A 46709-nucleotide genomic window follows, 5' to 3' on the forward strand; every position below is an offset into this window, starting at 1 on the left:
CGAGATGGAAGCGGTCGCCGGCCTTGAAGGAGAGCCCCGAGGGGTCGATCTCGTGGCCCTTGGCACTGCGAATCCAGCCCTTCTCGGAGAGCACCACGGTCACCGGGTCGGCCCCCACCAGCTCGACCTCGGAGAGCGCTCGAGCCTCTTCGCGCTCGACGATAGGCGAGCGGCGCTCGTCACCGTGGGCCTCGGCGGCGGCACGCAATTCCTCTTCGATCAGGTCGGTCAGCTTGGCCTCGTTGCCCAGCAGCTCCTGCAGATGGGCACGCTCGGCCTCGAGCTCCGACTGCTCACCGCGGATCTTCATCTCCTCGAGCTTGGCCAGGTGGCGCAGGCGCAGCTCCAGGATCGCCTCGGCCTGACGATCGCTGAGGCCAAAGGCCTCCATCAGGGCGGGCTTTGGCTCATCCTCCTCGCGGATGATGCGGATCACCTCGTCGATATTGAGGTAGGCGATCAGCAGGCCTTCGAGCAGGTGCAGGCGGTCCTCGACCTTGCCCAGGCGGTGCTCCAGGCGCCGGCGCACTGTGGAGCGCCGGAAGCGCAGCCATTCGCCGAGCATGTCGGGTAGCGGCATCACCCGTGGCCGGCCGTCCAGGCCGATCACGTTCATATTGATGCGGATGTTCTTCTCGAGGTCGGTAGTGGCGAACAGGTGCGCCATCAGCGACTCGATATCGACACGATTGGAGCGCGGCTCGATCACCAGCCGGGTCGGCTCCTCGTGGGTCGACTCGTCACGCAGGTCGGCCACCATGGGCAGCTTCTTGGCCTGCATCTGGGCGGCGATCTGCTCGAGTACCTTGGCGCCACTGACCTGATAGGGCAGCGCGGTGATCACCACGCTCCCCTCCTCCCGCACATAGCGAGCGCGCAGTTTCACCGAGCCGCGGCCGTTCTCGTAGACCTTGCGCAGGTCGGCACGCGAGGTGATGATCTCCGCCGCGGTGGGGAAGTCCGGCGCCGGCAGGTGCTGGACCAGATCCGTGGTGGTCGCCTCGGGATGACGCAGCAGGTGACAGGTGGCCTCGACCACCTCGTTCACATTGTGCGGGGGAATATCCGTCGCCATGCCGACGGCGATGCCGGTACCGCCATTGAGCAGCACATGAGGCAGCCGCGCCGGCAACACCACGGGTTCGTTCATGGTGCCGTCGAAGTTGGGGGTCCAGTCCACGGTGCCCTGACCCAGCTCGGCGAGCAGCACCTCGGCGAACTTCGACAGCCGCGCCTCGGTATAGCGCATGGCCGCGAACGACTTGGGGTCATCGGGGCTGCCCCAGTTGCCCTGGCCATCCACCAGCGGGTAGCGATAGCTGAACGGCTGGGCCATCAGCACCATCGCCTCGTAGCAGGCGCTGTCGCCGTGAGGGTGGAACTTGCCCAGCACATCGCCGACGGTACGCGCCGACTTCTTGTACTTGGCGCTGGCGTTGAGGGCCAGCTCGCGCATGGCGTAGATGATGCGGCGCTGCACCGGCTTCATGCCGTCGCCTATATGCGGCAGCGCCCGGTCGAGAATGACGTACATCGAGTAGTCGAGATACGCCTTCTCGGTATATTCGCGCAGTGAAAGGCGCTCGACGTCGCCCTCCGCCACCTGGATATCCATGGTCATAGCACGTTGACCTTATTCGCGATCGTGGAATCGTTTGGGGATCGTCCCACTGAAAACTCATCGGAGTCCGCGGCTTACAATCGCGGCTTACCCGGTGACAGCCCTAGGCGGAGGCGCTGTGAACCCATCCCTGGGCGCTACCGATGCCATCCCTGGCATAGGACCTCCGCCGCGGGCTGCCACCGGCGCCGCTCACCTCGGCATTTCTTCCAGCTTCAAGCTTATGGCTTACAGCTCCCGGCGAAGCCGGGTCAGACCTCGATATCCGCCAGGTTGCCGTAGTCCTCGAGCCAGCTCTTGCGGTCGGCGGCCCGCTTCTTGGCCAGCAGCATGTCCATCATCTCCATGGTGCCGTCGTCGGCCTCGCGGGTGAGCTGGACCAGACGGCGTGTCTCGGTGGCCATGGTGGTCTCACGCAGCTGCAGCGGGCTCATCTCGCCCAGGCCCTTGAAGCGCTGGACGTTCACGGTGCCGCGCTTGCCCTCCAACTTGCGCAGGATCGCCGCCTTCTCACTCTCGTCCAGGGCGTAGAAGACCTCCTTGCCCAGGTCGATGCGGTAGAGCGGCGGCATGGCCACAAACACGTGACCGGCGTCGACCAGTGCCGGGAAGTGACGCACGAACAGCGCACACAGCAGGGTCGCGATATGCAGCCCGTCGGAGTCGGCGTCGGCAAGAATGCAGATCTTGTTGTAGCGCAGCTTGGAGAGGTTGTCGCTGCCGGGGTCCATGCCCACGGCCACGGCGATATCGTGGACCTCCTGGGAGCCGTAGATCTCGTGGGACTCCACCTCCCAGGTGTTGAGTATCTTGCCGCGCAGCGGCAGGATCGCCTGGGTCTCGCGGTCGCGCGCCTGCTTGGCGCTGCCGCCGGCGGAGTCCCCCTCCACCAGAAACAGCTCGCTGGCGGCCGGGTCCTGACCGGAGCAGTCGGCCAGCTTGCCGGGCAGCGCCGGCCCCGAGGTGACCTTCTTGCGCGCCACCTTCTTCGAGCTCTTCTGGCGGCGCTGGGCGGCGCTGATCACAAGCTCCGCCAGGGCCTCGGCCTGGTCGACATGCTGGTTGAGCCACAGCGAGAAGGCGTCCTTGACCACGCCGGAAACGAAGCCCGCCACGGTGCGCGAGGAGAGCCTCTCCTTGGTCTGACCGGCGAACTGCGGGTCGAGCATCTTCACCGAGAGCACATAGCTGACCCGCTCCCAGAGGTCCTCGGCGCTGAGCTTCACCCCCCGCGGCAGCAGGCTTCGGTATTCGCAGAACTCCCGCAGCGCCTCGAGCAGGCCGGCGCGCAGCCCGTTGACGTGGGTGCCGCCCTGGGGCGTGGGGATCAGGTTGACGTAGCTCTCCAGCAACGGCTCGCCCCCTTCGGGAAGCCACTGGATCGCCCAGTCCACGCCCTGCTCGTCATCGGCAAAGTGGCCGATAAAGGGCGAGTCGGGCAGCACCTCGTAACCATCGGTCGCCTGGGCCAGGTAGTCGCGCAGGCCATCCGCGTACTGCCACTCGCTCTCGGTGCCATCGGGCTCCACCAGGGTCACCTTGAGCCCCGGGCAGAGCACCGCCTTGGCACGCAGCAGGTGCTTGAGCCGCCCGATGGCCAGGCGAGGGCTATCGAAGTAGCTGGTCTCGGGCCAGAAACGCAGCACCGTGCCGGTATTGCGCTTGCCCACGCTGCCGATCACCGCAAGCCCGGAGACCGGCTCGCCGTGTTCGAAGGCGATGGCGTGACGGCTGCCATCGCGCAACACCTCCACCTCCAGGCGCCGGGAGAGGGCGTTGACCACCGACACCCCGACCCCATGCAGGCCGCCGGAGAACTGGTAGCTGGCGTTGGAGAACTTGCCCCCGGCATGCAGCCGGGTCAGGATCAACTCCACCCCGGAGACACCGTGCTCGGGGTGAATATCGATGGGCATGCCGCGGCCGTCATCGGAGACCTCGATGCCACCATCCTCGAACAGGCGCACGGCGACGCGGCTGGCGTGGCCGGCCAGCGCCTCATCGACGCTGTTGTCGACCACCTCCTGGATCAGGTGATTGGGGCGGCTGGTATCGGTGTACATGCCCGGGCGCTTGCGCACCGGCTCCAGGCCGGAAAGCACCTCGATCGAGCTGGCACTGTATTGCGTCATGAGTCGTCCGGTTCCTTAGTGTTGGCTGGCCTGCCACTTGGGCGGCAGGGCATGACCGCCATGCGCCAGCACCGCCGGCAGGTGTCGTGCGAGTACCATGAAGGCATGATCGGCTCCGGGGTGCAGCAGCATGCTTGCGCCACGATAGAGCGCGCAGGCATGGGCCGGATCGAGCACCTCATCGGCGGTTCCCAGCAGCAGCAGATAGCGCTCGGGGCTAACCGCCTCAGGCGTCAGCGCCGCCAGCTCGACCAGGTGTCGCTCGCCGATCGTGAACCGCTCGCCGGTATGGTCGTTGACGAACCGCTCGCCCACCCACTCCGCCACCAGATCCGCCGGGCGCACCGCCGGGTTGATCAGCACCCCGGCAAGCGCGAAACGCTCGGCCAGGCAGGTCGCCAGAAAGCCCCCCATGGAGCTTCCCGCCACCATTGGGCGCTCGCCCAGCTCGGACAGATGCGACTCCGCCAGTGCCAGCGCCTCACTCGGCTGGTGTGGCAGCTGGGGCGTGATGCAGGGCACTCCCACGGCCTCGCAGGCGCGGCGCATCAACACGCCCTTGGGCGAGGCGGCCCCGCTGTTGAAGCCGTGAAGATAGAGCACCCCGGTCGCAGGCGCTGGCTGCCTCGAGCCACTCAGCATACCGCAACACCTGTATAGGTAGCCAGCCTCATAAGGACTCCTCTGCTGCCCAGGCCGCCTCGATCAGGGCTCGCGTGGAGGCATCCATGGTCGCGAGCCCCTGGTGGCTCTCGAGGATGCGCTGGGTCTCACCGGCGATCTTCTTGCCCAGCTCGACCCCCCACTGGTCGAAGGGGTTGATACCCCAGATCGTGGCCTGAACGAACACCTTGTGCTCATACAGGGCGATCAGTGCCCCCAGGGTAGAAGGTGTCAGCTCATCGAGCAGCAGGGTGCTGGAGGGCTGGTTGCCGCGGTAGCGCTTGTGGCCGGGACGCGGGCCGTCGTCGTCGATGGCGTCATCCCCCAGCATCAGCACCCGGGACTGGGCAAAGCAGTTGGCCAGGGTCAGGCGGTGCTGCCCCTTGAGGTGGGCCCGGGTCGCGGCATCCTCGACCCTATCGTAGCGCCGTAGCGGCGCGATGAAATCGCACTCCACCGCCTGGGTGCCCTGGTGAAGCAACTGATAGAAGGCGTGCTGGGCGTTGGGGCCGAGCTGGCCCCACAGCACCGGGCAGGTGGCATAGCCGACCTCGCGCCCTTCATGGGTCACCGACTTGCCGTTGGACTCCATCTCCAGCTGCTCGAGATAGGCGGCGAAGTACTCCAGGCGTCCATCGTAGGGCAGGATGGAGTGGGCGCGAATATCCAGGAAGTTGACGTTCCAGATCCCCGCCAGGGCCAGCAGCACCGGCAGGTTGTCCGCCATCGGGGTCTCGCGGAAGTGGCGGTCCATGGCGTGGGCGCCGGTCAGCAATGCCCGGAAGTGCGACATGCCGGTCACCAGGGCGATGGGCAGGCCGATGGCACCCCAGAGCGAATAGCGCCCCCCTACCCACTCCCAGAACTCCAGCTGGTGTGCCGGGGCGATGCCCCACTCGTTCATCTTCTCGGTGCTGGCCGAGACGCCGATAAAGTGCTGGCGCATGATCAGCGCGGTATCGACGCCATCGCCTCCCGCCAGGCGGGCCATCAGCCAGTCTCGCGCGGTGTTGGCATTGGAGAGCGTGTCGATGGTGGTGAAGGACTTCGACGACAGCACGAACAGCGTGGTCTCGGGGTTCAGGCGCAGCAGGTAGTCGGCCAGCTGGGAGCCATCCATGGTCGAGGCGAAGTGCACCTCGATGGTGTGCACGTCATCGGGGCGATAGTCGGTCAGGGCATGGGTCACCATCAGCGGGCCGAGGTCCGAGCCACCGACCCCCAGATTGACCACATCCCGGATCGGCTTGCCGGTAGCGCCTCGCCACTGACCGGCATGAAACAGCGCCACCATCTCCGTCATGCGTTCCAGGGTGCGGTGGACCGCGGGCACCAGGTCCTCCCCCTCCACCACCAGCGACGCCTCGGCGGGCAGCCGCAGCGCCGTGTGCAGGGCCGGGCGATCCTCGCTGACGTTGACTCGCTCGCCGGCGAGCAGGCGTTCGATCGCCCCGGGTACCCCGGCCTGCTCGGCCAGGGCCAGCAGGTGCGTCAGGGTCTCGGCGGACCAGCGCTGCTTGGAGAGGTCCAGGGTGAGGCCCGCGGCGTGGCGGGTAAAGCAGGCCTGACGATCCGGCTCCGCGGCAAACAGCTCACGCAGGTGGCGTTGGCTCAATTCAGCGGCATGCGCCTCGAGCTCACGCCAGGCGGCGCTCTCGTTGATCATCCTTTCTCCTCCTTGAAAGCGACGGGTGCGAGGGCGAGGCGGCACGCGTAGAATGGCGCTCGTTTCCGTCTATCTGGCCCGATCATGAGTGACGCATCTTACCGTGACGCGATCTTTTCGACACCCCTCGACCGGGTGGCCCGCTTCTCATTCGACGAGCGAGTCGTCGCCTGCTTTCCCGACATGATTCGCCGCTCGGTGCCGGGCTACGGACAGATACTCGGCATGCTGGGGCTGATCGCTCAGCGCCACCTGCGCCACGGCGCCCGGGTCTATGACCTGGGCTGCTCGCTGGGTGCCGGCGGCCTGGCCCTGGCCGGCCAACTCGCCCCGGACGCCTTTCGCTACACGGGGGTCGACCTCTCGCCGGCCATGGTCTCCCGCGCCCGGGAGACGCTGGCCGCCGAGTGCCCCGACCACGCCATGGAGGTGATCGAGGGCGATATCCGTCAGCTGGAGTATCAGCCGGCGGGCATGATCGTGCTCAACTTCACATTGCAGTTCCTGCCTCCGAAGGACCGCGAGGCCGTGGTGGCACGTCTGTTTGCCGCCCTGGAGCCCGGCGGTGTGCTGGTGCTTTCGGAGAAGATCCGCGCCGAGGACGAGCAGGAGAACGCCTGGCTGGTAGAGCGCTACCACGATTTCAAGCGCGCCAACGGCTATAGCGATCTGGAGATCAGCCAGAAGCGCACGGCGCTGGAGAACGTGCTGGTGCCCGACACCCTGGCCGAGCACCATGCGCGTCTCGACCAGGCCGGCTTCTCGCGTACCCACACCTGGTTCCAGCTGCTCAACTTTGCCTCCCTGATCGCCTTTAAACATGAGGCTTCCAGGGGGGGCGCCACGCCGACGCCAGACGAGGTCTGAACCATGCCGATCGCCGCCGAACACCGCGAGCTCTATCAGGCCTTTATCGACCAGGGGCTCGACATTTGGCTTGCGCGCCTGCCCGACCAGCTCGCCCGCGGCCTCGACCGCAAGCGCTTCGGTGACCTGCCCGCCTGGGAAAAGGCGGTGGCCAAGCTGCCAGCGCTGCCCGACGAGCGCCATGTACAGCTGAATGCCGATACGGTCAGCGTCGACCTCGCGCTCGATGAGAGTCGCCGTCGCCAGTGCGAGAACCTGCTAAGAAAACTCGCCCCCTGGCGCAAGGGGCCCTTCTCACTGGGCGGGATTCATATCGATACCGAGTGGCGCTCCGACTGGAAGTGGCAGCGCGTCGCTCCACACCTGGCGCCGCTCGCCGGCCGGCGTATCCTCGATGTGGGCGGCGGCAGCGGCTACCACGGCTGGCGAATGGCCGGCGCCGGGGCCGAATTCGTGCTGGTGATCGACCCCTCGCCGCGTTTCTTCTGGCAGTTCCGGGCGGTACGCCACTTCGTCGGCGATGCCGATGGCCTGCGCACCCACTTCCTGCCGGTGGGCATCGAGGAGGTGCCCGAGAATCTCGGCTTCTTCGATACGGTGTTCTCCATGGGCGTGCTCTACCACCGCCCCTCCCCGCTGGAGCATCTGCAGCAGCTCAAGGAGGCGCTCCGACCCGGCGGCGAGCTGGTGCTGGAGACGCTGGTGGTCGAGGGGGATGCCACCACGGTGCTGCTCCCCGGCGAGCGCTACGCCGCCATGCCCAATGTCTACTTCCTGCCCTCTTCCGCCGCCCTCTGCCACTGGCTCGAGCGCTGTGGTTTCGAGAACGTGCGCGTGGTGGACGAGGCGGTGACCACCACCGCCGAGCAGCGCGCCACCGACTGGATGACCTTCCAGTCGCTGGCGGACTTTCTCGACCCCGACGATCCGAACCTCACCCGAGAGGGCTACCCGGCACCGCGCCGTGCGGTGGTCATCGCCAACCGGGCGGGTTGATCTGCCCCGCCGCCACAAGCCGCTCGACGACACGCCCCGCCATGCCGGCACAGCGCGCGCCATCGAAGGGAAAGACCTCGCCGAAGCCTCCCTTCATCTTCGCCTCCAGGCGGGCACGCAGCTTGCGACGCGCCCGAAACAGCCGCGTCTTGATGGTCGCGGGATTGATGCCCAGGTCCCGGGCGATGGCGAAGACCCCCATGCCCTCGACCTCGTGCATCAAGAAAGGCAGCCGGAACTCCGGCGCCAGCTCGTCGAGGGCTTCCTCCAGCAGGGCTCGAAACTCCCGGCGACCGAGCCCCGCCTCGAGGGCCTCGGGGCCGATACCGGGAAAGACCACCACGGTGTCATCGGTATCGCCTTCATCCACGGTGTCGTACTCCTCCAGCGGACGCCGACGACGCCACTGCATCCTGGCCTGGTTGATCACGATGCGGGTCAGCCAGGTGGAGAAGCGCGCCGTGCCACGGAAGGTATCGAGCCGCGTGAAGGCCGCCACGTAGGCCTCCTGCACCGCCTCCTCCGCGGCGGCATCGCTGTCCAGCAGGCCACGCGCGACACGAAACAGCCGCGGATTGAAGCGTCGCACCAACTCGCGCACCGCCGCCTCGTCGCCATGCCGTGCCCGGGCAACCAGTTCGCTCTCTGCCTCACCGGCTAGCGCCGGCACCAACCGCTCGGGCGACTCAAGACCGCGCAGACGATATGTCATGCAGCCTCCTCCGGCATCACCTGGCCGTGGGCAAGAATCTGCTCCACCGACGGCAGCGCCGCCAGTGCGGTGGCGGCGGCGTGAACCGTCTCGACGACCGCCCCCTGCCACCCCGGCGTCTCCGGGGTGCCCACCACGATGCGACCCACCATGCCCGCCCGCTCATGGGGCAGGCAGTAGTAGTCATAGACCCCCGGGGCATCCAGCACCACCTCGAAGGTGTCACCGGGCAGCAGAAACCCGCTGTGAAACGGGACGGCCGCATCGGGAATCCGTTGGGTTCGCTCGAAGTTCGCCGGATGATAGCTCGTGGCCGTATGGCTGTTGCCGGGGTCTCGATTGACGAAGCACACGCGCGTCGATGGCGCCACCGCGACTCCCAGTGGCGCAAACCACACCCGCTCGCCGCGCGCCGTGCCGAGCATGGCGATCTCGACCTCATGCTCCGGCTCGGCGATGGCCAGGGGCAGCGCGGCCAGAGCGGCGATGCCGCCGCTCATGACCAGGAACCGGCGTCGAGTCAGGCTCATGGGGTCAGCCTCGCCTTCGCCTCGCTGTCGTGGAACAGCACGACATGGGCATGGGGCTCATCCACGCCGGGATGGCCGGCGTTATAGTAGATATCCACCGAGTCGACAGGGTGCAGGCCCACCGCCATATCATTGAAGGCCGCTCCCTCCTCCAGTGCGGCCAGCGGCGTCATGTAGACGGTGGCCGACAGCTGCCCCTCGCGATCATAGGCCAGGAACGGGCCGGCCGGCAGGGTATCGGGGTCGACGAAGAGCGTACCGAGCCCGGGGATAAACTCCGGCAGCGGCAGCGCATCACTCACCTTTACATAGGGTGATGCCGGCGGCGCCTGCCGCAGCGCTTCCTCGTCATGGGCCATGGCCTGTGACGAGATACCGCCCAGCAGCCCGGCCACTCCCAGTCCGATTGTCAGCGTCTTGATGCTATTCATGGTGACTCCCCTCCAGCGGGTTGATGATGCGCGCCAGCGGCGCATCTACCCGTTGGTTGTAGCAGCCACACGCTGGGTTCCCGCCTTCGCACGCCATGCGTTCCGCAGGCGTCCAGGCCTTCAGCGCCTGAGGATCACCAGCCAGCGCCCCAGGTTGAGAATGCTCGACAGCGACGCCGCCACATAGGTGAAGGCGCAGGCGGTCAGCACATGGCGGGCACCGGCCATGTCGCCGGGCGGGATGTACTCCTTGAGCAGCGGCAAGGCACGCTGGAAGCTGGCATCGAACTCCACCGGCAGGGTCACCAGATGTACCAGCGCGGCGGTGCCGAAGCTGATCACCGCCGCCGCCACCACGATGGCAAGCCCGCCGGGCAGGCGGGTCAGCACGAACAGGAAGGGAGCGGCCATCATCAACAGGGCGCCGAGCTTCTCGGCCTTCTGGGCCACCGCCACCAGCCGCGAGCGCGCCAGCAGCGGGGCATAGCCTTGGTGATGCTGGATGGCATGCCCCACCTCGTGGGCCGCCACCGTGACGGCGGTGAGGGAGCGCCCCCGGTACACCGCGGGGGAGAGCCGCACGCAGCGCGCTTCGGGGTCGTAGTGATCGCCCCGCTCGGTCGCCTCCACTCGAACGTCCTCGATGCCGAGGCGGCGCAGCAGATGCTCGGCCAGCTCCGCGCCGCTGCCGGGGTAGTCATCACGCCCCCGTGCATGTCGCTTGAGCACCCACTGGGCCCAGGCATTGGGCAGCAGGAAGATAGCCAACAGCAGAACGATCACCAAGACGATCATCACGGGCACCCGAGCAAACTGGCGATAGGGACCTTGAGGGTATCAGGAGACGCGACTCGCCAGGAGGCTGATCACGCCGGGTCGTTTTTACAATCGGCGATATCCCGACGCACGGCCTCCACGCCATGGGAGGAGATATAGCCATTGGCATACGCATGCTCCGCCATCAGGTTGCTGTCGGGGGCCAGCACCAACTCACATGATGTATGGCGAATCTGGTCGCGAAGCCGCTGAATGGCGCGTTCACGATCCGGTTTGTCGTCCACCCGCCGAATATAGATCGCCTTGATGCGATCGGGGTTCGCCTCGACGATCTGGGTATAGATCTCGGGGTCATGCTGGCCACTGTCACCAATCAGGATGCAGGGCATCTCGTCGAACAGGGCCAGCATGCGCGCGATCAGGTCGCGCTTGTGATCCTCGGCACGCCGTGGCCAGGGGTGGCGAAGGGAGATGCCCCACTCGCGCATGAACAGGATGGGTCCCACGGGAATATGGTTGAGCTGAAAGAAGGTCTCCAGGACCTCGTAGATCGCCCAGGGGCCGCGGGATACATAGATGATCGGGCGCTGGGCATGCCCCTCTGCGCCACGATGCAGTGCCTGGTAGAGCGAGGCGGCACCGGAAAAGGCGGTGCGGCGATGGGGCTTTTCGACGAACAGCCGATACAGCATGCGCAGCTTGTCGGCGACGCCCGTGTACATGACCGTGTCATCGATATCGCTGATCACCATCAGATCCGTTTCGGGCAGCGCCACGAAGACATCGACGCTCGCCTGAACGGGAGGCTCGCTGCCGGCCGTGACCACGAGATCCGCCCGGTGCCAGGCGACCCCCTCGGGCAACGGATAGGCGATGGCCAGCTGGGCATCGAAGTAGCCATCCCTATCCGTGGTGACGGCGACGCTATTGTCGCCGAGACGTATCTCCACGCGGGCGTCGGCGTACCCGCGACGAGCGATCCGTCGCACGACATCGGCGGTGTCACGCAGCATGCCGCGGCGCGGGATCATCCGCCCGAGTCGCGCCTGGCGGAACACCCGGCCCATCAGAAAGACCCGCGTGCGGGAGCCGTATCCTCGATATGGCTGGACCATCATGCCGCCACGACCATGATCGTGCTTCATGGGGCTGGCGACGGTACGCACCAACCGCTTGATGAAGTCCAGAACGGGGCGAACGGTCGCGATAGGGGATTTCATGCTGCGCAGCCTCTCCTTGTGCCATCCCGACTAGCCGCGCCGCCTACTCTCCTCTGGTCCCTCGGCTTATGGCTCTCGGCGGAGCAGCTCGCGCAGGTCTCTGGCCTCCCAGTGGGGGAAGTAGCGGCGCACCAGGGCGTTGAGTTCGAGCTCGAAACCGGCCCAGTCGATATCACCGGGAGCGGCACCCTCGCTTGCGTGGATGCGGCGTACCATCCCGGCCCCCACGGTGACATTGGTCAGACGGTCGATGACGATAAAGCTGCCGGTACCGGGGCTAAACGCATACTCATCCACCGGCACCTCTCCCGTCAATGTCACCCGGCAGCGGGCGATGGCGTTGAGCTCGAGGCGCTCGGCGGGGTGACGCTCCAGGGTATTGACGTCCACCTGATGATCGATGGCACTCACCTGCCCCGCCACCGAACGGCCGGCCAGACGAATATCGACCTGGCGGCCAGGCTCGAGGGGCTGCTCATGCATCCATACGATATCCGCCTCGAAGACATTCGTGAGCGCCACCTCGGCATACTCGGCGACGATCCAGTCACCCCGGGAGATATCCAGCTCATCGGCGAGGGTCACGGTGATCGCCTGGCCGGGGAAGGCCTCCTCGAGATCGCCGTCCCAGGTCACGATGCGCTCGACCGTTGAACTCACCCCCGAGGGCAGCACCTTGATCGCCTGGCCGGGGCGCAGCAGACCGGCCTCCAGGGTGCCGGCATAGCCGCGAAAATCGAGATTGGGGCGGTTGACGATCTGCACCGGCAGGCGCAGGTCGGAGAGATTGCGATCGCGGCTGACCTCTACCGTCTCGAGCAGCTCCAGCAGCGTCGGCCCCGGCTCTCCCTCCACCCTGTACCAGGGCATGGCGGCGCTGGGATTGACCACATTATCGCCCTTGAGCGCCGAAATCGGCACGAAGCGGATATCCGGGGCATTGAGCTTCTCGGCGATCGTCTGATACTCGGCGACGATCTCCTCGAAGCGCTCACGGGAGTAATCCACCAGGTCGAGCTTGTTGACCGCCACCACCAGGTGCTGGATGCCCAACAGGTCGGCGATGAAGCTGTGCCGCCGGGTCTGGGTCTGCACCCCGTGACGCGCATCTACCAGGATGATCGCCAGGCTCGCATTGGAGGCCCCGGTGGCCATGTTGCGCGTGTACTGCTCGTGCCCGGGGGTGTCGGCGATGATGAACTTGCGACGATCCGTGGAGAAGAAGCGGTAGGCCACATCGATGGTGATGCCCTGCTCGCGCTCCGACTGCAGGCCATCGACCAGCAGCGCCAGATCCACCTCCTCGCCGGTGGTACCGCTCTTCTTTGAGGCCTGGGTAATCGCCGCCAGCTGGTCGTCGAAGATCATCTTGGAGTCATGCAGCAGCCGACCGATCAGGGTCGACTTGCCGTCGTCGACGCTGCCGCAGGTGATGAAGCGCAGCAGGTCCTTGTTCTCATGCTCATTCAGATACTGCTCGATATTGTCGGCGATCAGGGTCGATTGGTGTGACATCAGAAATAGCCCTCGCGCTTCTTCTTCTCCATTGAGCCCGCCTGGTCGTGGTCGATGGCGCGGCCGCTGCGTTCGCTGGTGCGGGTCAGCAGCATCTCCTGGATGATCTCGGGCAGTGTCGCCGCCTTCGACTCCACCGCCCCGGTAAGCGGATAGCAGCCCAGGGTGCGAAAGCGCACCCACTTCTCCTCGGGGACCTCACCCTCTGCCAGCGGCAGACGCTCGTCATCGACCATGATCTGCATGCCGTCACGCTCCACGACCGGGCGTGGCGCGGCGAAGTAGAGCGGCACGATGGGGATGCTCTCCAGGTAGATGTATTGCCAGATATCCAGCTCGGTCCAGTTCGAGAGCGGGAAGGCACGGATCGACTCGCCCTTGTTGACCCGGGCGTTGTAGAGGTTCCACAGCTCGGGGCGCTGATTCTTGGGGTCCCAGCGGTGGAAGCGGTCGCGGAAGGAGAACACCCGCTCCTTGGCGCGGCTCGCCTCCTCGTCCCGGCGTGCGCCACCGAAGGCGGCATCGAAGCCGTAGTGGTCCAGGGCCTGCTTGAGGGCCTGGGTCTTCATCACATCGGTATAGCCGCTGGAGCCGTGATCGAAGGGATTGATGCCGGCGGCACGCCCCTCCTCATTGGTGTGCACCAGCAGCTGCATGCCCGCCTGCTCGGCCATGCGATCGCGGAAGGCGATCATCTCGCGGAACTTCCAGGTGGTGTCGACATGCAGCAGCGGAAAGGGCGGCGGCCCGGGATAGAAGGCCTTGCGGGCCAGATGCAGCATCACCGCCGAATCCTTGCCGATGGAGTAGAGCATCACCGGGTTGGCGAACTCGGCCACCACCTCGCGGATGATATGGATCGACTCCGCCTCGAGCTGCTTGAGGTGGGTGAGCCGCCGTGGGTCGGGCACGGCAGTCGCCGCGGGCGCCTCCGTGCGCTTGGGGGCATGAAGCAGGGTCATGGCCGGTTACCTCGCATGACATGGCAAAAAGGACAGGGACGCTGTCGATTGTCGATGTCTAGCAGGGTAACGCCGGGCCAATAATAACCCAAAAGAATCAATAACTATCTTTTTATAACTTATATCGAGATATCGACCCGTTCGACCCGCGTCGTCAACCCCTCCTCTTCCAGATCGATGACGCGATACCCGGGGCGCGCGATCGGGTCGACGGCAAAGTGCTCGCTGCCCGGCAGAAAGGGGTCGATGGTGGAGGGGCAGCCGTAGACCATGACCTCGCCCTCCTCCAGCGCATGGCGCCCGACGAAGGCCTGGTGGATATGACCACAAAGAATCGCCTGGACATGCGAATGGGGAGCCAGGGTCTGCCAGAATGCCTCCCTGCGCCGCAGGCCGATGGCATCCAGCCAGGCGGACCCGACCAACAGGGGCGGGTGATGCATGGCGATCAGTACCGGCCGCGATCTCTCCGCGACGAGGCGACGATCCAGCGCCTGCAGGGCCGCCGCATCGAGTTCGCCGTGGGGCTGGCCGGGTAGATGGGTGTCGAGCAGCAGGAGTCGCCACTGGCCGAGGGTCAGCTCGTCGTTCAATGGCCGAGTCTCGGCCATGGGGGCGAGCACATCGTGATTGCCGGGCAGCCACTCCCAGGGCGCATCGAGGGTGTCCAGCGTGCGTCGTGCCAGCGCATAGGAGGCGGCGCTGTCATCGTTGCTGATGTCACCGGTGACCAGCACCAGGTCGGAGCGCTCATGGTTGACGGCCGCCACCACCGCCTCCAGCTGGCGCAGCGGCACCCCGCGCCGGCCGCGGGCCTCTGGGTCGGCGCATAGATGGCAGTCGCTGATCTGGACCAGGCGAGGCATGGCAGGCTCCGGGGTGTCAGCCGCTTAGCGCAGCGCTGGAACGTCGAGGGAGTGGCCGTGGGCAAGACCGTGCTCGAGCCACTCGCCGAGGAAGCGGTTGAGCTGCAGCTTCTCGTCCGGCTGGTGCATCTGGGCATTGGGATAGCGATAGCGGCCGTGGAAGTGGCGCTGGCGCTGGAAGTCGGTGACCTCGGCCATGCGCGCATCATGATAGAGATGCACACGCATGCGAGGCGTCTCGAGGTAGTCGTCGAGGATGCCGCGCTGGGTGACCCGCACGATGCTGGTATAGGGCGCGCGCTCCTGCAGCTTGAGACACAGTTGTCCCACACGATGGCCGTGGCTCACCAGCTCCACCTCACGGCTCTCACCGGGCGCAAGCTCACCCATCAGGCGCAGCAGCCGCAGGTAGTTGGCGCTGCACTCGCCCTGCAGGCTCTTCAGATCTGTCACATAGGCGCTTCTCGTCGGCACGCTACCTCCTCGCTCGCAATGAGGCCCGTTCACCGGCCAGCCAGTGGAAGGCGATCAGGCACATGGCATTGTCGAGTCGTCCAGACTGCAGGAGTTCCCAGGCCCGCGCAAACGACAGCACATGCACGCGAATATCCTCGTGCTCCTCGTCCAGGCCGTGCACCCCGCCGAGGCCGCGGCTATCGACCAGGCCACAGAGCAGGGTAACCCGTTCGTTGCAGGCGCCGGGGCTGGGATAGTAGGTGTGCAGCTCGATCAGCTCACCCACCTCGCACCCCGCCTCCTCCTGGCATTCACGGCGCGCGACATCGGCAACGCTCTCGCCCCGCTCCACCAGGCCCGCGACGACCTCGAGCTTCCAGGGCGACTCGGGATCATCGATGGCACCGGCACGGAACTGCTCCACCAGCACCACGGCATCGCGCTCGGGGTCGTAGAGCAGCACTCCCACGGCGTCGTGGCGCTGGTGCACCTCACGCACCATGGGCTTGCTCCAGCCACCCTGGAACAGGCGGTGGCGCAGATGCAGGGCTTCCAGACGGAAGAAGCCCTGATGGAGGCAACGACGCTCGACAAGCTCCACATCGGTACGGGTGAAGGGTGCGGCAGCCAGATCCGGGATCTCGCGCGGGTCACGCATGGCGCTCTCCGGTCACAGGAAAGGCCCCATTATCGTGATCGACACCGGGGATGCCAACCTTGAACGCGATACCTGGCCAACGACTGCCACAGCCAATTGCGATAGCCCTGAGTCCTCAGAGACTGGCCAACAACTCGCGGGCCTCGTCGCGCAGCGCCTCGTCGGAGGCCGTGCGAGACGGCCGAGCCTGCCCTTCCACGGCGCGCCGGGCATGCTCGCGGGCCTCGTCCAGGCGCCCTTCTTCCTTGAGGAAGGCGGCATAGTAGAAGTTGACGTCGATACCGTCGGGACGAATGGCCAGGGCCTGCTGGAACATGCGCTCGGCGGTCTCGCTGTCGCCGAAGCCTACCAGGCCACCCGGCACGCGATCGTAGAGCGCGCCCAGGGTGACGTAGGCGGAGCCATTGTGTCCCTGGGGGTCGAGCTCGACCGCCCGCTCCAGGGCAGCGCGTGCGCTCTTGGCACTGGAGAGCGCCCCAAGGCCGCTACGCTCCCGAGCCCAGGAGGCCTCGATGATGCCCTGCCACACCAGCGGCACCGCCGCATCCGGGTGCTCCTCCACCAGCCGCTCGGCCTGGCCGGCCAGAGCCTTCAGGCCATCGGCACGCTCCCCTTCGGGCTGTTCGGTCACCACCCGCTCCCAGTGGTTCTTCATGCCCTCCACCCGCGCCTCCCAGGCGTGGGCGGCTGCCACAGGAAGCACCGCCAGGCTCAGGCTAACGCCCAGCCCCATGGCGCTTGTCAGCAGTCGACGTCGTATCATCTCGGCTCTCCTTCGGGTGTTGGTATTGTGATCCCACCCCGAATGTAACGAACGTTTGAATGATTCGCCAGTCGCTCTCCCCACCTGCTCCTGTGATCACCGCAGAAGGTGCCGACGGGTTACCAGGACTGCTCTCAGGCACCTACTCGGGGCGCCAAGCACAGGGGGCGGTACTGTCACGTACCACCAGCCGATGAGGCAGAGTCTCATGCCGTACCGGCGTGGCCGGGTACTCCAATAGATCAATCAACATGTCCGCTGCGCGGCGGCCGAAGGTGTCAGCGGGCTGAGCAATGGTGGTCAGCGGTGGCTCGCTGAAGGAGGCAAAGGCAATATCATCAAACCCAGCAATGGAAATATCGTCGGGGACCAATAACCCAGCCTCCCGAATACGGCGAATAGCACCGATCGCCATCTCATCGTTTTCGCAAAAGATCGCCGTGGGCAAGACCGGTGCCGCCAGCAACTCTCCCGCCGCTCGATAACCGGAAGCCAAGGTGAAGTCACCGCCGTACAGCATGCTGGCATCGAAGCGAATGCCCGCGGCTTCCAGCGCATCACGATAGCCAGCCACTCGCTCACGGGTTAACGGGCTGCGGCGCGGCCCCTGGATCATGGTGATATGCCGATGCCCCAACGAGATCAGATGCTCGGTAAGCTCCCTGGCCGCGGCCCGGTTATCGAGCTGAATCGTGGAGCAGGGTGCTTCGTCGAGCACCTCGCAGGCATTGACCATGGGTAGCGCCTGTCCCGGCGTCACGGCGTCGCCAGGAAACGGATTGAAAGCACGAAGCTGAATGACTCCATCGGCCTGGCGGGCTGCCACCATGCCGGCATACTGAGTCTCGACCTCCTCCCGCCCCTGCGTATTGCACAGCAGTACGCCATAGCCGCGCTGTTGGGCCGCCTGCTCGATGCCGCTGATCACCCGGGCGAAGAAGGTGTTGGCCACGGTAGGTACCAAGACCGCCAGGTTATGAGTACGCCGCGAGCGGAACTGCACCGCCATCCGGTTGGGCCGATAGCCCGCTGCCTCGACGGCCTTCAGCACCTTGTCCCGAGTCGCCGGCGAGACGATATCGGGCGATTTCAGAGTGCGCGAAACGGTGGCAACTGAGACCCCCGCCAACTCAGCAACCTTACGTATATTTGACATGCGTCCTTATCCCGACTTGTGGCGGCACATAAGACCAATCAGCAGACGATCTCGACAAGCTCGATCCACATGGCCCTGGACCAGCCAGGTGTGACCTTACCACGCACGGTATCAGCCGCGACGTGTCGTTTGCCTTCAGATAACAACGTGTCGACCTTGGTCGCATTGCCCCTTCCGGACAGGATCTTCTAGATTGCTGAGACAATAATGTAACCGGTTACATCGATACAGGCGGTCACATTATGGCTCATCCACTCCCGACACAAGAGCATGCGATGTCCCCCACCCCAAGAATCCGACTCGGCATGGTCGGCGGCGGAGAAGGCGCCTTTATCGGCCAGGTCCACCGCCTGGCTGCCGCTCTTGACGGCGACTTCGATCTGGTCTGCGGCGCCTTCAGCCGCGATCCCGACAACAACGCGCGCACCGGCGCTATCTGCGGCCTTGCTGAGGAGCGTCTCTACCACGACTGGCAGGCGCTACTGGCGGGTGAATGCGCCCTGCCCATTGACCGTCGCATGCAGCTGCTGGTGATCACCACCCCCAATCATCTGCATGTGCCTATTGCCGAGGCCGCCCTGGCCGCCGGTTTCCATGTCTTCTCCGAAAAGCCCGCCGCCCTGTCACTTGCCGAAGCCGAGCGGCTGGCCAATACCTGGCGGCAGCACACTGGGCTATTTGGCCTGGCGCACACCTACCTGGGCTACCCCATGGTGTGGCAGGCCCGCGCCATGATCGCTGCAGGCACCCTGGGGCGACTGCGCAAGATCCACGTCGAGTACCCCCAGGGCTGGCTCGGCGATGCCCTCGAGCACCAGGACAACAAGCAGGCCGGTTGGCGTACCGACCCGGCCCTGGCCGGAATCAGCGGCTGCATGGCCGATATCGGCACCCACGCCTTCGGCCTCGCCGAATTCGTCTCCGGCCAGCACATCAGCGAACTGTGCGCCGCTTTGGGCAGCCATGTGGAGGGACGTCGCCTCGACGACGACGGTGACGTACTGCTGCGCACCGTCGAGGGTGCCAGCGGTACCCTGATCGCCAGTCAGATCAGCACCGGCGAGGAGAACGCCCTCAAGATCCGCCTCTACGGCGAACAGGGCGCCCTGGAGTGGCACCAGATGGAGCCCAACAGCCTGATCCATCGTTCTCGCGGGGAACCGCTGCGCGTGCTGCGGGCCGGCATCGACCAACCCTCATTGGTTCCCGAGGCCCGCGAGCGATTGCGCCTGCCTGGCGGGCACCCCGAGGGCTACCTCGAGGCTCTAGGTAACCTCTATCGAGACTTCGCTCGGGCGATTCGTCGCGGCGAACGAGGCGATGTGCCCGGCGTTCCCGGTATGACCTCGGGCCTGCGTGGCATGGCCTTTATCGAGGCAGTGACCCACAGCCAGGCCGAGGGCAGTCGCTGGGTTCCCCTGCCAGCCATCGACTCAACAGGAGCCACTATATGAGTGACACCACCGGCATTCGCGGTCCGGCGATTTTTCTCGCCCAGTTTATTGGCGAGCAGCCGCCCTTCGATGGCCTCGACGCCAGTGCCTGCTGGGCCGCCGGCCTGGGCTACCGAGGCCTGCAGCTTCCGACCGGAGACCCGCGTTTCATCGATCTGGCGCTGGCCGCCGAGAGCCAGGCCTACTGCGATGAACTCAAGGGCCGCTGCGCCGAGGCCGGTGTCGAGATCAGCGAGCTCTCCACCCATCTTCAGGGCCAGCTGGTCGCGGTACATCCCTCCTGTGATGAACTATTCGATGGCTTTGCTCCCGCCGAGCTACGTGGCAGGCCCCAGGCCCGTCAGGCCTGGGCCGTCGAACAGCTCATGCTGGCGGCAAAAGCCAGCCAGCGTCTCGGGTTAAATGCGCATGCCACCTTCTCCGGCGCCCTCTTGTGGCCCTTCGTCTACCCCTGGCCGCAGCGCCCCGCTGGCCTGGTCGAGGAGGGTTTCGCCGAACTTGCCCGGCGCTGGCGGCCGATACTCGACGCCTTCGATGACGCCGGCGTAGACCTCTGCTTCGAGATCCACCCTGGAGAGGACCTTCACGACGGCGCCTCATTCGAGCGCTTCCTCGACGCCGTCGACCATCACCCTCGCGCCAGGATCCTCTACGACCCGAGTCACCTGCTGCTGCAGCAGCTTGACTACCTCGGCTTTATCGACTGCTACCACGAGCGAATCGGCATGTTCCACGTCAAGGACGCCGAGTTCACCCCCAGCGCCCGCAGCGGTGTCTATGGCGGCTATCAGGAGTGGGTCGAGCGCCCCGGACGCTTCCGCTCCCTGGGCGATGGCCAGGTCGATTTCAAGGGAATCTTCAGCCGCCTGACCCAGTACGGCTACGACGGCTGGGCAGTGCTGGAGTGGGAGTGCTGCCTCAAGGATGCCGCTCAGGGCGCCGCCGAGGGTGCTCCCTTTATCGCCAAGCACCTGATCCAGCGCGCCCGCCACGCCTTCGATGACTTCGCCGGCGGCGAGGCCAGCACCTCCTCCAATCGCCGCATTCTGGGGTTGAGTTAGCCCCTCATCACAACACAACACAACAAACTAGGTAATCACCATGACTCTGCTACGTCCGCGTCTCAGCTTGATGATGTTCCTGCAATTCTTTATCTGGGGGGGCTGGTTCGTCACCCTGGGCACCTTTCTGGCCCGCAATCTGGAAGCCAGTGGCGGCCAGATCGGCATGGCGTTCGCCACCCAATCCTGGGGGGCGATCATTGCGCCCTTTATCATCGGGCTGATCGCCGATCGCTACTTCCGTGCCGAGCGCCTGCTGGGTGTGCTGCACCTGCTGGGCGCGGCCTTGATGTACGGCCTCTATCTGGCCGACGACTTCGCTGCCTTCTATCCACTGGTGCTGGCCTATATGGTCATCTATATGCCGACGCTGGCACTCGTCAACTCGGTCTCCTTTCGCCAGATGCGCGACCCGGCCACCGAGTTCGCCAAGGTACGCGTCTGGGGTACCCTCGGCTGGATCGTTGCTGGCCTGACGATCAGCTATGGATTCGCCTGGGACTCCGCTGTAGGTATCTCTGCGGGCCTGCTGCGCAATACCTTCCTGATGGGCGCCCTGGCCTCGTTGGCCCTGGGGATCTACAGCTTTACGCTTCCCGCCACACCGCCCAAGGCCAGCGGCAAGGTCGGCCTGCGCGAGATCCTCGGCCTGGATGCCCTGTCCCTGCTCAAGGATCGCAACTACGCGACCTTCTTTATCGCCTCGGTGCTGATCTGCATTCCCTTGGCTTTCTATTACCAGAATGCGAATCCATTTCTGGCCGATATCGGCGTCGCCAACCCCACCGGCAAGATGACCCTCGGTCAGGCGTCCGAAGTGCTGTTCATGCTGCTGCTGCCGCTCTTCATCGGCCGCTTCGGCATCAAGAAGACACTACTGGTTGGCATGCTTGCCTGGTCTCTGCGCTACGCTCTGTTCGCCTTCGGCAACGCCGATAGTGGTCTCTACATGCTGATCCTGGGCATCGCCCTGCATGGCATCTGCTACGACTTCTTCTTTGTTACAGGTCAAATCTATACCGACAGCAAGGCCGGCGAGCGCTTCAAGAGCTCTGCCCAGGGCATGATCACCCTCGCCACCTACGGTGTCGGCATGCTGATCGGTTTCTGGATCGCGGGCATGGTTACCGACCACTACACCAGCGGCGACCTGCACGACTGGAAAAGCATCTGGCTGTTCCCGGCCCTCTTCGCTGTGGCGGTGATCGTGCTGTTCAGCCAAAGTTTCAAGGGAAAGGCACAGGCTGCTCTCGAAAAGGAGGCCCGTACCTGACTCGCAGGCAGCGAGTAGACTTATCAAGGAGCCCCGAGTGGGCTCCTTGTGCTTCTGTCCACCTCCAAATCTGGCACTCAGCCAAGCGCACCGACTCCCTACCCTTTCCCACCGGACAGCCCCTTGCATTCGGCTTTATCGAATGCGGCTCGGCTTGCCTGCACGAGGTCGGCCATCGTAGCGACCTTAACAACCTGTCGAGTCACTCAACAGCAGTCGCCGCCTTGGCCTTCGCCACTCGCTTGGCGTATGTTCCCGCCAGATACCGCCAAGCAATGAATCACGAGGTACACCATGAAAGGCCGTAACATGATCCGCTGGCGCGACCCGGCCAAGGATCCGCGCCAGGAACCCAAGAGCCACCTGATCACCGCCGAGGGCGCCGAGCGGCTGCGCGGCATCCTCGACCATCTCTCGCGGGTCAAGCGCCCCGCCCTCTCCGCCAAGGTGGGCGAGGCGGCGGCCCTGGGCGACCGCTCGGAGAACGCAGACTATACGTACAACAAGAAGGAGCTGAACCGGGTCATCGCGCGCATTCGCTACCTGACCAAGCGGCTCGACGAGCTGACGGTGGTGGACCGGCTGCCGGCGGATACCGGCAAGGTCTACTTCGGTGCCTTCGTCACCCTGGAGGATGAGGAGGGCGAGGAGATGCGCACCCGCATCGTCGGCCACGACGAGATCGCCCCCGACAAGCACTGGATCAGCGTCGACTCACCGCTGGCCAAGGCGCTGCTCGGCAAGCCCCTGGACGAGGAGGTCACGGTGGCCGCCCCCGGCGGCGAGACCACCTATATCATCACCGAGATCGACTACCGCGACCCACAGGCCTGATCAGCGCTTGATGGCACGATAGACCCGATAGCGACGATCGTCGGCAAGGATCTCGAAGCTGCCGAAGGCGCGCTCGAGCCGGTCCGGATAGGGCAGGAAGGCGTTGGCCACGATGATCAAGGCCCCGCCGGGGCGCAGGTGCGCCGGCGCCTCGCCGATCAGCCGCGCCGCGGGGCCGTAATCGATGGCGCGCTCCTGATGAAACGGCGGGTTGCTGATGATGGCATCGAACTGACGCTCCGCCAGCGCCGAGTAGACATCGCTCTCCAGCACCTCGCCGGCCAGCTCGTTGGCTGCCAGGCTGCGCCGGGTCGCCTCCACCGAGAAGGCGTTGACATCCACGGCACTGACCCGCGCTCCCTGGCGTGCCAGCCAGGCGGCGAGGATGCCGTCACCACAGCCCATATCCAGAAGCTCGCGACCCTCGAACCTCAGCGCTCCAGGCAAGCTCTCCAGCAGCAGCCGAGTGCCATCGTCGAGCTTGCCGTGGCCGAATACACCCGGATGGCTGGCCAGGGTCAACGGCTCGTCATCCAGGCCGGCATCGAAGGTGGTCCAGGCCGCCGCCGGGTCGATCTCCACCCGGCCGAGACGGCTCTCGAACAGCGAGCAGCGCCGCGCGCTGTCGAGCTTGCGACACCCCAGCCCCAGGGCGGCCAGCACCTTGAGCACCCGCTTGATGCCGCCCTGGTTCTCACCCACCAGCTGCAATGGCGTGCCCTCGGGCAGCGTGGCGCACAACCACAGCAGCCACCACTCACCCAGGGCATGACTCTTGGGCCAGAACAGCACCACCCCGGCCGGGCCGGGCTCGTCACCGGCAAGCTCGGGCGCAAAGGGGGAATGTGCCCTGCCGCCGGCGGCCTGCCACGCCTCACGCAGGCTCAGGTCGGCACTGATCGCCATCCCCTGCCCCGCCGCCTCCAGCCAGGTGTCCCGTGGCGGCGCCACCCACCACCAACCGCGATAGTCGGCGGCCTGGCGCTCCAGCAGCTGGCAGACCGGATTCTCGGCGCGGGGTGTCTCGGCATGCATCACAGGGGCTCCTGGTCTTGTAAAGAGGTTGATGAAGAGGTTGGTGAAGAGACTGATGAAGAGGCGGGTGAAACCGGGGTATCACGGCGCACCAGGGTATAGAGCAGATAGCGGCCCAACCGCCAGTGGGGGTCGACCCGGCAGTAGCGCCACTCGAGCTCGAGCAGCCGCTCGCGGTCGTCATCAGTCTGCGGGGGGCTGCGCAAATAGTCATGGAAGACCCGAATGCCCGCGACCTCGCGCACCTCAAGGCCCAGCTCGGCACTCCAGGCCATGATCTGGGCGTGTGTCAGCGGCGAGATCGGCGTCAGTCGACGACGCAGCCCCTTGCCCTCCAGGCGGTCATCCAGGGCCTTCTGCAGATTACCCTTGACCACATTGGAGAAGCGCAGGGCATCGCGGTTGAAGGCCATCAACGAGAGCTGGCCACCCGGGGCCAGCAGGCCGGCCAGGGTCGCCAGTGCCGCCCGCGGATCCCCCAGCCACTCGAGCACCGCATGACAGGCGATCAGCGACCAGGGCCCGGGGGCCTGCTCGGGCAACGCCTGCAGGGGCGCAGGAAGCAAGATGATCTCGCGCTCGGCCGATGCTTCCAGCAGCGCCTCGCGTGCACGCTTGAGCATCTCGGCGGAGGGCTCGGCCAGGGTGACCGGGTGACCCCACTCGGCAAACCAGCCGGCCAGCTGCCCCAGGCCACCACCCACGTCGAGCAGCGCCTGGCCGCGCAGGTCGAGCATCTCCGGCAGCAGGCGGTCAAGCAGCGCCAGGCGCAGCTCACCGCGCACGCCACCATAGAGGCTCGCGGCGAACTTGTCGGCCAGGCCATCGAAGTGCCGATCACCATGGACGGAGAGTGGTGAAGATGACGGCGGAGACGAAGGGAGTGTCATGGGGCGACCCTGAAAGAAGATGTCGGCATTCTACCCGCAAGCCGCCTCCGGCTCATCTCCATAACACCTCGAATCGCTGTGATCCGAAACGGCATCTGTCGCCAATGACGTCTTGTTGCCGGTTCCCCTCGCCCGCGCATTTCTCTATAATGCGCCGCGTGCTGCCCCCTTAGCTCAGCTGGATAGAGCGTCCCCCTCCTAAGGGGAAGGTCTCAGGTTCGAATCCTGAAGGGGGCGCCACTTCCCTCCCTCCGCTCTCCTGCCCAAACGATCCGAACACCTCTCGGCGTCGGACCGTCGGCGTATTGCACCAAAATCCAGAAATCTCAAGGAATCAGAAGACTCTCACATGGATGACCTGCTCAGCGCCGATGGTCGCGCGACTGAATACCTTGATCAGGCCATTGCCCTGATGATGACCTACGCCCCCAAGGTATTGCTGGCCATCATCACGTTGACGATTGGCTTATGGCTGATCAATCGGTTCGTCGCGGCTCTAGATAGCAGGCTGGCCAAAAAGGACCCCACGCTGAACAAGTTCCTGTGCGGCCTGGTTAGCGTCATCCTCAAGATCCTGCTGCTGATCTCGGCCGCCTCCATGATCGGTATTGCCACGACATCCTTCGTGGCCATTATCGGTGCTGCCGGCCTGGCAGTGGGCCTGGCACTGCAAGGCAGTCTGGCAAACTTTGCCGGCGGCGTTTTGATTCTGCTCTTCAAGCCGTTCAAGGTAGGCGACACGATCGAGGCTCAAGGCTTCGTCGGCTCCGTGCGTGAAATCAGCATCCTCTACACCATCATCGATACGTTCGATAATCGCCGTGTGGTGATTCCTAACGGCCAGCTCTCGAATAGCAGCCTGACCAACATGAGTGTCTATGAGACGCGTCGTTGCGACATGTCCTTCGGCATCGGCTACAACGATGATATCGACAAGGCCAAGGCCATCCTGCAGCGCCTGATCTTTGAAGACGAGCGCGCCCTGCAAGATCCAGCACCCCTGGTGGTGGTTGGCGGTCTTGGTGACAGCTCCGTGAATCTGACCGTACGCGTCTGGACCAAGGCCGGCGATCTATGGCCGTTCAACTGGGACATGCAAGAGCGAGTGAAAAAGGCGTTCGATGCGGAAGGCATCTCTATCCCGTTCCCACAGCAGCAGGTTCATATGCTCAAGGCCGACTAACCGGCATCCTGTGATACGGGAAAAGCCGGTCTTAGGCTAGCTATGGCCCTGGGCGAGGTTGACGGGATGGCAGGTAGCGGCAAGGAGTCAGTAGATTGCCCTGCCTGTCCTTGGAGCCTCGCCCGGGATAACCGCCCTCCCCTGCGTAGCTCCCCTTCATAGCCCCTGCCGACTCGCAGCCTGCAGCCTATTACTTCTTGCCCCCCATGCTTCCCTTCAACAACAGCGAAATCCTGGATACTCCGGTCGCCTGCTAGATGAAACTACCCGGGGCCTGATGGAGCGCATGGGCATTTTTACGCGTTTTGTGTGCCTCGCATCTCACCATGACAGCCCCGTTGACGGCCAGGACCGCAGGCTTCACCTCCAGAGAGACACAGCCAAGCCAAAGAGGCTATCCACCCTGCTTCCGATGTTGTCGCCCCTGGGCGATTGACGCCCCTCAGCAAGAGTTGAGAGACAACTGATCACTAAGCGCCGGCGGCTCGTCCAGAGCGCTCAGCGCACTCATTCCATATGCGCCATTCGGGATCAGCCTTACCCAATCACACGCAATAGCATGCTTGGGGTCTTCACGTGCCTGGAACACTCCGCCACGGCTGAGCTGGCGGCACTGATGCCACTCAGTAAGCGGCCGCTGAACACACCTTCCGCGAAAGGCGCTGGCCAGCGACATTAGGTGCCCACGTAACAATAGATGGGCACCTATCCATGACGTCCCCAAGCACCGAACGTGAAATATCGGGCAGCTTGGCGTAGCGCGGCTCGTTCAGGCGCAGATCGGTGGTGACGATGGCCGGCAGGGAGAGCTCGACGGACTGCAGGCCGCCATCGATCTCACGGGTCACCTGCACCTTGTCGCCGTCGACGGCCACTTCCGAGGCGAAGGTGCCCTGGGGCAGGCCGGTCAGCGCGGCGAGCATCTGACCGGTCTGGTTGTTGTCGGTGTCGATGGCCTGCTTGCCGAGGATGACCAGGCCCGGCTGCTCCTCCTCGACCAGCTTGGCCAGCGCCTTGGCGGCACCCAGCGACTCGACACGCTCGTCGCTCTCGACATGAATCGCACGATCGGCGCCCAGCGCCAGGGCGGTGCGCAGCTGCTCCTGGGCGGCCTTGGGCCCCACGGTGACCGCGACCACCTCGCTGGCCACGCCTTTCTCCTTCAGGCGCACCGCCTCTTCCACGGCGATCTCGCAGAAGGGGTTCATGGCCATCTTGACGTTGGTGAGGTCGACGTCGGAGTGATCCGGCTTGACACGGATCTTGACGTTGTAGTCGATGACGCGTTTGACCGCGACGAGGATTTTCATGAAGCCCCCTATATTCCACTATAGAACTGCGAAAGCAAAAATATACTTATAAAGCGTCAAGCTTCTCAGCATATCAACGATATTATCCATATATAATAGAGGAATAAAGCAAGAAGAGCTTTCTTAACAAGAAGTAAAACTTAACACTAAAAATCTATCAGCATGCAAAACTAGAATGAAATCCCACTCCTATCAACCTCTTCACGAGATAGATTTAAAACATGCGAACGAAAAATCAAATAAATCTTCTTAAACAATACCAAGATAATTTAAAGACTATAGATAACCTCATGGAATCCATGATGACGAGTATCAACGGTCACCACTACATAAATAATAGCAGTAAGCAGAGAGAGCTTGCAATTGAGCTAAGTCAAGCATACCCATTTGTAGAACTTCTCTACAGCGTAGACGAAGCAGGTGTGCAGACAACCGAGTCGGCATACGCGAAAAACGTCAGTGATCGTCATAGAAGGAACTTGGGAATAGGAAGTGACCGTAGCGAGCGACCTTATATGATAGCCGCCAAAGAAAGCAAAAGTAGAGTCATAATAACAAAGCCATATCTATCTAATATAACACACAAGCTATCAATCTCTTCTATTCAGCATGTTAATGAGAAAAATAGCGTAGACTCAGGATATTTGGTAATAAACATAAACCTACAAAGACTTATAAACTATTTGAGTGGCAACGAACTAGCAAACAAAATCACTCCATGGTTCAAAATATATTACGGGACCATTGGAGTAATGCTTATAGCAGTAGCCCTTCTTTTAGTTTACGCCTCAGTAAAATCAATGTATTTTGCACTCGCATCAGGCGAAAATATAGAAACCAGCTCATTTAGCATAGTGGTTATGATAACTCTAGGAATGTCGATTTTTGACTTAGGGAAAACAATATTGGAGGAAGAGGTGCTTTTTGATAAAAGCATGGGGCATCATGAAACAACACAACGCACGATTAGCAGGTTTATGACAGCAATCATAATCGCAGTTTCAATAGAGGCACTACTCCTAATGTTCAAATCTCTTTTTAACGACGTTGATGGTAGGCAGTTAATGAATGCTGTTTGGATGCTTATGTCATCTGTTGCTATGCTAGTCGCCTTAGGAGTATTTAACTTCTTAAGCAGCAACTCAAAAAAAGACATACAATAAATATCTAAAACAGTCATCAGGATATGAAAAAAATCAAATTTCAAATAGCATCCAACTCAGGCTCCCAGTTTTCAGTGACAATCCACTCCCAAAAGCTGTTAATTATGCTCACTCGCTTATGCGCTCTTGGCATAACAACATAAAATCCCGGAACATCTTTGTCGGGGATTTTTTCAAGCGTATCCGCACCGAAAGGAGCAACAAGTCTACCAACCCGAAGGTCGTCCAAGGCATCTATTTTAGATATCAGGCCAACACCAAGACCTGAAATCGCTCCCCTTCTCATTGTGGCAGCATCTTGGAACTGCAATTCACTTCCACGCTCATGCTCATCTATTTCTAGATAATCAAGAACTCTAGACCATAAATCATTCGCCAAGACAGGATGGAGCAAAGGAACTTTGGACAAATCGTTGATAGATTTTAGATTTTTTGAAAACTCTGGTGAACAGCAGATAACCTTAGGATCTTTAACGAGCAACTTAGTATCAAAATCTTTCCACTGTCCAAAACCCCACTGAATAGAAACATCCACATCATCCTTTGCAAAATCAGGAAGCTTAACCATCGTAGTGAGACGCATATCGGCATCAGGCTCTTTCTCTCGAAAGCCATTCAGCCGCTCCATCAAAAAGCGCATCGCAAAGTAAGGACTTACATTGATATTTATTCTATTTCGATAATCCGCCTGCGTAATTCGACTCACCCCTTCACTCAACTCGTCGAAGCCAGCCTGAACAAAAGGAGAAAGGATCTTCGCTTGCTCGGTTGGCTCAACAACTCGAGATTTTCTCTCGAAAAGAGGAACCTCCAGGATGTCTTCTAGCAGACGGATTTGCTGGCTAACAGCCTGGGGGCTTATGAGCAGTTCTTCGGAGGCAGCACGAAAGCTTCCATGACGCATGACTACCCAAAAGACTTTAAGAGAATTTAAAGGCGGTAGGCGTACATTGCGAGTAGTCATTCGACCTTCCTCTGATGCTAATCCCAGAATCCGGCCATGATGCACGAAAGGCCCCACCATTTCCAGTGGGGCTAGAAATGTCAAATAACAGCCTTCTCCAAGAAAGGGCGATTCTCAACGACTCTTTCGTAGCCAACATCAGAGAGATCGAGGGTGCGATAGCCCCCGTAGATGATCAGTTCAGCGACACCACGCCCTGTGGCAGGCGACTGCTGAAGACCATGACCGGAGAAGCCATTAGCAAAAATAAAGTTGCATACTTCTGGGTGACGGCCAACTACTAAGTTGTGATCAAGGGTGTTGAAGTCATAGTGACCTGCCCACTGATTTACTACTTTAATTGCTTCGAACGCCTCGGAACGCTCCGCTAGGGCGGGCCAGATATAATCTTCGAACTCATAGTATCTGGGATCAAAATCATCCCAGTCAACTACTGGGTCTTCAACCGGTGGGCACCCAGATAGGAAGAACCGGCCCTCTGGGCGACAAAAAACACCTGTATGATCTATCATCAATGGCAGGCGACCATGGTTAACAGCAGCCGTTCCCTCCGGTGACTGAGCACAATCGAATACAAATAATGTACGCTTTCTAGGTTCAACCGGGATATCAAGCCCAGCCATACGGGCGGTAAGCGATGCCCGTGTACCCGAAGCGTTGACTACCGTACCTGCCTTGATTTCACCACCATGCTTTAGTGATACGCCTGTAATTTGACTTCCCTCTCGGGAGATAGCGACCACTTCATCCTTCACGTAATGCACACCCAGCTCACGCGCTTTCGCCTTGAAGCCAAACATCAAGCCGGTATTATTAAACCAACCCTCATTGGAGCGCCCGTAAGATGCCAGTTCTATATCGTCCACACGCAGATGCGGGAATGCATTGGCAAGTTCATCACGGCGCCAGAGCACCACATCAGCACCACAAGCACGCTGAACCTCATGGTTCTCTTTGAGAATATCAACCTGCTCAGGAGTGTTAGCTAGAAACAGGTAACCACCTTCATGAAAATCTAGCTCTGGTTTTTCTTCACCAGCAACCTGCATCGTGTCGCCGAAGTTTTTTATAAACTCTATACCAAACTGGCTAATCTTGACGTTTATCGGATTAGAAAACTGAGTCCGGATTGCAGAGGATGAGAGAGAAGTGCCCGCGGTTGCATAAGACGGGTCACGTTCAACCACTAGTACAGAGCCATTGAAATCAGGGTTCTGAGAAAGAAAGTAGGCAACAGAGGAACCAATAACTGCCCCGCCGATGATGACCACATCATACTGATCTTTCATCACTTAGACTCCTCGTCATTGGGGTGGCCAAGGTTAACAAACCAACCTCCGATGCAATGTGTGGCTGGATCCATGGGATCCGCTGGCTTGGTCTTGCTCTCGACCGACTCTCTGTAGGGCTCGGCGCTATCATGCGGCACATAACCAATATGCCCGGCATTATCCATATTGATCGGCTTAACTTTATTATCTGAAATTCCAGCAGTAATAGTATGCCCGATATGCGGCGCGGTGAGACAGGCGCTCACGAGACGGACGCAATCATCAAAAGATAGCCATGACCATAACATGCGACGGTCCGCCGGCTCCGGAAAGGACGAAAAAATCCGGATACATGCGGATTCAATACCGAATTTGTCCCAATAGAGGCTAGAGAGTGATTCTACGAAGTTCTTTGAAACTCCATATAAGCTATCAGGACGTGGCTTGGCATCACAATCGATGTTGTCATCAATTTTATGATAGCCAATAGCATGAACAGAAGAGGCGTAAATGACCCGCTTGATACCGTGACGACGAGCAGACTCATAGATATTGTACGAGCCGCGTATATTGGAGTCGAGGATCTCATCCCACGGGCGCTCCAGTGGAGCACCACCGAAGTGAATGATTGCTTCAACACCTTCTACGGCCTTGTCTACGGAAAATTCGTCAGCTAGATCAAAGACAAAAGCCTCTTCATTATCTTTGATATCGGTAATTTCGACCCTGTCAACAAGTCGAAAATTATTCGACAGAGGAGCCAAACCTTTACGAAGTTCACTACCCAGACGCCCAGCGGCACCGGTAATAAGGATTCGGTTGAAAGGCTTTTCCATTACGTTAGCCTCCTATTATGAAACAGTGGGGACGCATACAAGCTTATCGACAGCTGAAGCGATACGGCGCATTGCATCTTTAAGGACCTCCTCAGAGGTTGCCGTCGATATGCGGAAGAAAGGAGAAAGACCATAGGCAGCGCCAGGCACAGAGGCAATGTGACCTTCGTTGAGCAGGTACTGGGCCACAGAGTTGTCGTCATGAAGGACGTCACCATTGGGTGTTCGTGCTCCAATCAGTGCCTCGCAGCCGATGTAAGCATAAAATGCCCCTTCCGGCGGATTGAGAGTCAAGCCTTCTATGCCAGCGATACCCTCGACCACCAGATCACGACGACTCTCGAAGGCTTCTCGAAAACGTGAAACATCGTCCTGGGGGCCTTCCAAGGCGGCCTGAGCCGCCACCTGGGCTACGCTAGAGACGGATGTACACGATTGACTCTGGACGGTGGCCATGGCTTTGATCAGTTGACGAGGGCCGGCAGCATAGCCCACGCGCCAACCAGTCATGGCATACGCTTTGGAAACCCCGTTGATGATCAGGCTGCGCTCACGCAGATAGGGGCAGGCTTTCCCGAAAGAAACGAACTCGCGTCCGTCGAAGATAATGTGCTCATAGATCTCATCGGAAAGCACCAGCACCTGCGGGTATCTAACCAGCACCTCACCAAGCGCCTTAAGCTCGGCTTCACTGTAGGTCGCACCGGATGGGTTACCTGGCAGGTTAAGGAACAGCCACTTGGTCTTAGGTGTAATCGAAGCCTCCAACACCTCCGGGGTCAATCGAAAACCAGCCTCAGCCGGACAAGGTGGTGTAACGGGCACGCCACCAAAGAGTTTGACCATTTCCGGGTAGGAGACAAAGTATGGGGCCGGCAGAATCGCCTCGTCACCTTCATTCATCGTGGCCATCAGTGCATTGAAGATCACCTGCTTGGCGCCGTTAGCTACTGCGATCTCGTCAAGCGCATAGTCGAGGCCATTCTCACGCTGGAACTTCCTAGCTATAGCTTTGCGCAGTGAGAGAGTCCCCAAAGAGGCGGTGTAGAGCATGCGTTCACGACTGGCTGATTCAAAAGCCGCCTGAGTGACATGATCCGGGGTAGAGAAATCCGGCTCGCCCAGGCCCAAGTCAATAACGTCCACACCTGTAGCCGCTAGGTCCTTGGCCGCCTGCGAAACAGCCATCGAGGCCGATGGCTTTACTGCCGAAAGGCGTTTGGCGATATAACTCATACATCACCTCCTGTGACATATCCTTGGGCCCGGTCCGCAGCGATGGCTTCCTGAAGACGCTCGGCGGGTTGTCCGAAACCTCCACCACCGGGAAGTTTCAATACCAAGCGGCGGCCGGCAGGCACATGCTGCCATCCCTTGGGCCGCAGCTGCGTGCCATCATCCAGCGCTACGCTGCCCGGAGCACCAGGCTCCCCTCCATCACGACCACGCGGTGCGGAGGTCACGCGATCGAACATTGCGGAGAAGTTAAACTCATGCCCCTCGGCCGGCGCGATTTCGATGACCTGCCCCAGGCCGCCGCGGAACTTACCGGCGCCGCCAGAATCCGGTCTTAGCTCCTTGCGCCAGATCACAATCGGGCCGGTATGTTCGGTCGCCTCGATGGGCATGGTGTGAACGCCGGACGGAAATGCCGTCGAGGAGAGCCCATCTAACTGCGGGCGAGCCCCCATACCTCCGGAGTTGAACATCAGAACTTCGGCTTGGCGCCCTTCCTGGCCTTCCACCGGACGTGCTGAGATGTGGACGTTCCACAGTGCCGCCGCGCCCTCGGCCAGCACCTGCCCTGGCATGGCTTTCGCCAACGCCCCCAGAACCAGGTCAGGTACCATGTGGCCCAATACGTGACGTACGGAGACCGGTGCCGGTCGCTCTGCGTTGAGGATGTTGGTCGGCGAAGAGACTTTAAACACTGCCAGCGATGCCGCGTTGTTGGGAATATCCGGCGCAACCACACACTTGAGCGCATAACAGGCGTACGCCTTGGTGTAGATCATTGGTACATTGATGCCCCAAGGACTCATCGCCGCTGTGCCTGAGAAATCGACGTTCACATTATCGTTACCGATGCTTACTTCGGCAGCCAACTTAATCGCCTGATCATAACCATCGGTCAGCATGTCATTGGACCAGGCCCCCTTAGGTAGATCAGCGATGCGCTCCATGATCGCGGCATGGGTACGCGACAGAATGAATTCGCCCAGGCTTTCGAGGTTATCGAGCCCGACTTCATCGAGCATCGCTATCAACCGATTGTGACCGACATCGTTACAAGCCGCCAAAGAATAGAAATCACCGATGACCTGGTTGGGCTCACGAACGTTGAGGCGTAGGATCTTGAGCAAATCCTGGTTGACCTCACCGCGCTCGGCGAACTTCATGATCGGAATCTGGATGCCTTCCTCGTAGACCGACTTACCGTCAGCGCCGAAGCCGCGCCCCCCCACGTCGACCACGTGAGCGGTGCAGGCGAAAAAGCCGATCAGCTCGTCGCCCTTGAACGACGGAGACACCATGGTGATGTCATGCAGGTGCCCAGTCCCTTTCCATGGGTCGTTGGTGACATAGGTATCGCCAGGGTACATCTCCTCGCGCGGAATTTCGGCGATGAAGTGCATCACTGCCTCGGCCATAGTGTTGACGTGACCTGGTGTTCCTGTCACGGCCTGGGCCAGCATCTCGCCTCTGGCGTTGTAGACACCAGCAGAGAGGTCACCCGCTTCACGCACCGATGTGGAAAATGCGGTGCGCAATAGCGTCATGGCTTGCTCTTCGACCACCGAAATAAGGCGGTTCCACATGACCTGCATGCGGATTTCATCAATCTGGTTCATAGATTAAACTCCTTTCCGCATGAGAAGCAGAGTACCGTCGGATTGCACCACCGCATCGAATGGTGAGGTGACGACAGTTGAGGTTTCACGTTCGACAATGACTGCAGGGCCAATCACACGATCGCCGGCGGACAAGGTGTCACGGAGGACGATACCGGTGCTCTGTTCACCGCCCAGAGCTGGATCGAATACCTGACGTGTGGCCGATGCTTCAATCACCTGCCCTTCTTCAGTCAACGGATGACCTTCGGTCTCGGCCCTCATATCGTGGGCCTTGACTGAGAAAGTGACGAACTCGATTGCCGGCCCTTCGACCGCACGGCCAAAGAACTTTGCATACCGCTCCTTGAACGCCTGTTCAATTAGAGCCTCGTCGGCGGCTATAAAGTCGCGATCCGGCAGCGCGACGGGGATCTCCCAGCCCTGGCCAGCGTAGCGCATGAAAGCGGTAATCTCGCGCTGAATCTCGCCCTGCGCTCCTTCCCGCACAAAGCTTTCAGCGGTCGCCTTAAGCTCCTCCAACAGGGTGTTGAGAGCAGCCGTGTCGAAGCCCTTGAGTCCCATGATTTGAGAAGCGACAGCCTCATATCCGAACGGTGCGCGCAGGAAGCCAATAGCCGAACCCACACCAGCTCCTCGAGGAATCAAGCAGCGGTCGATATTGAGTTTTTCGCAGAGCCGTGCTGCATGCAGCGGTGCAGCTCCCCCGAAGGCGATCATGGTGTTTTCGGAGATATTCTTTCCGTTCTCGACAGCATGCACCCGAGCTGCATTGGCCATGTTTTCATCTACCACGTCGCAGATGCCAAACGCCGCTGCCTGGGGCTGCAGGTCCAGCTTCTCACCCACATCGAGTGAGATCGCCCTAGCCGATGCTTCCTTGGAGAGTCTGATCTTGCCGCCGGCGAAGTTGTCGGGGTCGAGCTTGCCCAGCAGCAAGTCGGCATCTGTGATAGTCGGACGCTCACCTCCACGGCCGTAGCATGCTGGACCCGGCTCAGAAGAGGCTGATTCGGGACCCACCTGGATACGGTTCATGGCATCGACCCAAGCTATGGAACCACCACCGGCACCGATTTCGATCATCTCGATGACCGGAATCGAGATCGGCATACCGGAGCCCTTGCAGAATCGATAGGTACGGGCCACCTCAAAAGTACGTGCCGTCTGCGGCTTGAAGTCCTCGATCAGACAAACCTTAGCGGTAGTACCTCCCATGTCATAAGAGACCACACGATCGAGATCGAAGCGCCGCGCGATATCGGCTGCGAAGATTGCCCCTCCAGCAGGGCCGGACTCAACAAGGCGCACAGGAAACTCGGCTGCGGTCTCTAACGAGACCAAGCCACCACCGGAATGAATCATGAATACCGGGCAGCCGGCACCCATTTCCTTAAGCCGTACCTCCAAGCGCGATAGGTAACTGGCCATTTGCGGGCGCACATAAGCATTGGCACATACGGTATTGAAGCGTTCAAACTCGCGCATCTGTGGCGAAACTTCCGCCGAAATCGAAATTGGCAAGTCAAGGTGGCGCTGTAAAATCTCGCGGGCACGCTTCTCGTGGGCATCATTCATATAAGAGTGAATAAAGCCGACCGCCACCGCACCAAAACCCTCTGCCTTTATATTCCTGGCGATAATCTCGAGCGTCTCTTCGTCCAACGCAAGGAGCTCTTCGCCCTGGGCACTGATGCGCCCCTTGACCGTGAAACGGTCTTCACGCGGAATCAACGGAGTCGGTAACTTGAGGTTGAGATCATACTGCTCGAAACGGTTCTCGGTACGCATCTCTATTACGTCACGAAAACCTTCGGTGGTAATCAGAGCAGTGCGCGCACCACGACGCTCAATCAGCGCATTGGTGGCAAGGGTCGTACCATGGATGATCATGTCGATCTGCGAGGCATCAACACCTGCATCCTGGGTCACTATCTCGATACCGTCGAGGATGGCTTGCTCCGGTGCTGTATAGTTAGTCAGCACCTTTGTGGAATAAAGGGTTCCGCGAACGTCGAGGGCGATATCGGTGAAGGTCCCGCCGATATCGGCCCCGAGACGAATGTCTTGACCGATACTCATGATTGTTCCTTGGCTGCGAGGGCTGCATCACGCATCTGGCTGAGCGTCAGACGCGGGGTGAGGGCTTCGGGTGAAATGTCTAGTTCGAGCAGGGCACCGCTATCCGAGGCGAGTGCACGCTCGAAGGCCGCTGGAAATTCATCGGTAGACGCAACCCGTTCGGAGTGGAACCCATAGGCCCTGCCTAAGGTGACGAAGTCAGGATTCTGCTCCATGGTTGTGCCGGAAACGCGAGCAGGATAACTCCGCTCCTGATGTGCACGGATGGTGCCGTAAATTCCGTTGTTAAGAACTAGGATGATAGGCTGGGCGCCAGCCTGCATGGCGGAACCTAGCTCCGGGCAATTCATCTGGAAATCGCCGTCGCCGGCAAAACAGACTACGGTGCGTTCAGGATGTGCGATCTTGGCGGCAATGGCTGCCGGTACACCATATCCCATGGCACCGGATTGAGGCCCCAGTAGTCGTGCTTCAGGTCCGTAGCGAAAAAATTTGCCGGGCCAAACCGTGAAATTGCCAGCACCGTTGGTCAGGATCATATCGGCGGGCAGCCGGTCACGCAGATATGAGCAGACCTTGCCCATGTCTACCGGCGAAGGGAGGTCAGGTAGCTCAAAGCCCGCTTCATAGGCTTCACGACCTTCGGCACGCCACTCGGCCCAGCCTCCCTCGATCGGAGCCAGCTTTCCCAAGGCCTCGGCAAAGGCGCTGGGATCGGCATGAATACCAAGCTCGGGACGGTAGACCTTGCCGATCTCCAGATCCGACCCATGCACATGAATTACTCGCTGCTTGGGCTGCGGTACATCGAGCAGGGTGTAGCCGTCGGTAGAGTTCTCGCCGAAACGGTTGTTTACAGCGAGAATCACATCGGCTTCGCGCAAAAGCTTCTTAACTGGCGGCGTCATACCAACCCCGGCCTCGCCGCAGAAAACGGGGGAGGTGTTATCGAACTGGTCTTGGTAGCGAAAAACCGAGACCACCGGGATATTGGAAGCTTCAGCGAAGCGCTGCATCGGTCCGGTGCCTTCGCCCTGCCAGTTGCAGCCTCCATAGAGGATCACTGGCCGCTTCGCTTCGGCAAGAATCGACCTCGCCTTTTGCATTGCGGCTGCGCTCGGCTCAGGCCTGGTGATCTCAACCGGGCCTGTGAGCGGCGCCACTTCGCTGACCGAGGTCAGCATGTCCTCGGGAAGCGCGATCACCACGGGACCAGGACGTCCCGATACGGCCAGAGTCCAGGCCCGCGAAAGGATTTCGGGAATACGCTCGACGTCGTCGATCTCGACAGCCCACTTAGCCAAGGTGCCGAAAACCGCTTTGTAGTCGATCTCCTGAAAGGCTTCACGACCCTTCATGTCAGTGCCGACTTGGCCTACGAAGAGTAGCATTGGCACGCTATCCTGCATCGCCGTGTGTACACCGATCGAGGCATTTGTCGCCCCAGGCCCACGGGTGACGAAACAAAGGCCTGGGGTCTGGGTCAGTTTGCCATAGGCAGCCGCCATGAATGCAGCGCCGCCCTCGTTTCGGCATACGACGTAATCGAGTTGACCGATGGTATCGTGCAGGGCATCCAATACAGCCAGGTAACTCTCGCCAGGCACACCGAAGCTTTTAGTAGCTCCCAGCGCTAACAAGCTCTCAACGAGTAGCTGTCCTCCGGTGCGAATCATCGCGTTATCCTTTTGTATTCGGTTGAAGTGAAGACATGTTTGGTCAACTGACCAGTTACTGGGATCATGCGCTGATAAGCGAGCCGCAAAAAATCAAGTAAAGCCATTGTTAGACAAGTAGTGCTTGTTGAAGCTAGAGATTCCGAAAACACATACCGGGATTTCACCTGCAGTCAGATGGCATACGACCACGAAACAAGGAAAATTCAGTGTGTAGGAAGCTTAGATGAGGGCTATAGCACCTCATCTAGCAGCATGCAGAATTTACTGAGATAGCAAGTAAAGCTTTCCAACAGAAAGCCACTAAGAAGAATTACTTCCTCCAGACCCACACCGTGCCGGAATTAGCACTTAATATCCGGCCAGCGCGGTGATCAACCGACGGTACTAGCGGGATACTCAAGCATAGATATAGCCACCCGAAACGATGATGTTTTCACCGGTCATATATGTATTTCTGGGACCACCTGCCATCAACACCCATTCCGCCATCTCACGTGGCTCACCGCCCCGCCCCAGCGGGCTGGCCTTGGCCAGCTCGTCGAGAAACCCCTGCTCGCGGGCGCGCTCGGTGGCCATGCCCGCCGGGGCGACGGAGTTGACCAGAATGCCTTGAGGCGCCACCTCGTGTGCGAAGCTTCGGGTCAGGCTGACCACCGCGGCCTTGGTGGCGGCATAGTGGGCATTCTGAGGATGCGCCTTGAAGGCATCCACCGAGGTGATGTTGACGATCCTGCCGCGCACCTGTCCTTTCGGCGTCTGCTCACGCATCTGCTGAACTGCGGCAACCATCATGTGATAGCTGCCCTTGATATTGACGCCGTTGGAGGCATCCCACTCCTCGTCAGTTATCTCGAGCAGCGGCTTGCGGGGAAAGATGGCCGCAGAGTTGACCAGCGTATCGACGCGTCCCAACGTCTCGGCGACCTCGGTGAACGCCGCCCGTGCCGCGCTGCCGCTACGAATGTCGCAACTTGAAAACGCAGTCGGTAGCCCCCTCGCTTTGGCAGGCGCTAGTGCCGCTTCAGCTGCCTCCCGGTCGAGGTCGATAATGCCCAGGGCAGCGGCCCCTTCGTTCACGGCCATCTTAGCGATCAGGGCTCCTAGCCCGGCGCCACCACCAACGACGATGACAGATAAGTCTTTCATATTGATTTGCACCCTATTTCTGCTTGTTTGCTGATTCCGCCTTCCGAGCCGGCACAATATCGAAGCGCGATACATCCACCGAGGCCGGCATCGCAAGCACGGTGCTGAGCATCTCGGCTACATCTTCCGGCTGCACGGCCGTTTGTCCGGCGTACATGGCTGCCCGCTTCTCTGCAGAAAGAATGTCGTGATAGAGGTTGGTTTCGATCCGGCCGGCGACGATCTCGGTGACACGCACGCCGCTGTTGGCGACATCGAGTCGCAGCGCCTGGGCGAACCCGCCGATCGCCGCCTTGGTGGCACAGTAGACTGCCATATTGGGAAATGGGGCATGGCCTGCGGTGGAGCCGGTAAAGAACATATGACCGCGCCCGCGTTGACACATGACGGGCACAACGAGGCGAGTCAACGCGACCTGGGCACTGAAATTCACGGCGATGGCCGCATCGATATCCGCCTGCTCGGAATCCTGAAAGGCACTTAGAGGGGGCATGATCCCCGCATTGTTGACCAGTACGTCGACCGGATTGTTGTCAAGCGCCTCACAAACCGCCTCGCGGTCGGTGAGTTCGACGCAGATAGGCGTGACACCGGGTGTTCTGCTCAACTCATCAAGCGCCGCAGCGTTTCGCCCCATTGCCAGTACGTTGTAACCTTCCTGCGCCAACCTCAACGCTATGGCACGCCCTACACCGCTCGTCGCTCCCGTCACCAATGCCGTATCCATCAGGCCTCCTTATCATGCTTGTAACTTTGCGCCGGGTTATCCTGCGAAGGTGTAGGCAGTCTTGACAGTGGTGTAGAAGTCCATCGCGATCGAGCCCTGCTCACGTCCGCCCAGGCTCGAGCCCTTGCGGCCACCGAAGGGCACGTGGTAATCGACCCCCGCTGTGGGCAGATTGACCATCACCATGCCCGCCTGCGCGAGTCGCTTGAACGCCGAGGCATGCTTCAAGGATTGGGTACAGATGCCCGAGGAGAGACCGTAGGGCGTGTCATTGGCCACGGCCACCGCCTCGTCAAAGTCGGCTACCCGGATCACCGAGGCACAGGGACCGAAGATCTCGTCGCGCGCGGTGCTCATCGAATTGTGAGATCCCAGAAACAGGGCCGGTGCCTGGAAGAAGCCTTCACGATCTAGGCGCTCCCCGCCTCTCACCACACACCCCTCGTCGGCAGCACGCCTCACGGCCTCCAGGTTGCCGGCCAGCTGACGCTCGGAAGCCACCGGACCGAGTTGAGTCTTGGTGTCGAGCGGGTCGCCGATCCTCAGCGCCGCGCGTGCGGCTTCCAAACGCTCAACGAAGGCGTCATGAATGCCAGCCTCGACGATCAAGCGCGACGAGGCGGTACAGCGCTGCCCAGTGGAAAAAAATGCCCCGTTGAGGCAGACCTGCACAGCTACTTCGAGATCGGCGTCGTCGAGCACTACCATGGGGTTCTTCCCACCCATTTCGAGCTGCACTTTCTTCAACTGCTTGGCACAGGTCTCGGCGATGCGCCGACCGACAGCCTCGGAACCGGTAAAGGAGATGGCAGAGACGTCCGGATGCTCGACCAAAGTCGCACCGAGTTCAGCCCCAGCACCCATGACGAGGTTGAAGACCCCATCCGGGCATCCCGCCTCGTGAAGAATCCTAGCCATCTCATGGGCGCAACCCGGCGTGAGTTCCGCCGGCTTCAACACCACGGCATTGCCTGCAGCCAGTGCCGGGGCCGCCTTCCAGGCCGGAATGGCAATCGGGAAATTCCAGGGGGTGATCAGGCCGACCACACCCAAGGGCTCACGGGTGGTTTCTACGTCGCAACCTTTGCGAGTGGAAGGAAGCTTCTGCCCGCCCAACCGCACCGCCTCTCCGGCGAAGAACTTGAAGCTATTGCCGGCTCGGATAACTTCGCCCTTGGCTTCGGCAAGTATCTTGCCCTCTTCCCTGGAGAGCAGCCTGGCCAATGCATCAGCACGACTCAAGATAAGGCTCCCGGCCTTATCAAGCACATCAGCACGAAACTGTGGGGATGCTGACGCCCAAGATGGCTGAGCTTTTTTAGCCGCTTCCACTGCTTTTAACACCATCTCGGAGTCGGAGCGGGTATACAGACCAATAATGTCGCTGGGATTTGATGGGTTTCTGTTCTCTGTAACTCGATCAGTACCGGACCACTTTCCATTGATCAAGTTTTTCATATACTCAGACATACAAAGCCTCAGAAAAATTATCTTGGTTTTAGCCAACCTAGCACATCCACCTGAAGGCGTCTGCAAAGAACAGGTTAACAAACAGCAAGTCATGCTTGCCCTCACGATAGCTTGATATCAAGACACCATCTATTCGGCAGGCCAGTGCGCCTACACCAAAAAATATTAAACAAACTCCTAAAATAAACATAGATAGAACGCATAGCAGCTAATATCATACAATTAATATGCACCCCCAATGAGTCAGGTCAACACCCAAAGCCATCTTGTTTTTTACGCAAGCACATCATCTCATTCACCATGCACCCGAGGCATGACGAGGGGAGGCCATCCACATGGGCAAGATTTTGTTTACAATCATCGTTCATAGCTTGATTGTTGTTGGTCGTGTGAAGGAGTAGCTTCAAAATTCATTGGCTTCTAACTCCCAATTACCCTAACTACAACAGCCACTAGAGGTTCCCCAAATGGCCCACGGCACCCAAGGACAAGGCAAAAAAAAGAATAAACCGATAAACTTATTTCTTTCTTTATTCCCCATTATCTTTACGCTTGCGCTCTTAGTCGTTCAGCTTTTCGTATTTAACGGCGACGCTCACATCCCCTTGATCATCGGCGTAGCTATAGTTGCCTCTATTGGATGGCACCTTGGGTTTAGCTGGAACGATATCGAGGAGGGATTAACTCAAGCACTCAAGCCTGCCATTCCGGTTATTGGTGTACTAATGACTATTGGCATGCTGATTAGCACCTGGATAGTTTCAGGCACTGTCCCCCTATTCATCACCATTGGTGTCGATATTATTTCGCCATCTATCTTTCTGCCTTTAGCCTGTATCATCTGCTCGTTTACCGCTCTGCTCACGGGCACATCATGGGGTACGACTGGCACGATCGGCCTGGCTCTTATCAGCATTGGCGAAGTTATCGGCATACCCATTTCCTATACTGCAGGAGCGGTAATTTCTGGCGCATTCTTTGGCGACAAGATTTCTCCCCTTTCTGAAACCACAAATGCTGTACCCGTCATGGTAGGCACAGACCTGTGGACACATATTAAAAATATGCTTCCTTCTACCGTGCCAGCCATGGCAATTTCGATCGCCATTTATACCTATCTTGGCTATGGTACAGCCGATGAAGTTGGGAGCATTGAGCGTATCGCAGAAATCAAGAGCGCAATTGGTGGCACATTCAGCCTGTCCTGGTTTTTGCTCATCCCTCCGGTGGTTACCGGTTTTATGTGCTTCAAAAAATTCCCGGCACTCCCCGCAATGTTCTCTGGCGTTGTGGTAGGCGGCATTGTCGCTCTTATTTTTCAGGGAGTCACGATTGGCACGCTATTCAACTCTATGATGAATGGCTATGACATTTCCACTGGCAGCAGCAGCCTTGACGATCTCTTGGGCAGAGGCGGACTGATGTCAATGATGTATATCATCTCGCTCATGATGATTGCCTTGGCATATGGTGGTCTCCTGCTGAAAATTGGCAGTATCCAAAAAATTGTCACCAGTATCGTCACCAAGCTCAGAAGCCGCGGCAGCCTAGTGACCGGAACAGTGTTAACCTCACTTGGCATCACCGGCGTCAGTGATCAGTGGGTTGCATACACCATCACAGGGCAAACATTCTCACCTGCCTTCCGGGGGATGGGCCTTTCCACCGCAAATGTTTCGCGTATTGCCGAAGACACAGGCACCCTCTGTGCCCCACTCTTTCCTTGGACATCGGCGGGCGTTTTCATTGCGGGCGTCACGGGAGTACAGACTCTTCTTTACGCCCCCTTTGCCTTCGCATGCTGGTTAAGTCCTTTGTTTGACCTCTTGTGGGGATGGACTGGCCGATTCATTCCCAAAGCTACTGACGACGACATCAGGCGCTGGGAAGAAAACCACGATCCGATTCTCGTTCGCGGTAAATGGAAGGAAGGTAGCGTGGACCCTTCTCTTGCTAACTATATAAGGGAACAAAACTCCATCGGTGAAGCGCAATTATCTAGAAGCTAATAAATCCATCGCGGCTTGCCTTTAAAAAATGGCAAGCCGCTTCCAGCATCACTAACTGAAAATCTTCACATAAAGCTTCTTTCATGATAGCAAAACTAAACACCAGCAGAGGCTCTTATGAATCAAGAGATGATTACCTTCTCTTCATAGAGGCTTTGATGGCCGCCGGCTTTGAGGGAGAGCTCGCCCCCGACTACGCCGCCCGCACGGTGCTGGCTACCGACAACTCCATCTATCAGCGCATGCCCCAGGCGGTACTATATCCACGCCACGGCGAGGACCTACAGCGCATCGCTCACCTGGCCGGCCAGGTGGAGCACCGCCGAGTGGTGCTCACCCCCCGCGGCGGCGGTACCGGCACCAACGGGCAGTCCCTCACCGACGGCCTGGTGGTGGACGTCTCCCGGCACATGAATCAAATACTCGACATCGACGTCGAAAACCGCCGGGTTCGTGTCCAGGCCGGCGTAGTCAAGGACCAGCTCAACGCGGCGCTCAAACCTCATGGGCTCTTCTTCGCACCGGAGCTCTCCACCTCCAACCGCGCCACCATCGGCGGCATGATCAGCACCGACGCCAGTGGCCAAGGCAGCTGCGAGTACGGCAAAACCCGCGATCACGTGCTCGAGCTCTCCACGCTGCTGCTGGGCGGCGAGCGCCTGGTGAGCCGGCCGCTGGACGAGTACGAGCTGGAAGCGCTGTGCGCGCGCGACGACGCCACCGGCCGCGTCGTGCGTACAGCCCGGGAGATCATCGACACCCAGGCCGAGCGGATCGCCGCGACCTTCCCGCCGCTCAATCGCTGCCTAACCGGCTACGACCTGGCGCACCTGAGAACGGCGGAAGGCAGGCTCGACCTCAACAGCCTGCTGTGCGGCGCCGAGGGCTCGCTGGGCCTGCTCGACGAGGCGGAGCTCAAGGTGCTGCCGATCCCCAGGCACTCGACCCTGGTCAACGTGCGCTACCCCGGCTTTATGGATGCCCTTCGCGATGCCAAGGCGCTCATGGCGAGCGACGCCGGGCCCACCTCCATCGAGACGGTGGATGACAAGGTGCTGATGCTGGCCATGGAAGACTTCATCTGGGACAGCGTTGCGGAGTTTTTCCCCAGCAGTGAGCAAGCTGATAAGCATTCTGCTCTTTGGGCACTAGGCTCCGCAGAGCTATCAGCCACACCAACTCGACAAGAAGCATCGACCTCCATCATTTGCGGCATCAATCTGGTGGAGTTCAACGACGACGACCCCGAGCGGCTGGCCGAGCGCGTGGCCGCCTTCTGCCGCCACTTGGAGAGCGACCGCGGCGTCGAGCGCCTGGGCTTCACCCTGGCGGAGGGGCGCGCCGCCATCCAGCGCGTCTACGCCATGCGCAAGCGCGCCGTAGGTCTGCTGGGCAATGCCAGCGGGGAGCAGCGCCCCCTCCCTTTCGTCGAGGATACCGCAGTACCGCCAGAGCGCCTGGCCGACTACATCGCCGAGTTCCGCGCCCTGCTCGACGCCCGCGGCCTCGAGTACGGCATGTTCGGCCACGTGGATGCCGGGGTGCTCCACGTGCGCCCTGCCCTCGACATGAAGGACCCGGCACAAGAGCGGCTGATCCGTGAGGTTTCCGACGAGGTAGCCGAACTCACCGGTCGCTATGGCGGCCTGCTGTGGGGCGAACACGGCAAGGGCGTGCGCTCGGAGTTCGCGCCACGCTTCTTCGGTGACCTCTACCCCAGCCTGCAGCGGGTCAAAGCGGCCTTCGACCCCTACAATCAGCTCAACCCGGGCAAGATAGCAACACCGCTGGCGATGGGTGAAACCGCTCGAGACGAGGCCGTAAAACTGGCTGACCCGGGACTGCTGACCATCGACGGGGTGCCCACCCGCGGCCAGTTCGACCGTACCATCGACAAGCGGGTGTGGCACGCCCACGCCGCCACCGTCTACTGCAACGGCAACGGCGCCTGCTACAATTACGACCCCGACGATGCCATGTGCCCCTCCTGGAAGGCGACACGCGATCGTATCCACTCCCCCAAGGGGCGCGCCAGCCTGGTGCGCGAGTGGCTGCGTTTGCAGGGCGAAGCGGGGGTCGACCTGATCGATGAAGCGCGTGCGCGCCGTGCCGAGGGCGCCTGGGGCTTCGTGAAGCGCCTTCCCGCGCGCACCCTCAACACCCTACGCCGTGGCCGCGAGGCGGACTTCTCCCACGAGGTCTACAATGCCATGGCTGGGTGCCTGGCCTGCAAGTCTTGTGCCGGCCAGTGTCCGGTCAAGGTCAACGTGCCCGACTCCCGTGCGCAGTTCCTAGAGGCCTATCACGGTCGCTACCTGAGGCCCCCGCGCGACTACCTGATCGGGGGCCTGGAGTTCCTCCTGCCCGCCCTCACCCGGGTCGCGCCGCTCTACAACGCGGCACTCGGCAACCGTCTAGTGGCACGCTTGCTTGCCGGCCCCGTGGGTATGGTGGATAGCCCCCGACTCTCCCGCACCAGCCTGAGGAAGACCCTCGCCGCCTGGGGCGTGAATGAGGCCACGCCGACTTCGCTGGGCCTGCTCACCGAGGCCCAAAAGGCCAACAGCGTAGTGATCGTCCAGGACGCCTTCACCAGCCACTTCGAGGCAAAGCTGGTCATGGATATCGTCGAGCTGCTCAGCCGCCTCGACGTGCGCGTCTTCCTGGCACCCTTCTCTCCCAACGGCAAGCCGCTCAACGTGCAGGGCTTCCTGGGTGCCTTCGAGCGCACCGCCGGGAAGCAGGCGAGGCGCCTAAGTGCCCTCGCTGAGTTCGGGGTGCCGCTAGTGGGCATCGACCCCGCCATGACCCTCACCTATCGTCAGGAGTACGTGAAGGCGCTGGGTCCCGATGCCGTGCCCGAGGTGCAGCTACTCCAGGAGTGGCTGGTGAACCGCGTCAGCAACTTGGCCCCCAAGGGCCTAGTCCTCGAGAACTCCGGGTACCGTCTGCTCACCCACTGCACCGAGGCCACCAATGCCCCAGGCAGCCCCCGAGCCTGGCAGCAGGTGTTCGCCGCCTTTGGGCTCGAGCTCAACCTGGTAGTCACCGGTTGTTGCGGCATGTCCGGGACTTATGGCCATGAAGCCCGAAACCTCACAACATCGAAAGCTATCTATGCCCTGTCATGGCAGAAAGTCATCGAGGACGAGTACAACGCCGGACGGCTGCTGGCGACTGGCTACTCCTGCCGCAGCCAGGCCAGGCGCCTGTCAAAGGCTACACTGCCTCATCCGATGCAGGCGCTGTTGGTCGAGCTCGATAGAGCCGGCGCCATACCACCATTACACCGCTAACGAGGACGCTGAAGGGATACACCATACTGCACCTATGCTGCATTGCCAGCTTGGCTGGGTGTTGTATTTCGGATGATCAAACGAGATACGTAAAACATTCGATCCAGCTAGTACTACAGTCGTAACTGAATAAGCTACAATGCATGTGGTTGATATGGAAGCGATCACAGGGTGAAGGATGCA

The 46709-nt window shown here is 60.9% G+C and carries 38 protein-coding genes, 1 tRNA gene and 1 pseudogene (1 of these 40 running past the window's edge); 11 read left to right on the forward strand and 29 right to left on the reverse strand.

What is annotated here, in order from left to right; genetic code table 11:
* From parC to pgi, 4 genes are all read right to left on the reverse strand, one after another.
* A protein-coding gene (parC, locus tag GRB80_RS08150) for a DNA topoisomerase IV subunit A (protein WP_161423209.1) crosses the window boundary here: on the reverse strand, positions 1 to 1621 show its 5' portion. The gene continues 641 nt to the left of window position 1, outside the view; 1621 of the gene's 2262 nt are visible here — the first part of the coding sequence; it begins with the start codon at positions 1619 to 1621; its stop codon lies beyond the left edge, outside the window.
* A gap of 251 nt (positions 1622 to 1872) precedes the next feature.
* On the reverse strand, positions 1873 to 3753 hold the full coding sequence (gene parE, locus GRB80_RS08155; RefSeq protein ID WP_132045294.1) for a DNA topoisomerase IV subunit B: 1881 nt from the start codon (positions 3751 to 3753) through the stop codon (positions 1873 to 1875).
* 15 nt (positions 3754 to 3768) lie between these two features.
* A complete protein-coding gene (locus GRB80_RS08160) occupies positions 3769 to 4395 on the reverse strand; it encodes a YqiA/YcfP family alpha/beta fold hydrolase (protein WP_132045292.1) in 627 nt (208 codons plus the stop codon).
* A 28-nt stretch (positions 4396 to 4423) separates the two neighbouring features.
* Positions 4424 to 6082 carry a glucose-6-phosphate isomerase gene (gene pgi / locus GRB80_RS08165; RefSeq protein WP_161423210.1) on the reverse strand — a complete coding sequence of 553 codons (1659 nt, stop codon included), beginning with the start codon at positions 6080 to 6082 and terminating at the stop codon, positions 4424 to 4426.
* A gap of 84 nt (positions 6083 to 6166) precedes the next feature.
* Between pgi and cmoA the strand changes: the two genes are divergently transcribed.
* Complete coding sequence (gene cmoA / locus GRB80_RS08170; RefSeq protein ID WP_161423211.1) at positions 6167 to 6949, forward strand: carboxy-S-adenosyl-L-methionine synthase CmoA; 783 nt, start codon at positions 6167 to 6169, stop codon at positions 6947 to 6949.
* A 3-nt stretch (positions 6950 to 6952) separates the two neighbouring features.
* The gene (cmoB, locus tag GRB80_RS08175) at positions 6953 to 7945 is read left to right on the forward strand and encodes a tRNA 5-methoxyuridine(34)/uridine 5-oxyacetic acid(34) synthase CmoB (RefSeq protein ID WP_161423212.1); all 993 of its coding nucleotides are present in this window, start codon (positions 6953 to 6955) and stop codon (positions 7943 to 7945) included.
* Here cmoB and GRB80_RS08180 read toward each other — a convergent pair.
* From GRB80_RS08180 to GRB80_RS08235, 12 genes are all read right to left on the reverse strand, one after another.
* Positions 7923 to 8657, reverse strand: coding sequence for an RNA polymerase sigma factor (locus GRB80_RS08180; protein ID WP_132045284.1), 735 nt, complete (start codon positions 8655 to 8657; stop codon positions 7923 to 7925). The genes cmoB and GRB80_RS08180 overlap by 23 nt on opposite strands.
* Positions 8654 to 9187: a plastocyanin/azurin family copper-binding protein gene (locus GRB80_RS08185; RefSeq protein WP_202597187.1), complete on the reverse strand. Its 534-nt coding sequence runs from the start codon at positions 9185 to 9187 to the stop codon at positions 8654 to 8656. The genes GRB80_RS08180 and GRB80_RS08185 overlap by 4 nt, the downstream gene beginning before the upstream one ends.
* A complete protein-coding gene (locus GRB80_RS08190; protein WP_132045282.1) occupies positions 9184 to 9618 on the reverse strand; it encodes a hypothetical protein in 435 nt (144 codons plus the stop codon). The genes GRB80_RS08185 and GRB80_RS08190 overlap by 4 nt, the downstream gene beginning before the upstream one ends.
* Positions 9619 to 9738: 120 nt before the next feature.
* Positions 9739 to 10413 carry a zinc metallopeptidase gene (locus tag GRB80_RS08195; RefSeq protein ID WP_161423213.1) on the reverse strand — a complete coding sequence of 225 codons (675 nt, stop codon included), beginning with the start codon at positions 10411 to 10413 and terminating at the stop codon, positions 9739 to 9741.
* Between the two features lie 71 nt (positions 10414 to 10484).
* The gene (locus GRB80_RS08200; protein ID WP_237561941.1) at positions 10485 to 11615 is read right to left on the reverse strand and encodes an App1 family protein; all 1131 of its coding nucleotides are present in this window, start codon (positions 11613 to 11615) and stop codon (positions 10485 to 10487) included.
* A 66-nt stretch (positions 11616 to 11681) separates the two neighbouring features.
* The gene (cysN, locus tag GRB80_RS08205; RefSeq protein WP_161423214.1) at positions 11682 to 13130 is read right to left on the reverse strand and encodes a sulfate adenylyltransferase subunit CysN; all 1449 of its coding nucleotides are present in this window, start codon (positions 13128 to 13130) and stop codon (positions 11682 to 11684) included.
* Positions 13130 to 14092 carry a sulfate adenylyltransferase subunit CysD gene (cysD, locus tag GRB80_RS08210; protein WP_202597188.1) on the reverse strand — a complete coding sequence of 321 codons (963 nt, stop codon included), beginning with the start codon at positions 14090 to 14092 and terminating at the stop codon, positions 13130 to 13132. Before cysD ends, cysN begins: the two co-directional genes overlap by 1 nt.
* Positions 14093 to 14211: 119 nt before the next feature.
* Positions 14212 to 14958 (reverse strand): metallophosphoesterase, encoded by a 747-nt coding sequence (locus GRB80_RS08215; RefSeq protein ID WP_161423215.1) that lies wholly within the window; start codon positions 14956 to 14958, stop codon positions 14212 to 14214.
* 24 nt (positions 14959 to 14982) lie between these two features.
* The gene (locus GRB80_RS08220) at positions 14983 to 15432 is read right to left on the reverse strand and encodes a DUF1249 domain-containing protein (RefSeq protein WP_132045274.1); all 450 of its coding nucleotides are present in this window, start codon (positions 15430 to 15432) and stop codon (positions 14983 to 14985) included.
* A 1-nt stretch (position 15433) separates the two neighbouring features.
* A complete protein-coding gene (locus tag GRB80_RS08225; protein ID WP_161423216.1) occupies positions 15434 to 16072 on the reverse strand; it encodes an NUDIX domain-containing protein in 639 nt (212 codons plus the stop codon).
* Positions 16073 to 16187: 115 nt separating this feature from the next.
* A complete protein-coding gene (locus GRB80_RS08230; protein ID WP_161423217.1) occupies positions 16188 to 16835 on the reverse strand; it encodes a tetratricopeptide repeat protein in 648 nt (215 codons plus the stop codon).
* A gap of 142 nt (positions 16836 to 16977) precedes the next feature.
* Complete coding sequence (locus GRB80_RS08235) at positions 16978 to 17991, reverse strand: LacI family DNA-binding transcriptional regulator (RefSeq protein WP_161423218.1); 1014 nt, start codon at positions 17989 to 17991, stop codon at positions 16978 to 16980.
* A gap of 275 nt (positions 17992 to 18266) precedes the next feature.
* Between GRB80_RS08235 and GRB80_RS08240 the strand changes: the two genes are divergently transcribed.
* From GRB80_RS08240 to greB, 4 genes are all read left to right on the forward strand, one after another.
* Positions 18267 to 19445 carry a Gfo/Idh/MocA family protein gene (locus GRB80_RS08240; RefSeq protein ID WP_161423219.1) on the forward strand — a complete coding sequence of 393 codons (1179 nt, stop codon included), beginning with the start codon at positions 18267 to 18269 and terminating at the stop codon, positions 19443 to 19445.
* A complete protein-coding gene (locus tag GRB80_RS08245) occupies positions 19442 to 20506 on the forward strand; it encodes a sugar phosphate isomerase/epimerase family protein (RefSeq protein WP_161423220.1) in 1065 nt (354 codons plus the stop codon). The genes GRB80_RS08240 and GRB80_RS08245 overlap by 4 nt, the downstream gene beginning before the upstream one ends.
* Positions 20507 to 20546: 40 nt before the next feature.
* A complete protein-coding gene (locus GRB80_RS08250) occupies positions 20547 to 21779 on the forward strand; it encodes a nucleoside permease (protein ID WP_161423221.1) in 1233 nt (410 codons plus the stop codon).
* Between the two features lie 294 nt (positions 21780 to 22073).
* The gene (greB, locus tag GRB80_RS08255; RefSeq protein WP_161423222.1) at positions 22074 to 22613 is read left to right on the forward strand and encodes a transcription elongation factor GreB; all 540 of its coding nucleotides are present in this window, start codon (positions 22074 to 22076) and stop codon (positions 22611 to 22613) included.
* On the opposite strand, the gene GRB80_RS08260 is transcribed toward greB, so the two are convergent.
* Both GRB80_RS08260 and GRB80_RS08265 read right to left on the reverse strand, forming a co-directional pair.
* Positions 22614 to 23648 (reverse strand): methyltransferase, encoded by a 1035-nt coding sequence (locus GRB80_RS08260; RefSeq protein WP_161423223.1) that lies wholly within the window; start codon positions 23646 to 23648, stop codon positions 22614 to 22616. It abuts the gene before it with no gap.
* The gene (locus tag GRB80_RS08265; protein ID WP_161423224.1) at positions 23648 to 24538 is read right to left on the reverse strand and encodes a methyltransferase domain-containing protein; all 891 of its coding nucleotides are present in this window, start codon (positions 24536 to 24538) and stop codon (positions 23648 to 23650) included. Before GRB80_RS08265 ends, GRB80_RS08260 begins: the two co-directional genes overlap by 1 nt.
* Before the next feature lie 163 nt (positions 24539 to 24701).
* Here GRB80_RS08265 and GRB80_RS08270 point away from each other — a divergent pair.
* A tRNA-Arg gene (locus GRB80_RS08270) sits at positions 24702 to 24778 on the forward strand.
* Positions 24779 to 24887: 109 nt separating this feature from the next.
* Complete coding sequence (locus GRB80_RS08275) at positions 24888 to 25721, forward strand: mechanosensitive ion channel family protein (protein ID WP_161423225.1); 834 nt, start codon at positions 24888 to 24890, stop codon at positions 25719 to 25721.
* Positions 25722 to 26449: 728 nt separating this feature from the next.
* On the opposite strand, the pseudogene GRB80_RS08280 reads toward GRB80_RS08275, so the two are convergent.
* Positions 26450 to 27031: pseudogene (locus tag GRB80_RS08280) on the reverse strand (electron transfer flavoprotein subunit beta/FixA family protein); the annotation flags it as partial.
* 290 nt (positions 27032 to 27321) lie between these two features.
* On the opposite strand from GRB80_RS08280, the gene GRB80_RS08285 reads away from it, so the two are divergent.
* Positions 27322 to 28194 carry a PDC sensor domain-containing protein gene (locus GRB80_RS08285; protein WP_237561942.1) on the forward strand — a complete coding sequence of 291 codons (873 nt, stop codon included), beginning with the start codon at positions 27322 to 27324 and terminating at the stop codon, positions 28192 to 28194.
* A gap of 40 nt (positions 28195 to 28234) precedes the next feature.
* Here GRB80_RS08285 and GRB80_RS08290 read toward each other — a convergent pair whose 3' ends face one another.
* The 10 genes from GRB80_RS08290 to GRB80_RS08335 all read right to left on the reverse strand — a co-directional run bounded on the left by GRB80_RS08290 (position 28235) and on the right by GRB80_RS08335 (position 41257).
* Positions 28235 to 29158, reverse strand: a complete 924-nt coding sequence (locus GRB80_RS08290) for a LysR substrate-binding domain-containing protein (RefSeq protein ID WP_161423227.1) — start codon at positions 29156 to 29158, stop codon at positions 28235 to 28237.
* Between the two features lie 80 nt (positions 29159 to 29238).
* The gene (locus tag GRB80_RS08295; RefSeq protein ID WP_161423228.1) at positions 29239 to 30447 is read right to left on the reverse strand and encodes an NAD(P)/FAD-dependent oxidoreductase; all 1209 of its coding nucleotides are present in this window, start codon (positions 30445 to 30447) and stop codon (positions 29239 to 29241) included.
* Positions 30447 to 31265 carry an NAD-dependent epimerase/dehydratase family protein gene (locus GRB80_RS08300; RefSeq protein WP_161423229.1) on the reverse strand — a complete coding sequence of 273 codons (819 nt, stop codon included), beginning with the start codon at positions 31263 to 31265 and terminating at the stop codon, positions 30447 to 30449. The genes GRB80_RS08295 and GRB80_RS08300 overlap by 1 nt, the downstream gene beginning before the upstream one ends.
* Positions 31266 to 31280: 15 nt before the next feature.
* A complete protein-coding gene (locus GRB80_RS08305; protein ID WP_161423230.1) occupies positions 31281 to 32501 on the reverse strand; it encodes a pyridoxal phosphate-dependent aminotransferase in 1221 nt (406 codons plus the stop codon).
* Positions 32498 to 34117, reverse strand: coding sequence for a hydantoinase B/oxoprolinase family protein (locus GRB80_RS08310; RefSeq protein ID WP_161423231.1), 1620 nt, complete (start codon positions 34115 to 34117; stop codon positions 32498 to 32500). The genes GRB80_RS08305 and GRB80_RS08310 overlap by 4 nt, the downstream gene beginning before the upstream one ends.
* A gap of 3 nt (positions 34118 to 34120) precedes the next feature.
* A complete protein-coding gene (locus tag GRB80_RS08315; protein WP_161423232.1) occupies positions 34121 to 36199 on the reverse strand; it encodes a hydantoinase/oxoprolinase family protein in 2079 nt (692 codons plus the stop codon).
* Positions 36196 to 37875, reverse strand: coding sequence for a thiamine pyrophosphate-binding protein (locus GRB80_RS08320; RefSeq protein WP_161423233.1), 1680 nt, complete (start codon positions 37873 to 37875; stop codon positions 36196 to 36198). Before GRB80_RS08320 ends, GRB80_RS08315 begins: the two co-directional genes overlap by 4 nt.
* Before the next feature lie 399 nt (positions 37876 to 38274).
* Positions 38275 to 39024 carry an SDR family NAD(P)-dependent oxidoreductase gene (locus tag GRB80_RS08325; RefSeq protein ID WP_161423234.1) on the reverse strand — a complete coding sequence of 250 codons (750 nt, stop codon included), beginning with the start codon at positions 39022 to 39024 and terminating at the stop codon, positions 38275 to 38277.
* A gap of 13 nt (positions 39025 to 39037) precedes the next feature.
* Complete coding sequence (locus tag GRB80_RS08330) at positions 39038 to 39751, reverse strand: SDR family oxidoreductase (protein WP_161423235.1); 714 nt, start codon at positions 39749 to 39751, stop codon at positions 39038 to 39040.
* Positions 39752 to 39787: 36 nt separating this feature from the next.
* Positions 39788 to 41257: an aldehyde dehydrogenase family protein gene (locus GRB80_RS08335; RefSeq protein ID WP_309663613.1), complete on the reverse strand. Its 1470-nt coding sequence runs from the start codon at positions 41255 to 41257 to the stop codon at positions 39788 to 39790.
* Positions 41258 to 41688: 431 nt separating this feature from the next.
* On the opposite strand from GRB80_RS08335, the gene nhaC reads away from it, so the two are divergent.
* Positions 41689 to 43230, forward strand: coding sequence for a Na+/H+ antiporter NhaC (gene nhaC, locus GRB80_RS08340; protein ID WP_161423236.1), 1542 nt, complete (start codon positions 41689 to 41691; stop codon positions 43228 to 43230).
* A gap of 83 nt (positions 43231 to 43313) precedes the next feature.
* Positions 43314 to 46526 (forward strand): FAD-binding and (Fe-S)-binding domain-containing protein, encoded by a 3213-nt coding sequence (locus GRB80_RS08345; protein WP_161423237.1) that lies wholly within the window; start codon positions 43314 to 43316, stop codon positions 46524 to 46526.
* Positions 46527 to 46709: the final 183 nt, after the last annotated feature.

This window comes from Halomonas icarae (genome assembly GCF_009901955.1).
Taxonomy (GTDB): Bacteria; Pseudomonadota; Gammaproteobacteria; order Pseudomonadales; family Halomonadaceae; genus Halomonas; species Halomonas icarae.

Bases quoted from the DNA above. Each gene is read 5' to 3' on its own strand.
- cmoB (WP_161423212.1), top strand. From the start codon at position 6,953: ATGCCGATCGCCGCCGAACACCGCGAGCTCTATCAGGCCTTTATCGAC.
- GRB80_RS08235 (WP_161423218.1), bottom strand. From the start codon at position 17,991: ATGTCAAATATACGTAAGGTTGCTGAGTTGGCGGGGGTCTCAGTTGCC.
- GRB80_RS08185 (WP_202597187.1), bottom strand. From the start codon at position 9,187: ATGAGCCTGACTCGACGCCGGTTCCTGGTCATGAGCGGCGGCATCGCC.
- GRB80_RS08240 (WP_161423219.1), top strand. From the start codon at position 18,267: ATGTCCCCCACCCCAAGAATCCGACTCGGCATGGTCGGCGGCGGAGAA.
- GRB80_RS08190 (WP_132045282.1), bottom strand. From the start codon at position 9,618: ATGAATAGCATCAAGACGCTGACAATCGGACTGGGAGTGGCCGGGCTG.
- GRB80_RS08320 (WP_161423233.1), bottom strand. From the start codon at position 37,875: ATGATTCGCACCGGAGGACAGCTACTCGTTGAGAGCTTGTTAGCGCTG.
- GRB80_RS08300 (WP_161423229.1), bottom strand. From the start codon at position 31,265: ATGGAAAAGCCTTTCAACCGAATCCTTATTACCGGTGCCGCTGGGCGT.
- greB (WP_161423222.1), top strand. From the start codon at position 22,074: ATGAAAGGCCGTAACATGATCCGCTGGCGCGACCCGGCCAAGGATCCG.
- GRB80_RS08225 (WP_161423216.1), bottom strand. From the start codon at position 16,072: ATGCGTGACCCGCGCGAGATCCCGGATCTGGCTGCCGCACCCTTCACC.
- GRB80_RS08250 (WP_161423221.1), top strand. From the start codon at position 20,547: ATGACTCTGCTACGTCCGCGTCTCAGCTTGATGATGTTCCTGCAATTC.
- cysN (WP_161423214.1), bottom strand. From the start codon at position 13,130: ATGTCACACCAATCGACCCTGATCGCCGACAATATCGAGCAGTATCTG.
- GRB80_RS08325 (WP_161423234.1), bottom strand. From the start codon at position 39,024: ATGAAAGACTTATCTGTCATCGTCGTTGGTGGTGGCGCCGGGCTAGGA.
- GRB80_RS08295 (WP_161423228.1), bottom strand. From the start codon at position 30,447: ATGAAAGATCAGTATGATGTGGTCATCATCGGCGGGGCAGTTATTGGT.
- nhaC (WP_161423236.1), top strand. From the start codon at position 41,689: ATGGCCCACGGCACCCAAGGACAAGGCAAAAAAAAGAATAAACCGATA.
- GRB80_RS08200 (WP_237561941.1), bottom strand. From the start codon at position 11,615: ATGAAATCCCCTATCGCGACCGTTCGCCCCGTTCTGGACTTCATCAAG.
- GRB80_RS08315 (WP_161423232.1), bottom strand. From the start codon at position 36,199: ATGAGTATCGGTCAAGACATTCGTCTCGGGGCCGATATCGGCGGGACC.
- GRB80_RS08310 (WP_161423231.1), bottom strand. From the start codon at position 34,117: ATGAACCAGATTGATGAAATCCGCATGCAGGTCATGTGGAACCGCCTT.
- pgi (WP_161423210.1), bottom strand. From the start codon at position 6,082: ATGATCAACGAGAGCGCCGCCTGGCGTGAGCTCGAGGCGCATGCCGCT.
- GRB80_RS08290 (WP_161423227.1), bottom strand. From the start codon at position 29,158: ATGACTACTCGCAATGTACGCCTACCGCCTTTAAATTCTCTTAAAGTC.
- cysD (WP_202597188.1), bottom strand. From the start codon at position 14,092: ATGACCCTGCTTCATGCCCCCAAGCGCACGGAGGCGCCCGCGGCGACT.
- parE (WP_132045294.1), bottom strand. From the start codon at position 3,753: ATGACGCAATACAGTGCCAGCTCGATCGAGGTGCTTTCCGGCCTGGAG.
- GRB80_RS08180 (WP_132045284.1), bottom strand. From the start codon at position 8,657: ATGACATATCGTCTGCGCGGTCTTGAGTCGCCCGAGCGGTTGGTGCCG.
- GRB80_RS08230 (WP_161423217.1), bottom strand. From the start codon at position 16,835: ATGATACGACGTCGACTGCTGACAAGCGCCATGGGGCTGGGCGTTAGC.
- GRB80_RS08285 (WP_237561942.1), top strand. From the start codon at position 27,322: ATGGAATCCATGATGACGAGTATCAACGGTCACCACTACATAAATAAT.
- GRB80_RS08345 (WP_161423237.1), top strand. From the start codon at position 43,314: ATGATAGCAAAACTAAACACCAGCAGAGGCTCTTATGAATCAAGAGAT.
- GRB80_RS08195 (WP_161423213.1), bottom strand. From the start codon at position 10,413: ATGATCGTCTTGGTGATCGTTCTGCTGTTGGCTATCTTCCTGCTGCCC.
- GRB80_RS08265 (WP_161423224.1), bottom strand. From the start codon at position 24,538: ATGACACTCCCTTCGTCTCCGCCGTCATCTTCACCACTCTCCGTCCAT.
- GRB80_RS08305 (WP_161423230.1), bottom strand. From the start codon at position 32,501: ATGAGTTATATCGCCAAACGCCTTTCGGCAGTAAAGCCATCGGCCTCG.
- GRB80_RS08215 (WP_161423215.1), bottom strand. From the start codon at position 14,958: ATGCCTCGCCTGGTCCAGATCAGCGACTGCCATCTATGCGCCGACCCA.
- GRB80_RS08160 (WP_132045292.1), bottom strand. From the start codon at position 4,395: ATGCTGAGTGGCTCGAGGCAGCCAGCGCCTGCGACCGGGGTGCTCTAT.
- GRB80_RS08330 (WP_161423235.1), bottom strand. From the start codon at position 39,751: ATGGATACGGCATTGGTGACGGGAGCGACGAGCGGTGTAGGGCGTGCC.
- GRB80_RS08275 (WP_161423225.1), top strand. From the start codon at position 24,888: ATGGATGACCTGCTCAGCGCCGATGGTCGCGCGACTGAATACCTTGAT.
- GRB80_RS08245 (WP_161423220.1), top strand. From the start codon at position 19,442: ATGAGTGACACCACCGGCATTCGCGGTCCGGCGATTTTTCTCGCCCAG.
- cmoA (WP_161423211.1), top strand. From the start codon at position 6,167: ATGAGTGACGCATCTTACCGTGACGCGATCTTTTCGACACCCCTCGAC.
- GRB80_RS08260 (WP_161423223.1), bottom strand. From the start codon at position 23,648: ATGCATGCCGAGACACCCCGCGCCGAGAATCCGGTCTGCCAGCTGCTG.